51 protein-coding genes (2 of these 51 running past the window's edge) are annotated in these 57,671 nt (G+C 57.4%); 18 read left to right on the top strand and 33 right to left on the bottom strand.

The window, feature by feature from the left end:
• Nucleotides 1–289 carry the 3' portion of a ferredoxin FdxA gene (gene fdxA, locus K0F75_RS07755; RefSeq protein WP_219061264.1) on the top strand. It extends 35 nt beyond the left edge of the window, so 289 of the gene's 324 nt are visible here — the last part of the coding sequence; its start codon lies beyond the left edge, outside the window; its stop codon occupies nucleotides 287–289.
• A 597-nt stretch (nucleotides 290–886) separates the two neighbouring features.
• Here fdxA and rpoS read toward each other — a convergent pair.
• The 8 genes from rpoS to K0F75_RS07715 form a co-directional block, all read right to left on the bottom strand.
• On the bottom strand, nucleotides 887–1,891 hold the full coding sequence (gene rpoS / locus K0F75_RS07750) for an RNA polymerase sigma factor RpoS (RefSeq protein WP_219061263.1): 1,005 nt from the start codon (nucleotides 1,889–1,891) through the stop codon (nucleotides 887–889).
• A 106-nt stretch (nucleotides 1,892–1,997) separates the two neighbouring features.
• Nucleotides 1,998–2,843, bottom strand: a complete 846-nt coding sequence (locus K0F75_RS07745) for a peptidoglycan DD-metalloendopeptidase family protein (RefSeq protein WP_219061262.1) — start codon at nucleotides 2,841–2,843, stop codon at nucleotides 1,998–2,000.
• A 186-nt stretch (nucleotides 2,844–3,029) separates the two neighbouring features.
• On the bottom strand, nucleotides 3,030–3,665 hold the full coding sequence (locus tag K0F75_RS07740; protein WP_219061326.1) for a protein-L-isoaspartate(D-aspartate) O-methyltransferase: 636 nt from the start codon (nucleotides 3,663–3,665) through the stop codon (nucleotides 3,030–3,032).
• 41 nt (nucleotides 3,666–3,706) lie between these two features.
• A complete protein-coding gene (gene surE / locus K0F75_RS07735; RefSeq protein WP_219061261.1) occupies nucleotides 3,707–4,456 on the bottom strand; it encodes a 5'/3'-nucleotidase SurE in 750 nt (249 codons plus the stop codon).
• Nucleotides 4,444–5,502 carry a tRNA pseudouridine(13) synthase TruD gene (gene truD, locus K0F75_RS07730; RefSeq protein WP_219061260.1) on the bottom strand — a complete coding sequence of 353 codons (1,059 nt, stop codon included), beginning with the start codon at nucleotides 5,500–5,502 and terminating at the stop codon, nucleotides 4,444–4,446. Before truD ends, surE begins: the two co-directional genes overlap by 13 nt.
• Nucleotides 5,499–5,972, bottom strand: a complete 474-nt coding sequence (ispF, locus tag K0F75_RS07725; RefSeq protein ID WP_219061259.1) for a 2-C-methyl-D-erythritol 2,4-cyclodiphosphate synthase — start codon at nucleotides 5,970–5,972, stop codon at nucleotides 5,499–5,501. The genes truD and ispF overlap by 4 nt, the downstream gene beginning before the upstream one ends.
• A gap of 52 nt (nucleotides 5,973–6,024) precedes the next feature.
• Nucleotides 6,025–6,870, bottom strand: coding sequence for an S-formylglutathione hydrolase (gene fghA, locus K0F75_RS07720; protein ID WP_219061258.1), 846 nt, complete (start codon nucleotides 6,868–6,870; stop codon nucleotides 6,025–6,027).
• A gap of 8 nt (nucleotides 6,871–6,878) precedes the next feature.
• Nucleotides 6,879–7,991 carry an S-(hydroxymethyl)glutathione dehydrogenase/class III alcohol dehydrogenase gene (locus tag K0F75_RS07715; RefSeq protein ID WP_219061257.1) on the bottom strand — a complete coding sequence of 371 codons (1,113 nt, stop codon included), beginning with the start codon at nucleotides 7,989–7,991 and terminating at the stop codon, nucleotides 6,879–6,881.
• A 105-nt stretch (nucleotides 7,992–8,096) separates the two neighbouring features.
• Between K0F75_RS07715 and K0F75_RS07710 the strand changes: the two genes are divergently transcribed.
• Nucleotides 8,097–8,993, top strand: a complete 897-nt coding sequence (locus tag K0F75_RS07710) for a LysR substrate-binding domain-containing protein (protein ID WP_219061256.1) — start codon at nucleotides 8,097–8,099, stop codon at nucleotides 8,991–8,993.
• A gap of 16 nt (nucleotides 8,994–9,009) precedes the next feature.
• Here K0F75_RS07710 and ispD read toward each other — a convergent pair whose 3' ends face one another.
• The 23 genes from ispD to rpsB form a co-directional block, all read right to left on the bottom strand.
• A complete protein-coding gene (gene ispD, locus K0F75_RS07705; protein ID WP_219061255.1) occupies nucleotides 9,010–9,717 on the bottom strand; it encodes a 2-C-methyl-D-erythritol 4-phosphate cytidylyltransferase in 708 nt (235 codons plus the stop codon).
• Nucleotides 9,714–9,992, bottom strand: a complete 279-nt coding sequence (gene ftsB / locus K0F75_RS07700; RefSeq protein ID WP_219061254.1) for a cell division protein FtsB — start codon at nucleotides 9,990–9,992, stop codon at nucleotides 9,714–9,716. Before ftsB ends, ispD begins: the two co-directional genes overlap by 4 nt.
• 165 nt (nucleotides 9,993–10,157) lie before the next feature.
• A complete protein-coding gene (gene eno / locus K0F75_RS07695; protein WP_219061253.1) occupies nucleotides 10,158–11,447 on the bottom strand; it encodes a phosphopyruvate hydratase in 1,290 nt (429 codons plus the stop codon).
• Between the two features lie 153 nt (nucleotides 11,448–11,600).
• Nucleotides 11,601–12,446, bottom strand: a complete 846-nt coding sequence (kdsA, locus tag K0F75_RS07690; protein WP_219061252.1) for a 3-deoxy-8-phosphooctulonate synthase — start codon at nucleotides 12,444–12,446, stop codon at nucleotides 11,601–11,603.
• A gap of 5 nt (nucleotides 12,447–12,451) precedes the next feature.
• Nucleotides 12,452–14,083, bottom strand: a complete 1,632-nt coding sequence (locus K0F75_RS07685) for a CTP synthase (protein WP_219061251.1) — start codon at nucleotides 14,081–14,083, stop codon at nucleotides 12,452–12,454.
• Between the two features lie 268 nt (nucleotides 14,084–14,351).
• Complete coding sequence (gene tilS / locus K0F75_RS07680; protein WP_219061250.1) at nucleotides 14,352–15,689, bottom strand: tRNA lysidine(34) synthetase TilS; 1,338 nt, start codon at nucleotides 15,687–15,689, stop codon at nucleotides 14,352–14,354.
• An 81-nt stretch (nucleotides 15,690–15,770) separates the two neighbouring features.
• On the bottom strand, nucleotides 15,771–16,718 hold the full coding sequence (locus K0F75_RS07675) for an acetyl-CoA carboxylase carboxyltransferase subunit alpha (RefSeq protein ID WP_219061249.1): 948 nt from the start codon (nucleotides 16,716–16,718) through the stop codon (nucleotides 15,771–15,773).
• Nucleotides 16,719–16,854: 136 nt separating this feature from the next.
• A complete protein-coding gene (dnaE, locus tag K0F75_RS07670; protein ID WP_219061248.1) occupies nucleotides 16,855–20,376 on the bottom strand; it encodes a DNA polymerase III subunit alpha in 3,522 nt (1,173 codons plus the stop codon).
• Between the two features lie 99 nt (nucleotides 20,377–20,475).
• Nucleotides 20,476–21,084: a ribonuclease HII gene (gene rnhB, locus K0F75_RS07665; RefSeq protein ID WP_219061247.1), complete on the bottom strand. Its 609-nt coding sequence runs from the start codon at nucleotides 21,082–21,084 to the stop codon at nucleotides 20,476–20,478.
• Between the two features lie 11 nt (nucleotides 21,085–21,095).
• Complete coding sequence (gene lpxB / locus K0F75_RS07660) at nucleotides 21,096–22,235, bottom strand: lipid-A-disaccharide synthase (RefSeq protein WP_219061246.1); 1,140 nt, start codon at nucleotides 22,233–22,235, stop codon at nucleotides 21,096–21,098.
• Complete coding sequence (gene lpxA / locus K0F75_RS07655; protein ID WP_219061245.1) at nucleotides 22,235–23,011, bottom strand: acyl-ACP--UDP-N-acetylglucosamine O-acyltransferase; 777 nt, start codon at nucleotides 23,009–23,011, stop codon at nucleotides 22,235–22,237. Before lpxA ends, lpxB begins: the two co-directional genes overlap by 1 nt.
• Nucleotides 23,008–23,448: a 3-hydroxyacyl-ACP dehydratase FabZ gene (gene fabZ / locus K0F75_RS07650; RefSeq protein ID WP_219061244.1), complete on the bottom strand. Its 441-nt coding sequence runs from the start codon at nucleotides 23,446–23,448 to the stop codon at nucleotides 23,008–23,010. The genes lpxA and fabZ overlap by 4 nt, the downstream gene beginning before the upstream one ends.
• A 113-nt stretch (nucleotides 23,449–23,561) precedes the next feature.
• Nucleotides 23,562–24,617 carry a UDP-3-O-(3-hydroxymyristoyl)glucosamine N-acyltransferase gene (gene lpxD / locus K0F75_RS07645; RefSeq protein WP_219061243.1) on the bottom strand — a complete coding sequence of 352 codons (1,056 nt, stop codon included), beginning with the start codon at nucleotides 24,615–24,617 and terminating at the stop codon, nucleotides 23,562–23,564.
• 2 nt (nucleotides 24,618–24,619) lie between these two features.
• Nucleotides 24,620–25,123, bottom strand: a complete 504-nt coding sequence (locus tag K0F75_RS07640; RefSeq protein ID WP_219061242.1) for an OmpH family outer membrane protein — start codon at nucleotides 25,121–25,123, stop codon at nucleotides 24,620–24,622.
• Between the two features lie 45 nt (nucleotides 25,124–25,168).
• Entirely contained in the window at nucleotides 25,169–27,541 is a 2,373-nt protein-coding gene (gene bamA, locus K0F75_RS07635) for an outer membrane protein assembly factor BamA (RefSeq protein WP_219061241.1), read from the bottom strand.
• 74 nt (nucleotides 27,542–27,615) lie between these two features.
• Entirely contained in the window at nucleotides 27,616–28,968 is a 1,353-nt protein-coding gene (gene rseP, locus K0F75_RS07630; protein ID WP_219061240.1) for a sigma E protease regulator RseP, read from the bottom strand.
• Between the two features lie 92 nt (nucleotides 28,969–29,060).
• Nucleotides 29,061–30,251, bottom strand: a complete 1,191-nt coding sequence (ispC, locus tag K0F75_RS07625) for a 1-deoxy-D-xylulose-5-phosphate reductoisomerase (protein WP_219061239.1) — start codon at nucleotides 30,249–30,251, stop codon at nucleotides 29,061–29,063.
• Nucleotides 30,248–31,063, bottom strand: coding sequence for a phosphatidate cytidylyltransferase (locus K0F75_RS07620; RefSeq protein WP_219061238.1), 816 nt, complete (start codon nucleotides 31,061–31,063; stop codon nucleotides 30,248–30,250). Before K0F75_RS07620 ends, ispC begins: the two co-directional genes overlap by 4 nt.
• The gene (gene uppS, locus K0F75_RS07615; protein ID WP_219061237.1) at nucleotides 31,063–31,818 is read right to left on the bottom strand and encodes a polyprenyl diphosphate synthase; all 756 of its coding nucleotides are present in this window, start codon (nucleotides 31,816–31,818) and stop codon (nucleotides 31,063–31,065) included. The genes K0F75_RS07620 and uppS overlap by 1 nt, the downstream gene beginning before the upstream one ends.
• 15 nt (nucleotides 31,819–31,833) lie before the next feature.
• Entirely contained in the window at nucleotides 31,834–32,391 is a 558-nt protein-coding gene (frr, locus tag K0F75_RS07610) for a ribosome recycling factor (RefSeq protein ID WP_219061236.1), read from the bottom strand.
• Nucleotides 32,388–33,131, bottom strand: coding sequence for a UMP kinase (gene pyrH, locus K0F75_RS07605; RefSeq protein ID WP_219061235.1), 744 nt, complete (start codon nucleotides 33,129–33,131; stop codon nucleotides 32,388–32,390). Before pyrH ends, frr begins: the two co-directional genes overlap by 4 nt.
• Before the next feature lie 203 nt (nucleotides 33,132–33,334).
• Nucleotides 33,335–34,204, bottom strand: coding sequence for a translation elongation factor Ts (tsf, locus tag K0F75_RS07600; RefSeq protein ID WP_219061234.1), 870 nt, complete (start codon nucleotides 34,202–34,204; stop codon nucleotides 33,335–33,337).
• 185 nt (nucleotides 34,205–34,389) lie between these two features.
• Nucleotides 34,390–35,133 carry a 30S ribosomal protein S2 gene (rpsB, locus tag K0F75_RS07595; protein ID WP_219061233.1) on the bottom strand — a complete coding sequence of 248 codons (744 nt, stop codon included), beginning with the start codon at nucleotides 35,131–35,133 and terminating at the stop codon, nucleotides 34,390–34,392.
• 320 nt (nucleotides 35,134–35,453) lie between these two features.
• Here rpsB and map point away from each other — a divergent pair, with 320 nt between their 5' ends.
• The 4 genes from map to K0F75_RS07575 all read left to right on the top strand — a co-directional run bounded on the left by map (nucleotide 35,454) and on the right by K0F75_RS07575 (nucleotide 41,163).
• A complete protein-coding gene (map, locus tag K0F75_RS07590; RefSeq protein WP_219061232.1) occupies nucleotides 35,454–36,251 on the top strand; it encodes a type I methionyl aminopeptidase in 798 nt (265 codons plus the stop codon).
• Between the two features lie 47 nt (nucleotides 36,252–36,298).
• Nucleotides 36,299–38,998: a [protein-PII] uridylyltransferase gene (locus tag K0F75_RS07585; RefSeq protein ID WP_219061231.1), complete on the top strand. Its 2,700-nt coding sequence runs from the start codon at nucleotides 36,299–36,301 to the stop codon at nucleotides 38,996–38,998.
• Between the two features lie 87 nt (nucleotides 38,999–39,085).
• The gene (gene dapC / locus K0F75_RS07580; protein WP_219061230.1) at nucleotides 39,086–40,279 is read left to right on the top strand and encodes a succinyldiaminopimelate transaminase; all 1,194 of its coding nucleotides are present in this window, start codon (nucleotides 39,086–39,088) and stop codon (nucleotides 40,277–40,279) included.
• Between the two features lie 137 nt (nucleotides 40,280–40,416).
• A complete protein-coding gene (locus tag K0F75_RS07575; protein WP_219061229.1) occupies nucleotides 40,417–41,163 on the top strand; it encodes a M12 family metallopeptidase in 747 nt (248 codons plus the stop codon).
• An 8-nt stretch (nucleotides 41,164–41,171) separates the two neighbouring features.
• Here the strand turns inward: K0F75_RS07575 and K0F75_RS07570 are convergent, their stop codons facing one another.
• Nucleotides 41,172–42,818 carry a Na+/H+ antiporter gene (locus K0F75_RS07570; protein ID WP_219061228.1) on the bottom strand — a complete coding sequence of 549 codons (1,647 nt, stop codon included), beginning with the start codon at nucleotides 42,816–42,818 and terminating at the stop codon, nucleotides 41,172–41,174.
• A gap of 736 nt (nucleotides 42,819–43,554) precedes the next feature.
• Between K0F75_RS07570 and arnB the strand changes: the two genes are divergently transcribed.
• From arnB to K0F75_RS07525, 9 genes are all read left to right on the top strand, one after another.
• Nucleotides 43,555–44,703 (top strand): UDP-4-amino-4-deoxy-L-arabinose aminotransferase, encoded by a 1,149-nt coding sequence (gene arnB, locus K0F75_RS07565; protein WP_219061227.1) that lies wholly within the window; start codon nucleotides 43,555–43,557, stop codon nucleotides 44,701–44,703.
• On the top strand, nucleotides 44,700–45,716 hold the full coding sequence (arnC, locus tag K0F75_RS07560) for an undecaprenyl-phosphate 4-deoxy-4-formamido-L-arabinose transferase (RefSeq protein WP_219061226.1): 1,017 nt from the start codon (nucleotides 44,700–44,702) through the stop codon (nucleotides 45,714–45,716). The genes arnB and arnC overlap by 4 nt, the downstream gene beginning before the upstream one ends.
• Nucleotides 45,713–47,704, top strand: a complete 1,992-nt coding sequence (gene arnA / locus K0F75_RS07555) for a bifunctional UDP-4-amino-4-deoxy-L-arabinose formyltransferase/UDP-glucuronic acid oxidase ArnA (protein WP_219061225.1) — start codon at nucleotides 45,713–45,715, stop codon at nucleotides 47,702–47,704. Before arnC ends, arnA begins: the two co-directional genes overlap by 4 nt.
• Entirely contained in the window at nucleotides 47,704–48,588 is an 885-nt protein-coding gene (gene arnD, locus K0F75_RS07550) for a 4-deoxy-4-formamido-L-arabinose-phosphoundecaprenol deformylase (protein ID WP_219061224.1), read from the top strand. Before arnA ends, arnD begins: the two co-directional genes overlap by 1 nt.
• Nucleotides 48,585–50,231 carry a lipid IV(A) 4-amino-4-deoxy-L-arabinosyltransferase gene (arnT, locus tag K0F75_RS07545; RefSeq protein ID WP_219061223.1) on the top strand — a complete coding sequence of 549 codons (1,647 nt, stop codon included), beginning with the start codon at nucleotides 48,585–48,587 and terminating at the stop codon, nucleotides 50,229–50,231. The genes arnD and arnT overlap by 4 nt, the downstream gene beginning before the upstream one ends.
• Complete coding sequence (gene arnE / locus K0F75_RS07540) at nucleotides 50,228–50,572, top strand: 4-amino-4-deoxy-L-arabinose-phosphoundecaprenol flippase subunit ArnE (protein WP_219061222.1); 345 nt, start codon at nucleotides 50,228–50,230, stop codon at nucleotides 50,570–50,572. The genes arnT and arnE overlap by 4 nt, the downstream gene beginning before the upstream one ends.
• A complete protein-coding gene (arnF, locus tag K0F75_RS07535) occupies nucleotides 50,569–50,982 on the top strand; it encodes a 4-amino-4-deoxy-L-arabinose-phosphoundecaprenol flippase subunit ArnF (RefSeq protein ID WP_219061221.1) in 414 nt (137 codons plus the stop codon). The genes arnE and arnF overlap by 4 nt, the downstream gene beginning before the upstream one ends.
• Entirely contained in the window at nucleotides 50,979–52,352 is a 1,374-nt protein-coding gene (locus K0F75_RS07530) for a UDP-glucose/GDP-mannose dehydrogenase family protein (RefSeq protein WP_219061220.1), read from the top strand. The genes arnF and K0F75_RS07530 overlap by 4 nt, the downstream gene beginning before the upstream one ends.
• A gap of 110 nt (nucleotides 52,353–52,462) precedes the next feature.
• The gene (locus tag K0F75_RS07525; protein WP_257604276.1) at nucleotides 52,463–54,103 is read left to right on the top strand and encodes a glycosyltransferase family 39 protein; all 1,641 of its coding nucleotides are present in this window, start codon (nucleotides 52,463–52,465) and stop codon (nucleotides 54,101–54,103) included.
• 18 nt (nucleotides 54,104–54,121) lie between these two features.
• Here K0F75_RS07525 and K0F75_RS07520 read toward each other — a convergent pair whose 3' ends face one another.
• Complete coding sequence (locus tag K0F75_RS07520; RefSeq protein WP_219061324.1) at nucleotides 54,122–55,579, bottom strand: glycosyltransferase family 39 protein; 1,458 nt, start codon at nucleotides 55,577–55,579, stop codon at nucleotides 54,122–54,124.
• A 197-nt stretch (nucleotides 55,580–55,776) separates the two neighbouring features.
• On the opposite strand from K0F75_RS07520, the gene K0F75_RS07515 reads away from it, so the two are divergent.
• From K0F75_RS07515 to dapD, 3 genes are all read left to right on the top strand, one after another.
• A complete protein-coding gene (locus tag K0F75_RS07515) occupies nucleotides 55,777–56,814 on the top strand; it encodes a metallophosphoesterase (protein WP_219061219.1) in 1,038 nt (345 codons plus the stop codon).
• 144 nt (nucleotides 56,815–56,958) lie between these two features.
• Nucleotides 56,959–57,330, top strand: a complete 372-nt coding sequence (locus K0F75_RS07510) for an ArsC family reductase (RefSeq protein ID WP_219061218.1) — start codon at nucleotides 56,959–56,961, stop codon at nucleotides 57,328–57,330.
• 60 nt (nucleotides 57,331–57,390) lie between these two features.
• A protein-coding gene (dapD, locus tag K0F75_RS07505) for a 2,3,4,5-tetrahydropyridine-2,6-dicarboxylate N-succinyltransferase (RefSeq protein WP_219061217.1) crosses the window boundary here: on the top strand, nucleotides 57,391–57,671 show its 5' end (the start). 754 nt of this gene lie beyond the right edge of the window; only the first 281 of its 1,035 coding nucleotides appear in the window; it begins with the start codon at nucleotides 57,391–57,393; its stop codon lies off the right edge, out of view.

Genomic DNA, 57,671 nt, shown 5'->3' with positions numbered 1-57,671 from the left:
CAAGTACACCGACTGCGTAGAAGTGTGTCCGGTGGACTGCTTCTACGAAGGCCCGAATTTCCTGGTGATTCACCCGGATGAGTGCATCGACTGTGCACTCTGCGAGCCTGAGTGCCCGGCACAGGCGATCTTCTCGGAAGATGAAGTGCCTGAGGATATGCAGGCATTTATCCAGCTGAACGTAGAGTTAGCGGAAATCTGGCCAAATATCACCGAGAAGAAAGAAGGCCTGCCCGATGCTGAAGAGTGGGATGGCGTCAAAGGCAAGCTCAAAGATCTAGAGCGCTAAGTCGTATTGCTCTTACAAAAGGCCCCTCTGGGGCCTTTTGTATTTTGAGTCTTTAAACAGGGTCCGCCCAAACGGGCCCTGCTGCACCGGCAGTTTTCTGCAGGCAAAAAAAAGGGCGGTATGACCCGCCCATATTGTCCTTAGTCCCTGTAATCCCTTTCATCATCCTGATGAATCGCATCCTGCGATGTCCTTGACTGTCATCCTTGACGGCCTGTGTCTATCCCTGGACACAGTTCTTATCTTAGTGATTTAACCGCCAAGAGCAACCGCTCAAAGTTTTCAAAAAGAGTCCTGACGGCTCAATCAGTAAAATTAAATATCCTTTAAAATCAATGAAATATACAAATAACAATGGGGAAAAAGACAGTATTCCCCCCTCAAAACTTACGATGACTTACACCACGCGTAAGCAAAGGCTTACATAGAAAACGCCTTATTGCTCGTCGCGCTTAACGTATTAAAGGCATCATCTAAAAAAGCATGAAAAACACACTGCCACTTATCCATATCGCGAATATAAAAACACCCCGACCCAGTCGAGGTGTTTTTATAAGTCGGTCGCACTACATCGCACACACTTGAGTCTGTGCACAGCTATTGAAACAGAGACTCACTCGACAGACCGTTCTTTTCAAGAATCTCACGCAAGCGCTTGAGGCCCTCGACCTGGATCTGCCTGACCCTTTCACGGGTCAAACCAATTTCCAGGCCTACGTCTTCCAAGGTACTGCTTTCATGTCCTCGCAAGCCGAAACGCCTTATTACCACCTCACGCTGCTTATCAGTGAGCTCGGAAAGCCACTGATCGATACTCTGGGAAAGATCATCGTCCTGCAGCAGCTCACACGGGTCCGTAGGGCGATCATCGGTCAACGTATCGAGCAATGTCTTGTCCGAGTCCGGACCAAGGGAAACGTCAACGGAGGACACCCGCTCATTGAGCCCAAGCATGCGTTTGACCTCGCCGACCGGCTTCTCGAGCAGGTTGGCGATTTCTTCCGGAGAGGGTTCGTGATCAAGTTTCTGGGTCAGTTCACGAGCGGCACGCAAGTACACGTTAAGCTCTTTGACCACATGAATTGGCAACCTGATCGTGCGGGTCTGATTCATGATGGCACGCTCGATGGTCTGGCGAATCCACCATGTCGCGTAGGTTGAGAAGCGGAAACCGCGTTCAGGATCGAATTTTTCGACCGCCCGGATCAGGCCCAGGTTGCCTTCTTCGATCAGGTCAAGCAATGAGAGTCCACGATTGACGTAGCGTCGGGCGATTTTTACCACCAGCCGCAGATTGCTTTCAATCATGCGTTTGCGCCCTGCCGGATCACCGCTCTGCGACAAACGCGCAAAGTGGACTTCTTCTTCCGGCGAAAGCAGAGGAGAGAAACCAATTTCATTCAGATACAGTTGGGTGGCGTCGAGCGCCCGGGTGTAGTCGATGTACTTGTGTTGCTTGAGCGTTGTGGAGTGTTTGGCTTTGGCGCGGGCAGGAGTTACAGCAGTTTCCTTGCTCGAAACCTTGTCCAGAACGATGCCGGGTTCCATAAGGAGCACCTCATCGTCGATGTCAAACTCCGGCGCTTCTTTACTGAGAGCCATTGTTATAGTCCTTTGGTGAGTTCGACCTCAAGCCCTAGCGGCGCCTAATTTCCATGGCAACGCTTGAGCCTGTCCCCTCTACGCCAGGAAACAGGCTGGTAACCGATCAACGACGTGGCAGGAATTCCAGCGGATCTACAGGTTTACCTTGACGGCGAATCTCAAAATGCAGTTTCACCCGGTCAGTCCCCGTTGACCCCATTTCAGCAATTGTCTGTCCGACCTTGACCTGCTGCCCCTCCCGAACCAACAGCCTACGGTTATGTCCGTAAGCACTGACGTAGGTGTCGCTGTGTTTGATGATTACCAACTCGCCGTAGCCCCGCAAGCCACTCCCGGCGTACACCACCGAACCATCAGACGCAGCCAAAACAGGCTGTCCCAAATCCCCTGCGATATCAATTCCTTTATTCAAACTACCGTTTGAAGAAAATTTACCTATCAAAATGCCATTAGATGGCCACGCCCACCCTGTGGGTGAACGTCCTACAGCCTGTATCGGCGTTGTCGCGGGAGTCCCGGAAGGAGCAGGAATAATCACCGGCACAACCCCGATAGGGCGAGAGATCACGGTGGTTTTGATCGAACCGGAAGGGGCTACATCGGATGTGGAAGCGACTGACGTCGGCGCGGAACTTGACCGGCCATCAAAGCGAATCGTCTGACCTGGGTGGATGGTATAGGGCGCAGGAATCTGATTGCGTTCGGCCAGCGCTTTCCAGTCCCAGCCGTAACGAAATGCAATGGAGAAAAGGGTGTCGCTACGCCGCACCACGTACTGTCCGGTTGTAACTGCCTGCCGTTGGGGCGCCGCCTTGTTACGATCGACAACCCTCACCCCGCCAGAAGGCGTGCTGGAGCAGCCGGCTAGAAATATACCGAAGGCAATGCCAATCACCAGGCGCTGAAAGCTTGTTATAGACATACGCTGTCGAATGACTGTGAGACTCACCCGCCACTCCCTTTACTGGTGACTGAATTTAAGTTGCCTATTGTGCCGTAATAACGGCTGGCAGCTAATACTTAACTGGTTACAAAACCGTGCGTTACAGCACTCATTCAAGATACTGCGTTAACCTGCACGTAGGCTATAGGACCTTGATGACCGGGTAGAATTCATTACGGGCCGTAACGAGCCTCACGCCAGGGGTCCATTGAGTAAGGGCACGAATCGCACCGCACCCAGCACATGACGGGAAAAACCATTCTCCTCGCGGATGATCAGCATCAATTGCTGGACCTCACCTGAGCCGACCGGAATGACCAGACGTCCGCCCGGTGCCAATTGATCAAGCAAGGCCTGCGGAACATCGGTCGCCACTGCCGTCACGATGATGCCGTTGTAAGGCGCCAGAGCAGGCCAGCCTTCCCAGCCATCGCCCCAGCGAAAGACCACATTGCGCAGATTCAGCTCGACCAGTCGCTCTTTGGCGCGGTCCTGCAAGACCTTGATGCGCTCCACCGAGAAAACCCGCTCGACCAGTTGTGCCAGGACCGCTGTCTGATAACCCGAGCCGGTGCCTATCTCCAGGACCTTGTCCAGTGGACCGGCCTCCAGTAGCAGCTCGCTCATGCGCGCAACCATGTACGGCTGGGAAATGGTCTGGTTATGGCCAATCGGTAAGGCGGTGTCTTCGTAGGCCCGGTGTGCCAGCGCCTCATCCACGAACAAATGCCGTGGCGTTCGCCGGATCACTTCCAGCACCTGAGCGTTGGTCAGGCCTTCTTCGTACAAACGTTGAATCAAACGCTCGCGGGTGCGTTGAGAGGTCATCCCGATCCCGCGTCGTAACAGATCATCTTGCTCGCGCGACATCAACCGAGCCCCTCTAGCCAGCCGTTGAGGCTGCTGAAACCATCCTGGTAGGTTCGGTCCAGTTGCAGCGGGGTGATCGACACGTATCCTTGCATTACTGCGTGAAAGTCGGTCCCTGGTCCGCCGTCTTCAACGTCGCCTGCCGCTGCAATCCAATAACCGACCTTGCCACGCGGATCGACAACCTTGACCGGAGCAGCCGCGCGGGCACGATGCCCCAGGCGGGTCAGTTGAATACCGCGGATGTGCTCAAGCGGAAGGTTCGGAATGTTGACGTTAAGCACCGTGCGCGGCGGCAGGTCGAGCTGCTCATGGGCTTCGACCAGCAGGCGAGCAAAGTGCGCGGCCGTCGGCAGGTTGTCTGTCAGGCGCGATAACAATGAGAACGCAAACGACGGACGCTCGAGAAATCGCCCCTCCAGCGCTGCGGCCACCGTGCCGGAATACAGCACATCATCGCCGAGGTTGGCGCCCAGATTGATGCCCGAGACAACCATGTCCGGCTGCAGATCAAGAAGCCCGTTGAGCCCAAGATGCACGCAATCGGTCGGCGTACCATTAAGGCTGATGAAGCCGTTGGCCAACGTGTGGGCATGAAGCGGGCGATCAAGCGTCAGCGAGCTGCTTGCACCGCTTTTGTCTTGATCAGGGGCAATGACCACGCACTCGCTATAGCCCACCAACGCCGCATGAAGCGCGGCCAGACCCGGTGTCGTTACCCCATCATCGTTAGAAATCAGAATGCGCATGAGCTGTCCGTCTGCCCCACCGCCACCAGATCGACGAGCTCACGCACCAATACGGTGGCGAAGCATCCGGCCGGAAGGACGAATTCCAATTGCAGAATGTCAGGCTCGGGATAATGCCACGTCAACCCACCAATGGGCAGCCGCAGGATTCGACGTTCGTGTTCCATGCCGGCTTTGATCAGCCAATCGCGCAACGCGGGTTCGCGATCAGCGACGGCTTGTTCAAGCTCGCCAGTGATGCCGGTCGCAGGCGAATCACCTTCGCCCCACTGCGGTCCGGTCGGGTGCAGGTCAAGAATAGCCAGACGCGGGTCACTGCACTCAGCCTCGCCAGCAGGGAAAAAGCTGCGGCTGTCAGTGAACGCCAGCAGATCACCCACCTGCGCCCGCTGCCAACTGCCATCCGCCACCCGCGCCGCCAGCACCTGATTGAACAGATAGCTGCGAGCCGTCGACAACAATCGCGAACGCACATTGCGTTGTTCCGGCAATGCCTGACGCGAGGCGTACTCACGGGCTTCGCCCAGGTTACCGCCCTGCCAGCCAAAACGCTGGGCGCCAAAATAATTGGGGATGCCGTGGCTGGCGATCAATTCGAGGCGCGCCTGCAAGGCCGCGTGATCCGCCTGCAACTGGGTCAGGCGCAAGGTAAAGCCATTGGCCGCGTGAGCGCCGCGGTTCAGTTTGCGTTTATGACGGCCGATTTTCAGGATTTTCAGGGTGTCGTCCTGAGCCGCTGACAGATCAGGGTCGGCCTTGCCCGGCAGGTGCAAGCTGAACCACTGACGCGTCAACGCCTGACGATCCTTCAAGCCCGCATAACTGACGGTTCGCAACGGCACACCGGCAGCACGTGCCAGGCGGCGGGCCGCTTCTTCGGTGTTCAGGCCTCGCTTCTCGACCCACAACCACAGATGCTCTCCGTCGCCGGACAACGGAATATCCAGGACTTCATCAACCTGGAAATCTTCGGCCGTGGCTTTGAGCACCGCAGTACCCAAGGCGTCACCATAGGCGCGCGGGCCCAACAATTCGAGTTCCGTCATGCCGAGAGCAACAAGGCGACAGCATGAACCGCGATGCCCTCTTCACGGCCAACAAAGCCGAGTTTTTCGGTGGTGGTAGCTTTTACGTTCACTTGATCCAACTCGACGTGAAGATCCGCGGCAATCAGCGCGCGCATCGATTCGATATGCGGGGCCATTTTCGGTGCCTGGGCAACAATGGTGGCGTCGATGTTGCCGACTTTCCAGCCTTTGTTATTGACCAATGTGACCACGTGACGCAACAAAGCGCGACTGTCTGCGCCCTTGAATTGCGGGTCCGTGTCTGGAAAGTGCCTGCCAATATCCCCCAGCGCTGCCGCGCCGAGCAAGGCATCGCTGAGTGCGTGCAGCAGCACGTCGCCATCGGAATGGGCGAGCAGCCCGAAGCCGTGCGCGATCCGCACGCCACCCAAGGTGATGAAATCGCCTTCAGCGAAACGGTGCACATCGTAGCCGTGGCCAATACGCATAAAAAAACGCCCCGAAAAAGTCAGGGCGTGATTCTACCTACTTTGTCCAACATTAACCGCTTAGAGCGAACCCATGATGACGTAAGTGATCTTCGATAAAGCTCGCGATGAAGAAATAGCTGTGGTCATAACCGGGCTGCATACGCAAGGTGAGCGGATGTTTAGCAGATTTTGCCGCCTGCACCAGCACCTCGGGCTTGAGCTGATTGGCGAGGAAATCATCACGATCACCCTGATCGACGAGGATCGGCAGTTTTTCCGAAGCCTCGGCGATCAACACACTCGCATCCCATTCGCGCCAGCGCGAACGCTCATCCCCAAGGTAACGGGAGAAAGCCTTCTGACCCCATGGGCAGTCCATCGGATTGCTGATCGGCGAAAAAGCTGACACGGACTGATAGCGCCCCGGATTACGCAAAGCGCACACCAACGCCCCGTGTCCGCCCATGGAGTGACCGCTGATCCCGCGCCGGTCCGAAGCCGGAAAATGCGCCTCGACCAGTGTCGGCAGCTCGTTCACCACATAGTCATGCATGCGATAGTTCTTCGCCCAGGGTTGCTGGGTGGCGTTCAGATAAAAGCCGGCACCCAGACCAAAATCCCATGCGCCATCCGGATCACCCGGCACATCCGGCCCGCGCGGACTGGTGTCGGGGGCGACGATGATCAACCCCAGCTCGGCCGCGATCCGTTGCGCCCCTGCCTTGTGCATGAAGTTTTCATCGGTACAGGTCAATCCGGACAGCCAATACACCACCGGCAATTTACCGCCCTGCTCCGCTTGCGGTGGCAGGTAAACGGCAAACACCATGTCGCAGCCGAGCACATCGGAATGATGCTTGTAGCGCTTGTGCCAGCCACCGAAGCTTTTCTGGCAGGACAGGTTTTCCAGGCTCATGACAGACCTCAGAAATGGATGACGGTGCGGATGCTCTTGCCTTCATGCATCAGCTCGAAAGCCTTATTGATGTCTTCCAGGCCCATGGTGTGGGTGATGAAGGTGTCCAACGGGATTTCGCCCTTCTGTGCCATGTCGACATAGCTCGGCAATTCAGTGCGACCCCGTACACCGCCAAACGCCGAACCGCGCCAGACGCGCCCGGTGACCAACTGGAAAGGTCGGGTTGAAATTTCCTGACCGGCACCAGCCACGCCAATGATCACCGACTCGCCCCAACCTTTATGGCAGCACTCAAGCGCCGCACGCATGAGTTGCACGTTGCCGATGCACTCGAAGGAGAAGTCCACACCGCCGTCGGTGAGATCAACGATCACGTCCTGAATCGGGCGATCGTAATCCTTGGGGTTGATGCAGTCGGTAGCGCCCAGCTGTTTGGCGATTTCAAACTTTGAGGGGTTGATGTCGATGGCGATGATGCGCCCGGCCTTGGCTTTGACCGCGCCAATCACCGCTGACAAGCCGATCCCACCCAGACCAAAGATCGCGACAGTGTCGCCCGGTTTGACTTTGGCCGTGTTCAGTACCGCACCAATCCCGGTAGTGACGCCGCAACCGAGCAGGCAGACTTTTTCCAGCGGCGCATCTTTAGAGATTTTCGCGACCGATATTTCCGGCAACACGGTGTACTCGGAGAAGGTCGAGGTGCCCATGTAATGGAAAATCGTCTGGCCTTTATAAGAGAAGCGCGACGTGCCATCCGGCATCAAACCTTTGCCCTGGGTGGCGCGAATGGCTTGGCACAGGTTGGTCTTGCCCGACAGGCAGAATTTGCATTTACGGCATTCCGGGGTGTACAGCGGGATCACATGATCACCGACTGCAACTGAGGTCACACCTTCGCCGATTGCCTCGACGATTGCGCCACCTTCATGGCCGAGGATCGACGGGAAGATGCCTTCCGGGTCGGCGCCCGACAAGGTATAGGCATCGGTGTGGCAAACACCGGAAGCGACGACCCGCAACAGCACTTCGCCAGCCTTGGGCATCGCGACATCGACTTCAACGATTTCGAGCGGTTTCTTGGCTTCAAAGGCAACAGCGGCGCGTGACTTGATCATCAATCTTCTCCAGCGAAGTAAAAACAAGCCTGAGAGTGTAAAGCAGTGCTGATTGAGGAATAATCAGGTCAAAAGCAAAACATTATTGCTGTACAGGGATAATCGATGTACGCCAATCGCTGGGAAGGGCTCGATGAGTTTGTAGCGGTAGCTGAATGCGGGCAGTTCACCGCTGCGGCAGAGCGTTTGGGCGTTTCGTCGTCACACATCAGCCGACAGATCGCCAGGCTCGAAGAACGCCTGCAAACCCGGCTGCTGTATCGCAGCACCCGGCGCGTAGCCTTGACCGAAGCCGGGCAGACATTTCTTCAGCACTGTCAGCGCCTGCAGGATGGTCGCGAAGAAGCACTGCGCGCGATAGGCGACCTCACCAGCGAACCTAAAGGCCTGCTGCGCATGACTTGCGCCGTGGCGTATGGAGAGCGCTTTATTGCACCGCTGGTGACCGGTTTCATGATGTTGTATCCACAATTGCGTGTGGATATCGAGCTGAGCAACCGCACGCTGGATCTGGTGCACGAAGGCCTCGATCTGGCGATTCGCCTGGGTCGCCTGCAAGACTCAAGGCTGATTGCCACCCGCCTGGCGCCTCGGCGCATGTACCTGTGCGCATCGCCCTCTTACCTTGAGCACTATGGCCGACCGCACAGCCTGTCGGAACTGAACCGCCACAACTGCTTGATCGGCAGCAGCGACACCTGGCAACTGCAACAGAATGGTCGGGAGTTCTCGCAACGCGTTCAAGGCAACTGGCGCTGCAACAGCGGACAGGCCGTGCTCGACGCGGCGCTGCAGGGTATTGGATTGTGTCAGCTGCCGGACTACTACGTGCTTGAACACCTGAACAGTGGCGCGTTGATTTCGTTGCTGGACGCTCATCAACCCCCCAACACGGCGGTCTGGGCGCTTTATCCACAGCAACGGCATCTGTCGCCCAAGGTGCGCAAGTTGGTCGAACATCTGAAGGCCGGGTTGGCGCTGTGTAAGGAGTATCGCGATTAAAGCGACTTCGCCGGGCTCAATCCTTGAAGTCTCGACGCTGACGCAGCCATTCGAGGTCTTCGGGGCGGGTCACCTTGATGTTGTCTGAACGACCCTCGATCAGCCGGGGAGACTGACCTGCCCATTCGATGGCGGAGGCTTCATCGGTGATACTGATATCCGATACCAGGCTGTCAGCCAAGGCCCGGTGCAGCGCGCCGAGGCGGAACATCTGCGGCGTGTAGGCCTGCCAGATCAAGCTGCGATCAACGGTTTCAGTGACGCGCCCATTACTGTCCGCACGCTTGAGTGTGTCGCGAGCCGGAACGGCCAACAGACCACCGACAGGATCGTCAGCCAATTCGTACAGCAGCGTGTCCAGGTCCACGCGCGACAGATTCGGACGAGCCGCATCGTGAACCAGCACCCAGTCATCGTCATGAGCGCCTTGCGCGTGGAGGTGCAACAACGCATTGAGCACTGAGTCTGCCCGCTCCCGCCCGCCCGCCACGCGCTGGATCCGCGAGTCTGTAGAGCATGCCAGGGTCGGCCAATAGGGATCATCCACAGCCAGACTGATCACCAGTCCCTTGAGTTGGGGGTGATCGAGAAAACAATTAAGGCTGTGTTCAAGAATAGTGAGCCTGCCCAGTTGCAGGTACTGCTTGGGCCGGTCAGCCGCCATGCGAGCGCCAACGCCCGCGGCAGGAATCACTGCCCAGAAGGCAGGTAGAGCAGATGTCATTGGGCCAACTGATAAAGGGTTTCGCCATCCTTGACCATGCCCAATTCGTGACGCGCCCGTTCTTCAACGGTTTCCAGGCCTTTTTTCAGCTCGAGCACTTCCGCATCGAGAACCCGGTTGCGTTCCAGTAGCGTATCGTTTTCAGCATGCTGATCAGCGATTTGCTGGGTCAGACTGGCCACTTGCGCCAGGCTTCCGTTGCCCACCCAAAGGCGATACTGCAGGCCGGCCAGCAGCAGAAGCAAGATGAGGAACAACCAGTTAGGACTGCGCATTGAATATTCAGGTACTCAGTGGAAAAGACAGCGATGCCGACACGTTGAAAATCGAGCGAGGGCATTGAGCCTGGCAAAACCAGGCTCAATCACTCATGCGCTGGCAGAATCGTCAGCTATGCCGACTTTTCTTACAGCGCCCGTTGTCTTTTTACCATCTCCAGCTCAGCCGCGAAACTCACCACGACCGTTGTATACAGCCTTGGCGCCCAATTGCTCTTCGATACGCAGCAGTTGGTTGTACTTGGCGATGCGATCGGAACGGCTCAGAGAACCGGTTTTGATCTGACCTGCGGCCGTACCAACAGCCAGATCGGCAATGGTCGAGTCCTCGGTTTCGCCGGAGCGGTGCGAGATGACAGCCGTGTAACCCGCTGCCTTGGCCATCTGAATGGCTTCCAACGTTTCGGTCAGGGTGCCGATCTGGTTGAACTTGATCAAGATCGAGTTGCCGATCTTTTTATCGATGCCTTCCTTGAGGATCTTGGTGTTGGTCACAAACAGGTCGTCGCCGACCAATTGCACTTTCTCACCCAGCTTGTCAGTCAGCACTTTCCAGCCAGCCCAATCGGACTCGTCCATGCCATCTTCGATGGAAATGATCGGATAACGGCTGACAAGACCGGCCAGGTAATCAGCGAAACCCGCCGAGTCGAACTTCTGACCTTCGCCAGCCAGATCGTATTTGCCGTCTTCGTAGAATTCGCTGGCCGCGCAGTCCAGTGCCAGGGTCACGTCGGTGCCCAGCGTGTAACCGGCGTTGGCCACCGCTTCAGCGATAGCGCCCAAGGCATCTTCGTTCGACGCCAGGTTCGGTGCGAAACCACCTTCATCGCCAACAGCAGTATTCAAGCCACGGGCTTTGAGCACAGCTTTCAGATGATGGAAAATTTCGGTACCCATGCGCAGCGCTTCGGAAAAGGTCTTGGCGCCAACCGGCTGCACCATGAATTCCTGGATATCGATGTTGTTATCCGCATGCTCGCCACCGTTGATGATGTTCATCATCGGCACCGGCATCGAGTACACACCCGGCGTGCCGTTGAGGTTGGCGATGTGCGCGTACAGCGGCAGATCCTGATCCTGAGCGGCAGCTTTGGCTGCGGCCAGCGACACAGCAAGGATCGCGTTGGCGCCCAGGCTGGCTTTGTTTTCGGTCCCGTCCAGAGCAATCATGGCACGGTCCAGCGCTTGCTGGTCTACCGGGTCCTTGCCCAGCAGCAGGTCGCGAATCGGGCCATTGATGTTAGCTATGGCCTTGAGAACACCTTTGCCAAGGTAACGGCTCTTGTCGCCATCACGCAGCTCGAGCGCTTCACGCGAGCCAGTGGAAGCACCGGACGGCGCGCAGGCACTGCCGATGATACCGTTATCGAGGAGCACATCTGCTTCCACGGTGGGATTGCCACGGGAGTCGAGAACTTCACGACCTTTGATGTCGACGATTTTTGCCATTGTTGTAAACACTCCAAGATTGACGAAAGCGACACAGCTGAGGGAATCAATTATCGCCGTCAGGCGTTGTACAGCGGGCAGGTCTGACGAGGATAAGCCTCTGGCCCGAGGGCCAGAGAAATACCGAGCGGCACTTTACCGGAGAAACCGGTTTTACGCGGTCTCTACCGTCGGAAAACTTTTCACAAGTTCATCCAGTGCCTTGAGCTGAGCCAGGAATGGCTCGAGCTTGTCCAGACGCAAGGCGCAAGGACCATCGCATTTTGCGTTATCCGGATCCGGATGCGCTTCGAGGAACAACCCGGCCAGACTCTGGCTGAGGCCCGCCTTGGCCAGATCGAGGACCTGAGCCCGACGACCACCCGCAGAATCGGAGCGCCCGCCTGGCATTTGCAAGGCATGAGTCACGTCGAAGAATACCGGATACTCGAACTGCTTCATGATGCCGAAGCCAAGCATGTCCACCACCAGGTTGTTGTAACCGAAGCTGGAACCACGCTCGCACAGAATCAATTGATCATTCCCTGCTTCTACGCACTTGGCCAGGATATGTTTCATTTCCTGAGGGGCGAGAAACTGGGCTTTCTTGATGTTGATCACCGCACCGGTCTTGGCCATTGCCACGACCAGATCGGTCTGCCGCGACAAGAACGCCGGCAACTGGATGATGTCGCAGACCTCAGCCACTACCGCAGCTTGCTCAGGTTCGTGCACATCGGTGATCAGCGGTACACCAAAGGTCTTTTTGATCTCTTCGAAAATCCGCATGCCCTCTTCCAGGCCTGGGCCACGGTAAGAGGTCACGGACGAACGATTGGCTTTGTCGAAACTGGCCTTGAACACATAAGGGATGCCGAGCTTTTCGGTGACCCTTACGTACTCTTCGCAGACCTGCATGGCCATGTCCCGCGATTCCAGCACGTTCATGCCACCAAACAAGACAAATGGCTTGTCGTTGGCAATCTCGATCGCGCCTACACGGATGATCTTTTGCGCCATAAAAGTCAGGCCTTCTTCTGATGTTGCGTCAAAGCCGCCTTGACGAAACCACTGAACAACGGGTGACCGTCGCGCGGTGTCGAGGTGAACTCAGGGTGGAACTGACAGGCGACGAACCAAGGATGATCCGGCGCTTCGATCACTTCAACCAAAGCACCATCACCGGAACGACCGGTCACTTTCAGGCCCGCTTCGACCAGGCTTGGCAGCAGCTTGTTGTTCACTTCATAACGATGGCGATGACGCTCGACGATGACGTCTTTGGCATAGCAATCGTGCACCAGCGAACCAGGCTCCAACTGGCAATCCTGCGCGCCAAGACGCATGGTGCCGCCCAGGTCGGATGTTTCAGTGCGGGTTTCAACGGCACCGGTGGCATCTTCCCACTCGGTGATCAGGCCCACGACCGGATGGCCACTGGCACGATCGAACTCGGTGGAGTTGGCGTCTTTCCAGCCCAACACGTTGCGCGCGAACTCGATGACCGCTACTTGCATGCCCAGACAGATACCCAGATAAGGAATCTTGTTCTCGCGAGCGAATTTTACCGCCGTGATCTTGCCTTCAACGCCACGCAAGCCAAAGCCGCCCGGAACCAGAATCGCGTCGACGCCTTCGAGCAAGGCAGTGCCCTGGTTCTCGATGTCTTCGGAATCGATGTAGCGCAGGTTGACCTTGGTGCGATTGGAAATGCCCGCGTGGCTCATCGCTTCGATCAACGACTTGTAGGCGTCGAGCAGCTCCATGTACTTACCGACCATGGCGATGGTGACTTCATGCTCAGGGTTGAGCTTGGCGTCGACCACGTGTTCCCACTCGGACAAATCAGCACTGCCACATTGCAGGCCGAAACGCTCAACGACGAAATCATCAAGCCCTTGAGCGTGGAGCATGCCCGGAATCTTGTAGATGGTGTCGGCGTCTTCCAGCGAGATAACTGCGCGCTCTTCAACGTTGGTGAACAACGCAATCTTGCGCCGCGAAGCAATATCCACGTGATGATCCGAGCGACAGATCAATACGTCTGGCTGCAAACCGATGGAGCGCAGCTCTTTGACCGAATGCTGAGTCGGCTTGGTCTTGGTTTCGCCAGCAGTGGCGATATAAGGCACCAGCGTGAGGTGCATCAACATCGCGCGCTTGGCGCCGACCTCGATGCGTAACTGGCGGATAGCCTCAAGGAACGGTTGCGATTCGATGTCACCGACGGTGCCACCGATCTCGACCATGGCGACGTCAGCATCGCCAGCGCCCTTGATGATCCGGCGTTTGATTTCGTCGGTGATGTGCGGAATCACCTGGATGGTCGCGCCCAGATAATCACCACGGCGCTCTTTGCGCAGGACGTGTTCGTACACACGCCCCGTGGTGAAGTTGTTGTTCTGGGTCATGGTGGTGCGGATGAACCGCTCGTAATGGCCCAGGTCCAGGTCGGTTTCGGCGCCGTCATGAGTGACGAACACTTCACCGTGCTGGAATGGGCTCATGGTGCCCGGGTCCACGTTTATATAGGGGTCAAGCTTGAGCATGGTGACCTTAAGTCCCCGCGCCTCCAGGATGGCCGCCAATGAAGCCGAGGCAATGCCTTTCCCCAATGAAGAAACAACACCGCCCGTGACGAAGATGTAGCGCGTCATGAAAAACCCTAGAAGTCTGCGTTAAAGCGGTCAGAGCCGCCGGGGAGAGCGAAGGAAGGCCGAAGCCCCCAATTACCAATAAATTTCACAGTGCACTCCTGAAAATTGCTGCGTTGGGACCGGCAGACTGAAAAATCCTGCCTGTTGCTCGCTACATTTTTGAGAATCGCCCAGCAAAAACTGCCTGGTAATCGGCAACTTCCGTCAATTCAGAAGAATCCACAGAAGCTGTATCAAGAAGGGAGCGTAGTCTACCGGAAATGGCCTTTCAGCTCAAACTTTGGTCGTTCGTCGGCGCATGCCAGCGCAATCGCCAGTCGCCATGGGCTGTTCCGTCCAATTCGGGCAGGTTGGCAACCGCCAATAACTGGTCACCGCGGTACACCAGCGGCAATCGGCCACGGGCAAACACCGGCAAACTACTCTCGTTGAGCAAGCGCTTGAGGTCTCGATGCCCTCGCCCCGGCAGATGCATGAGCTCACCGCCTTGGCGATAACGCACCTGCAACTCACCGACCGGGGCATCATTGGCAAACTCAAGCCAGCCATTGCCCGGCAAACTCAATGTCTGCCGAGGATCTGCCCAGGCTATCGAGGCGACTGGCTGCTGCAACCAGGCACCCGCCAGCCACCAGATACGCCCCTCGGCGCGATGCAGTTCACCGTCGGCAAGACGCCAGATCGGTCGAGCCTCGCGGCCGGCGTCACGCAAACTGTCCCAACCGACCCAATGTTCGCTGTCCGGCAGGCGCGTCAAAGACCCGAGCCAATGGCGCAACGCATTGCGTTGGCGTGCCGGAGAAAGGGCTTTTAGAGGGTCGAGCGCCAACGATGGCAAACCCAGCCAGGCGAAGGGTGCGTCGGTACCGGTCTGCGCCAGGTCCTGCTCGGCCAACTCGTCGAGCAGCCCTTGCGCCTCAGACAGATGCGCAGCGGTTCGTGCCATGTTCGCGGCAGCTTGAGGCCAGCGCTCGGTCAAAGAGGGCAGAATGAGCTGACGCAGGTAATTTCGGGAAAACCGGCTGTCTTTATTGCTGGGGTCTTCGACCCAGCTCAATCCCTGTTCGCGGGCATACATCTCCAGCGTTGCGCGCGAGACGTCGAGCAAAGGCCGCAACAACTGCCCTCTTCCTAGCGCGCGCTGTTCAGGCATCGCCGCAAGACCACGCACACCCGCCCCGCGCAACAGACGAAACAGCAGGGTTTCGGCCTGATCATCGCGATGCTGGGCGGTCAACAGCACCTCGCCTGGCGCCAGCACCTGACTGAACGCCGTATAACGCGCCTCACGAGCCGCGCGCTCGAGACTGGCGCCAGGCTCAACCTGCACCGCCATCACCTGCAGCGGCACGCCCAAGGCCCGACACACCTGAGCACAATGCTCGGGCCACGCGTCTGCCGCAGCCTGGAGGCCGTGATGGATATAAATCGCAGATAAGGGCGGCAATGCTTCGCGGGTAGCGAGATCAGCCAGAAGGTGCAGCAGAACGGAGGAGTCCAGACCGCCGGAAAACGCAATGCGCCAGGCCGGAGCATTGCGCCAGGGCTCGAGGGTGCGAAGCAACCTGGAGCGCAGATCGTTATTGCAGTGCTTGAACGTAGTCATGGACGACAGCCGCTGTGCGTCTGATTGAGGATAAGCCGGCTCCTGCAAAGGAGCGGGCTTATCCGCAAATGCAATCTTGACTCAGAGACCGTAGCTCATCAGGCGCTCATAACGACGCGCCAGCAACGCGTCGGTATCGAACTTCTTGAGCATCGCCAATTGGCTGCTTAATTCCTGACGGATCGAAGCAGCAGCCATCGCCGGGTCGCGATGGGCGCCGCCCAACGGTTCACCGATGACTTTATCAACGATACCCAAACCTTTGAGACGGTCAGCGGTAATGCCCATTGCGTCAGCGGCATCGGGAGCTTTTTCGGCAGTTTTCCACAGAATCGACGCGCAACCTTCCGGCGAAATAACCGCGTAGGTCGAATACTGGAGCATGTTCAATTGATCGCAAACGCCGATGGCCAACGCACCGCCAGAACCACCCTCGCCGATAACTGTGGCAATGATCGGGGTTTTCAAGCGGGACATGACACGCAGGTTCCAGGCAATCGCTTCGCTCTGGTTACGCTCTTCGGCGTCGATACCCGGGTAGGCGCCCGGCGTGTCGATGAAGGTCAGAATCGGCATTTTGAAGCGCTCGGCCATTTCCATCAGGCGGCAGGCTTTACGATAGCCTTCAGGACGTGGCATGCCGAAGTTGCGGCGAACTTTCTCGCGTACTTCACGGCCTTTCTGGTGACCGATCACCATCACTGGCTGGTCTTCCAGACGCGCAATACCGCCGACGATGGCAGCATCATCCGAGAAGTGCCGATCACCGTGCAGTTCGTCGAACTCGGTGAAAATGTGCGAGATGTAGTCCAGGGTATAAGGACGACGCGGATGACGTGCCATCCGCGCAATCTGCCAGCTGGTCAGATTGCCAAAAATGTTTTCGGTGAGCGTGTTGCTCTTTTCTTGCAGACGAGAGATTTCGTCGCCGATATTCAGCGAGTTGTCATTACCGACCAAGCGCAGCTCTTCGATCTTGGCTTGCAGGTCAGCGATCGGCTGTTCGAAATCAAGAAAATTCGGGTTCATAGGCATCCGTCTTGGGTCGACGGCCAAGAGGCCGGCCGGTTGATCCGTTAACGCCGTACCTTACGGGAACAGGCGTATTCAGGTCGAGATTAAAAATTATGGTTGAACGCAGGCTGGATTAACAGGCCCCGTGCTATCAACGGTATTGCAGGAAGACGTTCTCACGCCCGAACTGGTCACGCAGTGCTTGAATCAAGCTGTCCGCCGGATCGATTCGCCACCCCTCGCCAAACTGCAGCAACGCCTTGGCATCCGCCCCGGTGTAGTCCACGGTAATCGGACAGGCGCCACGATGGCGCTTGCACAAATCGCCCAACCAACGCAGCCGATCGCCCTTGAGCGCATCGGCATGCACCTTCAAACGCAGGCTTTCGGCGAGATTGGTTCGCGCATCTTCCAGGCTCATCACCCGTTTGGCACGCAACCGCAGGCCGCCGGAGAAGTCATCATTGCTGACCTCACCTTCGACCACCACCATCGCATCGGTCTGCAACAGCGACTGTGCCGAATGGAACGCTTCGGCAAACAGTGAGGCCTCGATTCGTCCAGAGCGGTCATCGAGGGTGATAAAACCCATCTTGTCGCCCTTTTTGTTCTTCATGACGCGCAACGCAATGATCATACCGGCTACCGTCTGCGTGTCTCGCGCCGGCTTCAGATCAATGATGCGTTGGCGAGCGAAACGGCGAATTTCGCCTTCATATTCGTCGATAGGATGCCCGGTGAGGTACAAGCCCAGGGTTTCTTTCTCACCACGCAACCGCTCTTTAAGGCTCAGCTCTTTGGCCTTGCGATGGTTGGCGTAGACGTCGGCGTCCTCTTCGACGAACAAGCCGCCAAAAAGGTCGGAGTGACCGCTGTCATGACTGCGAGCAGTCTGCTCTGCGGCCTGAATCGCTTCTTCCAGCGCAGCAAGCAGTACCGAGCGATTGCGGTCGATGTTGGCTTGATAGGCTTTCGGCTCGATTTCAAAATAGGGGCCCAGGCGATCCAGCGCACCGCTGCGGATCAAGCCATCGAGGGTGCGTTTGTTGATGCGTTTGAGGTCAACACGCGCGCAAAAGTCGAACAAATCTTTGAACGGCCCGGCCAGACGCGACTCGGTAATGGCTTCTACCGGTCCTTCGCCGACCCCCTTGATGGCGCCGAGGCCATAAAGAATCCGCCCGTCTTCACTCACGGTGAACTTGTATTCGGAGGTGTTCACGTCCGGCGCATCAAGGCGCAACTTCATGTTGCGCACTTCTTCGATCAAGGTCACGACCTTGTCGGTGTTGTGCATGTCCGCCGACAGTACCGCAGCCATGAAAGGCGCCGGGTAGTGGGTCTTCAGCCAGGCGGTCTGGTACGACACCAGGCCATAGGCAGCCGAGTGGGATTTGTTGAAACCATAACCGGCGAATTTTTCCACCAGGTCGAAGATGTTACCGGACAGGTCCGGGTCAATATTGTTGTTGGTACAGCCTTCGATGAAACCGCCACGCTGCTTGGCCATTTCTTCGGGTTTTTTCTTACCCATGGCCCGACGCAGCATGTCCGCGCCACCCAGGGTGTAACCGGCCATGACCTGAGCAATCTGCATCACCTGCTCTTGATACAGGATGATGCCGTAGGTCGGTGCCAATACAGGCTTGAGGCCTTCGTACTGGTAATCGACGTGCGGATAGGACAGCTCGGCGCGACCGTGCTTACGGTTGATAAAGTCGTCAACCATGCCCGATTGCAGCGGGCCCGGACGGAACAACGCCACCAACGCGATCAAATCCTCCAGGCAGTCGGGCTTGAGCTTTTTGATCAGCTCTTTCATGCCGCGCGACTCGAGCTGGAACACGGCGGTGGTTTCGGCTTTTTGCAGCAGGCTGTAGGTCGCCTTGTCGTCCAGCGGGATAAAGGCGATATCCAGTGGCGCTTCGTCAACCTTGGCGCGCTCACGGTTGATGGTCTTGAGCGCCCAATCAATGATGGTCAGGGTCCGCAGACCGAGGAAGTCGAACTTCACCAGCCCCGCCGCCTCGACGTCATCTTTATCGAACTGGGTCACCAGGCCATCGCCCGCTTCATCGCAATAGATCGGCGAGAAGTCGGTCAGTTTGGTCGGCGCGATCACTACGCCGCCGGCGTGTTTGCCGACGTTACGCACGATACCCTCGAGCTTGCGGGCCATCTCCCAGATTTCCGCCGCCTCTTCGTCGACCTTGAGGAAGTCGCGCAGAATTTCTTCCTGCTCGTAGGCTTTCTCCAGCGTCATGCCGACTTCGAACGGAATCATCTTCGACAGTCGATCAGCCAGGCCGTAGGACTTGCCTTGAACCCGGGCAACGTCCCGCACCACGGCCTTGGCTGCCATCGAACCGAAAGTAATGATCTGGCTGACCGCGTTACGGCCATATTTCTCGGCCACGTACTCGATGACGCGGTCGCGGCCGTCCATGCAGAAGTCAACGTCGAAGTCGGGCATGGAGACCCGTTCCGGATTGAGGAATCGTTCGAACAGCAGGTCGTATTCCAGCGGGTCGAGATCGGTGATTTTCTGTACGTAAGCCACCAGCGAGCCAGCACCCGACCCACGGCCAGGACCCACCGGCACACCATTGGCTTTGGCCCACTGGATAAAGTCCATCACGATCAGGAAGTAACCGGGGAAGCCCATCTGGATGATGATATCCAGCTCGAAATTCAGCCGATCGACATAGACCTGACGCTTGGCCTCGTAATCCTCGGTTGTGTCCTTGGGCATCAGGACCGAAAGGCGGTCCTCCAGACCATCGAAAGATACTTTGCGAAAGTATTCATCCATGGTCATGCCGTCGGGGATCGGAAAGTTGGGCAAGAAGTGAGTGCCCAGCTTCACATCAATGTTGCAGCGCTTGGCAATTTCGACTGTATTTTCCAGCGCCTCGGGCAGGTCGCTGAACAGCTCGGCCATTTGCGCCGCGCTTTTCAGGTACTGCTGATCGCTGTAGCTATGCGAGCGACGCGGGTCATCCAGCGCCCGGCCTTCACCGATGCAAACCCGCGTTTCGTGGGCCTCGAAATCTTCCTGTTTGATAAACCGGACATCGTTGGTCGCCACCAGCGGTGCACCCAGACGATCGGCCAGAGCAACGGCAGCGTGCAGGTGCTCTTCGTCATTCGGGCGGTTGGTGCGCTGCACTTCCAGATAGAAACGGTCAGGAAAAACCGCCATCCATTCACGCAGCAACTGATCTGCCTCGCCCGGATTACCGCCGAGCAGGGCCATGCCGATTTCGCCCTCTTTGGCCGCCGACAGCGCGATCAAGCCTTCGCTGGCCTCAGCAACCCATTCCCGCTCGACAATCACCTGGCCATTGCGCTGGCCTTCGATGAAGCCACGAGAAATCAGCTCGGTCAGATTGCGGTAGCCCTTGGCATTCATCACCAACAGACTGATCCGGCTCAACGCAGCATCTTCGTCCTTGTTCGACAGCCACAGGTCGGCACCACAAATAGGCTTGATACCCCCGCCCATGGCGGCCTTGTAGAACTTGACCAGCGAACACATGTTGTTCTGATCGGTCACGGCCACAGCCGGCATACCCATGCTGGCCAAGGTCTTGACCAACGGTTTGACCCGGACCAGACCATCGACCAGAGAATATTCAGTGTGCAGGCGTAGATGAACGAAAGAAGCCGGCATGTTGATCCTATAGCGCGAAATACAAAAAAACCGAGGCCCGGAGTGTACCGGGCCTTGGTCAAAACATCAGCCCAGTGAGGCTGTCGTGAGCGGAATTTGCTACAGCAGCTCGCGGGCTTCGTACGCGGCCCGCACCGGGGCAAACGAACGCCGATGAATAGGCGTCGGCCCGAGACGCGCCAGTGCTTCCAGATGAACGGGGGTTGGATAACCCTTGTGGCCGCCGATGCCATAGCCAGGATAAATCAGCTCGAACGCCGCCATTTCTCGGTCACGACTGACTTTCGCCAGAATCGAGGCTGCGGCGATTGCCGGAACTTTGGCATCACCTTGAATCACCGGAGCGCTGGGCACGGACAATTGCGGGCAGCGATTACCATCGATCAGGGCCAGTTTTGGGGTAATGGTCAACCCCTCGACCGCGCGCTTCATGGCCAGCATGGTTGCGTGAAGAATATTCAGCTCGTCGATTTCTTCCACTTCAGCCCTGGCGATGTACCAGCACAGGGCCTTTTCGCAGATCTCGTCGTAGAGTTTCTCGCGGCGAGCCGGGGTGAGTTTTTTTGAATCGTTGAGGCCGAGGATCGGGCGGCGTGGATCGAGGATGACGGCAGCCGTCACCACAGCGCCACAAAGAGGGCCGCGACCGACTTCGTCGACGCCGGCAACCAGGTCTTCCACCAGATTGAAGTCCAAACCCATTTGCATTTATTGCGAACTCACTGTGAAGGCGACAGCCCCAGCAGGCCAAGCACCGCATCGGCGGCCTGATTGGAGGCGTCGCGGCGCAAGATCCGGTGAATGGCATCGAAGCCTGCAGTCTGCACTTCGCCGCCATCGAGCAGCGGCAACAGCGTTTGCGCGAGGGTCTCGGCGGTTGCTGCGTCCTGCAACAATTCCGGAACCAGCAAACGCTGGGCAAGCAGATTAGGCAAGGAAACGTAAGGGCTTTTCACCAGACGCTTGAGTATCCAGAAGGTAATCGGTGCCAAGCGATAGGCAACGACCATGGGACGTTTGTACAGCAGCGCTTCAAGTGTCGCCGTGCCGGATGCGATCAACACCGCGTCGCAGGCCGCCAACGCAAGGTGCGAGCCGCCGTCGAGCAGCAGCACCGGCACGTCGCGCCCTTGCAACAGTTGCTCGATCTGCACGCGCCGCTCGGGGCTGGCACATGGCAGCACGAAGCGAATGCCCGGACGCAAGGCCATCAGACGTTCCGCTGCGTCGAAGAACAGACCACCGAGGCGCCCTACTTCACCCCCTCGACTCCCGGGCATTAGCGCAACCAGCGGCCCGCCAGCCAAACCCAGTTCTGCTCGCGCCGCAGCGCGATCAGACTCCAGAGGGATGGTATCAGCCAAGGGATGACCGACAAACCGCACGGGTACGCCTTTCTCTTCGTAGAAGCGAGCTTCGAAGGGCAGCAGCGTCAGCATCAGGTCGCAGCCTTCGCGAATCTTTAGCACGCGCTTTTGCCGCCAGGCCCAGACCGACGGACTGACGTAATGCACCGTCTTGATTCCAGCGCGCCGTAGCTTGAGTTCGATATTGAGGGTGAAGTCCGGGGCATCGATACCGATGAAGACGTCAGGCTTTTCGCCGATAAGCGTTTGAACAAGCTGCTTGCGCTTGGCCAACAGCTCTTTGAGTCGACCCAGCACCTCGACCAGCCCCATGACCGCCAGGCGTTCCATCGGGAAGTAGGAAACCATGCCTTCGGCCTGCATCAGCGGACCGCCGACACCGATAAACTCGACAGAGGGATGACGAACTTTGAGCGCGCGCATTAAACCCGCACCCAGGATATCGCCTGACGCTTCGCCTGCTACCAGCGCGATTCGCAGTGGCCTGCTCATTAACGCGTGATGCCCCGGGTCGAAGCCTGAATCGACTCAAGGAACACAGCGACTTCAGGGAACAACGCAGCAGGTTCGGCGAGCTCGGCAATGGCTTGATCAACGGTCAGTCCCTGGCGATAGACCACCTTGTACGCGCGCCGTAGCGCGTGAATGGTCTCTTCGCTGAACCCACGACGGCGCATGCCTTCGAAGTTCATGCTGCGAGCTTCAGCCGGGTTACCAAAAACGGTGACGAACGCCGGCACATCCTTGCCAATTGCGGTGCCCATGCCTGAAAAGCTGTGGGCGCCGATATGGCAGAACTGATGCACCAGGGTGAAACCGGAAAGGATTGCCCAATCATTGACATGCACATGCCCGGCCAACGCGGTGTTGTTGACCAGAATGCAATGATTGCCGATGACGCTGTCGTGACCAATGTGGGCGTAGGCCATGATCAGGTTGTGGTCACCCAGGGTCGTTTCCGCACGATCCTGAATCGTCCCGCGATGGATAGTCACACCTTCGCGGATAACGTTGTGATCACCGATCACCAGGCGCGTCTCTTCGCCTTTGTACTTGAGATCGGGCGTGTCCTCGCCTACCGATGAAAACTGGTAAATGCGGTTGTGCTTACCGATCTTCGTTGGGCCCCTGAGAATCACATGCGGCCCAACGACTGTACCCTCGCCGATTTCCACACCAGGTCCGACGATCGACCAAGGGCCGACCTCTACATTGTCGGCCAGGATGGCCGTCGGATCGATGATTGCGCGAGGGTCAATCAAACTCATAGTTTACGTTCCGCGCAGATAATTTCTGCGGAACACACAGGCTTGCCGTCGACCGAAGCCTGACATTCGAATTTCCAGATCTGACGCTTGCAGCTGATGAATTTAGCTTCAAGGATCAACTGGTCGCCCGGCAGCACCGGCTGACGAAAGCGCAGTTTGTCTGAACCTACAAAGTAGTAAAGCGTGCCTTCGGATGGCTTCACGTCCAGCATTTTAAAACCGAGGATACCTGCGGCCTGGGCCATCGCTTCAATGATCAGAACGCCCGGCATGATTGGATGCTGAGGAAAGTGACCGTTGAAAAAAGGCTCATTGATGCTGACATTCTTGTACGCACGAATGCTTTTGCTCTCGACATTCAGATCCACCACACGATCCACCAACAAGAATGGGTAGCGGTGAGGCAGGTATTCGCGAATCTCGTTGATGTCCATCATTTCGGGGGGGAAGCCTGTAGTAAAGAGTGGGAGTACGCGACTGAGGCGCAGCACTCCTGTTGCAAATCAAGGAGGCAGTCTATCGGCTGTGCACGCTTGATATCAAAAGAGTATCAGCCATCAGATGACTCATTACCGCCTGAGGTCACGGCTTCAACGACCTTTTCCAACTGTTGCAGGCGCCGCGCCATGTCATCCAACTGACGAATACGCGCCGCACTTTTGCGCCATTCCGCAGCGGGCTGCATCGCAGTCCCCGAAGAGTAGGCACCGCGCTCGGTAATCGAGCGGGTCACCATGGTCATACCTGTGACGAAAACGCCATCACACACTTCTATATGGCCCACCATGCCGACACCGCCGGCAATAGTGCAATGCTTACCAATTTTGGTACTGCCCGAGATACCGACACACGCCGCCATGGCGGTGTGATCGCCGACCTGCACGTTGTGCGCGATCTGAATCTGGTTATCCAGTTTGACGCCGTTGCCGATCAATGTGTCGGCTAATGCGCCGCGGTCGATGGCAGTATTGACGCCGATTTCCACGTCGTCACCGACCAGAACACCACCGATTTGCGCAATTTTCTGCCAAACGCCTTTTTCATTGGCGAAACCGAAACCTTCACCGCCGAGCACGGCTCCCGACTGAATCACAACGCGCTTACCAATGCGTACATCGTGATAAAGCGTGACCCGCGGGGCCAACCAGCCACCTTCGCCAATTTCACAACGAGCGCCGATAAAACAATGGGCTCCCACTGTTACCCCGGCTCCGATGCAGGCACCGCCTTCGATAACGGCAAAAGCGCCCACGCTGGCGGTGGCATCAACCTGAGCGTCCGCCGCAATCACTGCAGACGGATGCACCCCAGGCAGGGCCTTGGGCTTGGGGTCGAAAAAATGGGAAATTTTTGCGTACGCCAGATAAGGATCAGCCACTAATAGCGCATCACCGGCAAAGCTCTCAGCATCCGCTGGCTTCAGCAGCACGGCAGCAGCATGACTGTCGGCGAGGAACTTGCGGTACTGCGGATTGGCCAGAAAACTCAACTGACCAGGGCCAGCCTCTTGCAAAGTGGCCAGCCCGGTAATCTCTTTATCCGCGGCGCCACGTAACGTGGCGCCGAGGAACTCAGCCAATTGGCCAAGTTTGATGGTCGCAGTCATGATTACTTCAGCTGATTCATGCGCTCAATCACTTGGCGAGTGACGTCGTACTGAGGTTTGACATCAATGACAGCGCCACGCTCGAATACCAGGTCATACGCGCCTTTTTTGATCACTTCTTCTACAGCCTGATCAAGTTTTGGCTTCAACTGCTTGAGCATTTCACGGTCGGCAACCGCTTTGGCTTCATTCAGCTCCTTGGACTGGAACTGGAAGTCACGAGCCTTTTGCTTGAATTCAAGCTCAAGACGCTCACGTTCTGGTTGCGCCATCTTGTCGCCACCGCTGACCAGACGATCCTGAATACCCTTGGCACTGCTTTCAAGGCTTTTCAGCTTGGTCAATTGTGGGCCGAATTTCTTCTCGGCATCCACGGCATATTTCTTGGCAGCGTCTGATTCGAGCAGTGCCATTTGATAGTTCAGCACTGCAATTTTCATTTCAGCAAATGCTGGGGTCGCTATCAGGGCCGTGGCCAAGATAACCAGCTGAGTCAACTTACGCACGATGCACTCCTACAAAATCCGTTGTCGTTATCGGTGATCAGACGATTAGAAGGTCTGACCGAGAGAGAATTGGAATATTTGGGTTTCCGCATTGTCCGGTTTTTTGACCGGCATAGCCACGGCAAAACTCAACGGACCCAGTGCCGTAACCCACGTCACGCCGACACCCACAGAGCTTGCCAGTCCAGAAAGGTCGATATTGTTGCACGTAACTTTTTCGCCATTTGCTGTGACTTTGTTCGAATCACAATTGCTGTCGAATACGTTACCGACGTCCCAGAACACAGAGGTCCGCAGTGAGCGTTGATCTTTGATGAATGGCAGCGGGAACATCAGTTCGACACCACCCTGAAGCAGTACGTTACCACCGAACGGCAACGGGTTCTGATCCGGGTCTAACGACGTGCCTGGGTTAGTACCTTTACTCGGGGTACTGCGCGGACCCAGGGTGCTGTCCTTGAAGCCACGAACCGAGTTGAAACCGCCGGCGTAGTAGTTCTCGTAGAACGGCAGGCCAGAAGTTGACCCATAACCATCGCCATAACCCAACTCAGTGTGCAGACGCAGGGTGTAATTATCGGTCACCGGGTGGAAATACTGACCGCGGTAATCAAGCTTGAAGAACGACAGGTCGCTGCCCGGCGTAGTGGTTTCCAATACCAAGCTCTGGGAATGCCCACGCGTGGCCAGCACACCTTTGTTCAACGTCGACTCGGACCAGCCCGCCGAAGCCTTGAAGTTGAGGTATTTATCGCCCTGTGCATTAACGAAGTCAAAAATCTCGTCGACCGTGTAAACGCCAGTCTTGATCTGGTCCTGCTGAACGGTAAGGCCGAAGGTCAAACGTGAGGTTTCATTGATCGGGTAACCGACGCTCACACCTGCACCCAAGCTGTCTACGGCATAGCTGGCCACATCAACGTTAAGGTTTTTGTAGTCAGTGGTGCGGTAGAACGCGTTGTAACCCAGGCTCACACCATCAGCAGTCCAGTAGGGGTCGACAAAGCCAAAGTTGTATCGGCTCTGGTATTGGCTGCGAGTCAGGCCAATGCTGACCTTGTTACCGGTACCGAGGAAGTTGTTCTGGCTGATCGAGCCACCGAGGATCAGGCCCGCACTCTGGGCGAAACCGACGCTGGCGGTGATCGAACCGGACGCTTGTTCTTCAACGGCGTAATTGACGTCAACCTGATCGTCGGTGCCCGGTACCGCAGGCGTTTCGACGTTCACTTCTTTAAAGAAGCCGAGACGCTCAAGACGGGTTTTCGATTGGTCGATCAGATAGGTCGAAGCCCATCCGCCTTCCATCTGACGCATTTCACGACGCAGCACTTCATCGGCAGACTTGGTGTTGCCGCGGAAGTTGATGCGGTTGACGTAAGCACGCTTGCCCGGATCGACCACAAAAGTAATGTCGACCGTGTGATCTTCATTATTCGGGGTCGGAACGCCGTTGACGTTGGCGAAGGTATAGCCTTCGTTACCCAGGCGACGAGTGATCAGCTCAGACGTAGTGGTCATGACTTTGCGCGAGAACACTTGACCGGGCTTGACCAGCAACAGGGCCTTGACCTGATCTTCGGGTACTTTCAAATCGCCGCTCAGCTTGACCGACTTGACGCTGTACTTCTCGCCTTCATTCACGTTGACCGTGATGTAAACGTTTTTCTTGTCAGGCGTGATCGATACCTGGGTCGAGGCGATATCCATGTTGATATAGCCGCGATCGAGGTAGTAAGAACGCAGACGTTCCAGGTCGCCGGAGAGTTTTTCCCGTGCGTACTTGTCGTCGTTCTTGAAGAATGACAGCCAGTTGGTGGTCTTGAGTTCGAACAGACCGATCAGGTCTTCATCAGGGAAGACGCTGTTACCCACCACGTTGATGTGCTGGATAGCGGCAACCGTGCCTTCATTGATGTTGATCTTCAGACCGACGCGGTTCCGCGGCTGCGGCACAACCTCGGTGGCGACGTCAGCCGAATAACGACCTTGCGCAACGTATTGACGTTGCAGCTCGTTACGCACGCCTTCAAGGGTCGCACGCTGAAAGATCTCACCTTCAGACAGACCTGACTGCTTGAGCCCCTTCATCAGGTCTTCGGTGCTGATCGCCTTGTTGCCTTCAATGTCGATGCTCGCGACAGAGGGCCGCTCGACTACAGTAATGACCAGGACATTGCCATCGCGGCCTAGCTGGATATCTTGAAAGAACCCGGTTTTGAACAACGCACGAGTGGCATCCACCAGGCGACGATCATCCGCAGACTCGCCGACATTCAACGGCAAGGCACCAAAGACGCTGCCCGCGGATACCCGCTGGAGGCCATTGACACGGATATCGGAGATAGTGAAGGACTCAGCGTGAACTTCGGCGATCATCAGTACGGCGAGAACCGCAGTTAGCAGCAGACGTTTCATGAAGTCCTTTCTTATTCCAACTGGCAATAAACAAATTGCCGCAAAATGCGGCAAATTCGCAATTCAGCGAAGCTTTACAGTCGACCCAGATCGTTGATCAAGGCAAGCAACATCACCCCGACCACTAAGCTAATACCGATCTGAATCCCCCAACCTTGCACCCGATCCGAGAGCGGACGACCCCGCGCCCACTCAATCAGGTAGAACAACAGATGTCCCCCATCCAATACTGGAATGGGCAACAAATTGAGAACACCCAGGCTAATACTCAGATAAGCGAGGAAATTCAGGAAGTCACCTACCCCTGACTGGGCCGAAGCGCCCGCCACTTTAGCAATGGTTATCGGTCCGCTCAAGTTTTTTACAGAGAGCTCGCCGAACAACATTTTCTTGAGTGAATCAAAGGTCAGCACACTCATGGTCCAAGTGCGCCTGGCGCCCTCCCCCACGGCGGCTATAGGCCCGAAGCTAACCTCTCGTAACATCTCAGGTGGCCAATCGATACCTTTGACCCCTGCGCCCAGATAACCGGTCGCAGTTTTTCCCTCACCTCGTACCGCCAGCGTCAACGGCACATCAAGCTGAGCGCCCTCACGCTCGATACGCAAAGAAATTTTTGCATCGGGTCGCAGACGGACAGCATCGACAACCTGCTGCCAATCGCTCAATGCCTGACCGTCGAGCGCCACAAGCCGATCACCCGTCTTCAGGCCTGCAGCTTGCGCCGGGCCTTTCGGATCGAGCTCGGCCAGCACCGGCGGCAAAGCCGGACGCCATGGGCGAATACCCAGCGAACGTATCGGATCGGGCTCATCAGCACCCTTGAGCCACTTATCCAGCGCCAACTCACGAGGGGAATCGACCGTCGAACCCTGATCACGCACGCTGAGAGCAACGGTACCGCTCTCGCCCAGACGCCGTACCAGCTGCAAGTTCACTGCTGCCCAGCCCGATGTCGGCTCACCGTCAACGGAGACAATCTCTTGCCCTGCGCTCAAGCCACCTTTGTCGGCGATGCTGCCTGACTCAACCGCGCCAATCACAGGACGCACCTGCTGACTGCCGAGCATTGCCAGGAACCAGAAAAAGACGATAGCCAGCAAGAAATTGGCGACCGGACCGGCAATCACGATTGCAATACGTTGATACACAGTCTTACGGTTGAAGGTCTGATCCAGCTGATCGGCCGGTACCTCGCCTTCCCGCTCGTCGAGCATCTTCACGTAACCACCCAATGGAATGGCTGCGATCACGTATTCAGTGCCTTTGCGATCATGCCAGCGAAGCAGCGGCATGCCGAAACCCACCGAGAAACGCAAAACCTTGACGCCACAACGCCGAGCCACCCAAAAGTGGCCAAATTCGTGAAAGGTCACCAGCACACCCAATGCCACCAAGGTGCCGACAATCATATAGAGCGCGCTCATCAACTTTCTCCGGGTACCTGCCTTGTACAGTGTGAAAGCCTTGTATGGGTTTCACACCACCACAATCGCCTGCGCCGTCTGATCTACCGCTATTACCGCCCGTTGCGACCGAGCCATTGCTCAGCCAAACCGCGCGCTTTTGAATCTATCTCGAATACAGCGTCGAGCTCCTGCACTGCAACGACGGGCTCAAGGTTCAAAACCTCATCAATGATACTCGCGATCTCCGGATAGCGGATGCGCCGTTCAAGAAACGCTGCAACGGCCACCTCATTGGCGGCGTTGAGCATCGCTGGCGCGCTGTTACCCGCCTCTGCTGCCTGCCGTGCCAGACGCAGGCATGGAAACCGCTGCTCATCCGGGGCCTGGAAATCCAGGCGCGCAATACTGAACAGGTCCAGCGGCGCGACACCCGAGTCAATCCGATCTGGCCAGGCCAGAGCATGAGCAATCGGCGTACGCATATCCGGATTACCCAGTTGAGCCAACACCGAACCATCCACATAATCGACCATGGAATGGATCACGCTCTGCGGATGAATAACCACTTCAACCTGATCGGGACGCGCATCGAACAGCCAGCAGGCTTCGATCAATTCGAGCCCTTTATTCATCATGCTGGCGGAGTCTACAGAAATCTTGCGCCCCATCGACCAATTAGGATGAGCGCACGCCTGTTCTGGAGAGACATACATCAATTCGGACAAGGGTGTTTCACGAAACGGACCGCCCGAAGCAGTCAACAGAATGCGGCGCACGCCGACCGAGCCCAAGCCACCGGCATAGCCACTGGGCAAGCACTGGAAGATCGCGTTGTGCTCGCTGTCGATCGGCAGCAGCACGGCACCGCTACGCTGCACAGCCTGCATAAACAACGCACCGGACATCACCAGCGCTTCTTTATTGGCCAGCAGTACCTTCTTGCCCGCCTCGACAGCCGCCAGGGTAGGACGAAGCCCTGCCCCGCCAACGATCGCCGCCAATACGGTATCGACCTGAGGATGAGCCGAGACTTCACACAAGCCGCGCTCACCTACCAGCACCCGCGTATCAAGGCCGGCAGCCGCCAGATCATCTTGCAGACCGCGGGCGACATCAATGTCAGGCACCACGGCAAACCGGGGGGAGTGACGCACACACAGCGCCAGCAACTCTTTCAAGCGACTGAATCCGGTGAGCGCAAAAACCTGATACCGCTCAGGGTGGCGAGCGATGACGTCAAGCGTACTCAGTCCAACGGAGCCAGTAGCGCCCAGGACCGTTATTTGTTGAGGCTTACTCACAGCGTTCCCCAACTGGCAGCCCAGAGCAGTACTGCAAAGACAGGGATGGCAGCAGTCAAGCTGTCTATACGGTCCAGCACACCACCATGGCCCGGCAGTAGATTACTGCTGTCCTTGATGCCGGCCTGACGCTTGAACATGCTCTCAGTCAAATCACCGACGACCGAGATCAACACCACGATTGCGGCGCCCAGCAAACCCATGAGGAGTTGCGAGCCCGACCAGCCGCGAACCATCCCGACAATGGCGGTGATCAGCAGGCTGGCGATCAAACCACCGAACACGCCTTCCCAGCTTTTGCCCGGACTGACCTTGGGCGCAAGCTTGCGCTTGCCAAAAGCCTTCCCGGAGAAATAAGCGCCGATATCGGCACCCCAAACCAACACCATGACTGCAAGGATCAACCCATTGCCCAGAGGCCATTGCTTGATCAGAACCAATCCCTGCCACGCGGGCAACAGAACCAACAGACCGATCACCAGCTTACAGGCAGTTCCAGACCAGTGAGCACTGGTATCCGGGTAGGTTAGCACCAGGAAAGTTGCCGCCAGCCACCACAGCGCCGCAGCACCTAAAACCCAGGGTGCCAGAGCTGGCAGCAGGTGCATCAGCAGCAGCAAGACAGCGACCAGCGCAGCATAGGCAACCCGTACAGGCTGGGCAGTAAAACCCGCCAGACGCGCCCACTCCCAGGCACCCAAAGTCACCACTACGCCAATAAACAAGGCAAAACTTGCACCTTCGAGCAGAAAAAAACCGCATAAGGCGATCGGCAGCATGATCAGTGCGGTGATGATTCGTTGTTTCAGCATTAAGCCCGGGCTCCAGCTTCTACCTGTTCGCTCGTTTTACCGAAGCGACGTTGGCGGGAAGCGAAATCTGCCAGCGCAGTGCGCATGGCATCGTGTTTGAAGTCCGGCCAGAAAAGGTCGGAAAAGTACAATTCGGCGTAGGCAAGCTGCCAAAGCAGGAAGTTACTGACGCGATGCTCGCCGCCAGTGCGAATGCACAAGTCCGGCAATGGCAGATCACCGGTTGCCAGGCATGTCTGCAACAGCTCAGGAGTGATTTCCTCCGGACGCAGACGCCCGGCCTGAACCTCGCGAGCCAGATGCTGGGCAGCCTGGGCGATATCCCATTGCCCACCGTAGTTGGCGGCGATCTGCAGCACGAATCGACCAGGGCCGGCCGTCCGCTCTTCAGCTTCACGCATGGCAGCCTGCAGCTCAGGATGAAACCGTGAACGGTCACCAATGATCCGCAAGCTGATCGCGTTATCGTTCAGACGCCGGGTCTCACGGCGCAGAGCCGTGAAAAACAACTCCATCAAGGCGCCGACTTCCTCAGCCGGGCGCTGCCAGTTTTCACTGGAAAAAGCGAACAGGGTCAATACCTCGACCTTCGCTTCAGCGCACACCTCAATGACCGCACGAACAGCATCCACGCCTGCTTTATGCCCGGCGACACCGGGCAAAAGACGCTTTTTCGCCCAGCGGTTATTACCATCCATGATGATTGCGACATGGCGCGGTACCGATGACAGTGCCGCCTGCTTGGTCTTGTCCATAAACGCCCTGGCCCTTTATACAGCCATCAGATCCGCTTCTTTTTGCTTCACTGCCGTTTCGATATCCGCCACGAACTTATCCGTCAGCTTCTGAATATCATCGGCAGCGCGACGCTCTTCGTCTTCGCTGATTTCTTTCTCTTTGATCAGATCCTTAAACTGGCTCAACGCATCGCGACGGATGTTACGAACAGCCACACGAGCATCTTCCGCAGCATCACGAGCTTGTTTGGTGAAGCCCTTACGGGTCTCTTCAGTCAAAGCAGGCATCGAGATAAGCAGCAGCTCGCCCAGGTTCGTCGGGTTGAAGCCCAGACCGGAGCTCTGAATAGCCTTGTCGACGGCCCCAAGCATATTGCGCTCGAACGCCACGACCTGCAGGGTGCGCGAGTCCTTGACGGTCACGTTCGCAACCTGATTCAAAGGGGTGTCGGAGCCGTAATAAGGCACCATCACACCACCCAGAATGCTCGGATGGGCCTGACCCGTACGAATTCGGCTGAATGCGTGGGCCAGGGATTCCAGAGTTTTCTGCATACGCGTTTGAGCGTCTTTCTTGATTTCGTTGATCATTGTTCGCCTTCCTCGATCAGGGTTCCTTCAGCGCCGCCATGTACGATATTCAGCAAGGCGCCGGGCTTGTTCATATTAAAGACGCGCAGCGGCATTTTATGATCGCGGCACAGACAGATAGCGGTCAGGTCCATCACGCCCAGCTTGCGATCCAGGACTTCATCGTACGTCAGATGATCGAACTTCTCGGCATGCGGGTCTTTGAATGGGTCTGCGGTGTACACACCATCGACCTTGGTCGCTTTAAGCACTACGTCGGCATCGATTTCGATCCCTCGCAGGCACGCGGCCGAATCGGTGGTGAAGAACGGGTTGCCAGTGCCAGCAGCGAAAATCACTACATCCTTGGCGTTAAGATGACGCATGGCTTTGCGACGATCGTAATGATCGGTCACGCCCACCATGGAAATGGCCGACATCACGATAGCCGGAATGTTAGCCCGTTCCAGCGCATCACGCATGGCCAGAGCGTTCATCACAGTGGCCAGCATGCCCATATGATCGCCTGTCACCCGATCCATACCGGCAGCACTCAAGGCCGCCCCACGGAACAGATTGCCACCACCAATAACCAGCCCGACCTGAACCCCGATACCGACCAACTGGCCGACTTCAAGGGCCATGCGGTCCAGGACTTTCGGGTCAATGCCGAACTCTTCGGAGCCCATCAGGGCCTCGCCGCTAAGCTTGAGTAGAATGCGTTTATAGCGAGCCTGATAACCACTGCCCTGCTGAGCCATTGCGAATCTCTCCTGCGGCGTTTAAAAAAATTCTGTGCGAGCTGTTTTCAGCCTGCGACTACTCTAGCTGACGGTACGACACCGTCGGAGGATGCAGCCTTGTAAGCCACTTCCCCAAGGAAAACAAATTCCTTTTACCTATTTGACGAAGAGGCCGCTCGCGTGAGCGGGCAGCCTCTTCGGGGCGACAGTGTAAAACCGTCTTATTGCTTGCTTGCAGCCACTTGTGCGGCAACTTCTTCAGCGAAGTTGTCAACTGGCTTCTCGATGCCTTCGCCTACCTGGAAGCGAGTGAAGGAAACGATTTCAGCGCCGGCTTTCTTGGCCAGTTCACCGACCTTGATTTCCGGGTTCTTGACGAACGCTTGCTCGACCAGGCTTGCTTCAGCCAGGAACTTCTGAATGCGACCGGCAACCATTTTTTCAACGATTTCGGCTGGCTTGCCCTTGATCTTGTCTTCGTTGAGGCTTACGAACACGGCTTTTTCGCGTTCTACGGCTTCTGCGGAAACTTCCGAAGGCAGCAGGAATTCAGGGTTGCTGGCAGCAACGTGCATGGCGATGTCTTTGGCCAGGTCAGCGTCACCGCCTTTCAGGACAACAACAACACCGATCTTGTTACCGTGCAGGTAAGCATTGACCACGTCACCTTCAACGCGAGCCAGGCGACGGATGTTGACGTTTTCGCCAACTTTCGCGATCAACGCTTCACGTGCCAATTCCTGAGCGGCGATCAGCGGAGCTGCGTCGGTCAGTTTTTCAGCAAACGCTTTTTCAAGGCTGCCGTTCACGAATTCTTTGAAGTCGTCCTGCAGAGCCAGGAAGTCGGTCTGCGAGTTGACTTCGAGGATCACTGCACTTTTGCCATCTTCGGCAACCTTGACAGCAATGGCGCCTTCAGCAGCAACGTTGCCTGCTTTCTTGGCGGCTTTGATGGCACCGGAGGCACGCATATCGTCGATTGCTTTTTCGATGTCGCCGTCAGCCTTGGTCAAGGCCTTTTTGCAATCCATCATGCCTTCGCCAGTGCGCTCACGCAGTTCTTTGACCAACGCTGCAGTAATTTCTGCCATTTCAAATTCCTCTTGGATAGGTCTTAAAACCATTCCACCCGACCGAACGGGCGTTCAAATTCTTGAAAACCGCTGCTGGCTGCGGCACATGACTGCAAGGCTGCGCCAACATGTGGTTTCCGAGGGGGCAAAAAGGGGGCCAGGCCCCCTTTTTGCGTACTGAGTAAACGCTAGGCGTTTGCTACTCAGCCTTCAACGACTGCAGCGGCTGGAGCTTCTTCGACGAACACGTCAGTGCCGCCGTTAGCGTTGTTGCGGCCACGGATAACAGCGTCTGCCATCGAACCCATGTACAACTGGATGGCGCGAATGGCGTCATCGTTGCCTGGGATGATGTAGTCAACGCCTTCCGGGCTGCTGTTGGTATCGACTACGCCGATAACCGGGATACCCAGCTTGTTAGCTTCGGTGATCGCGATGCGCTCGTGATCAACGTCGATAACGAACAGTGCGTCAGGAAGACCGCCCATGTCCTTGATACCACCCAGGCTACGATCCAGCTTTTCCAGATCGCGAGTACGCATCAGCGCCTCTTTCTTGGTCAGCTTGGTGAACGTGCCGTCTTCTGCCTGAATTTCAAGCTCGCGCAGACGCTTGATGGAGGCACGGATGGTTTTGAAGTTGGTCAGCATGCCGCCCAACCAGCGGTGATCGACGTAAGGCGAGCCGCAACGTGCAGCTTCTTCAGCGACGATTTTGCCAGCGGAACGCTTGGTGCCAACAAACAGAATCTTGTTTTTGCCCGAAGCCAGTTTCTCAACGAAAGCCAGAGCTTCGTTGAACATAGGCAAGGTTTTTTCAAGGTTGATGATGTGGATCTTGTTACGTGCGCCGAAAATGTATTTACCCATTTTCGGGTTCCAGTAACGGGTTTGGTGACCGAAGTGGACACCGGCTTTCAGCATATCGCGCATGTTGACTTGGGACATGATAGTTCCTTGATAAGTCGGGTTAGGCCTCCACGTATCCCAATGACCAACCAACAGCTTCAAGCTGAGGGCACCCAGGTCATCGTGTCGACACGTGTGTGGGTTTAAGCTTCTGGGGCATACCCCGGAAAGCGGCGCATTTTATACCATAAAAGGCCGGATAACGGAACACGAAATAAGCACCGCCGTAAACGTCCTTTTGCGCCGCACGCGCAGGGCCACGTCGCGCATCTATAAAGCGATGATCACCCACGGCCTGACGGTCTGTTAGAATCGCGTTTTAAGTGTTTAGCCGCGCCACACCGCGCCGAGAGAATTTTATGACTGTCACCATCAAAACCCCCGAGGACATCGAGAAAATGCGCATCGCCGGCCGCCTGGCTGCCGACGTGCTGGAAATGATCGGCGCTTACGTCAAGCCTGGCGTGACCACGGACGAGCTGGACCGTATATGCCATGACTTCATCGTCAATGAGCAGAAAGCGATTCCGGCCCCGCTGAACTACAAGGGCTTCCCCAAGTCGATCTGCACCTCGATCAACCACGTGGTGTGCCACGGCATTCCAAACGAGAAGCCGCTTAAGGATGGCGATGTCCTGAACATCGACGTCACGGTGATCAAGGACGGCTACCACGGCGACACCAGCAAGATGTTCCATGTTGGCAAAGTGCCAGAGTGGGCTGAGCGTCTGTCGAAGATCACCCAAGAGTGCATGTACAAAGGCATAGAGCTGGTTCGCCCGGGCGCTCGCCTTGGCGATATCGGCGAAGTGATCCAGAAACACGCCGAAAAGAATGGTTTTTCCGTGGTGCGCGAATACTGCGGTCACGGCATTGGCAAGGTCTTCCACGAAGAACCGCAAGTGCTGCACTATGGCCGTGCGGGCACAGGCATGGAGCTCAAGGAAGGCATGACCTTCACCATTGAGCCCATGATCAACCAGGGCCGTGCCGAAACCCGTTTGCTGGGCGATGGCTGGACCGCGATCACCAAGGATCGCAAGTTGTCCGCCCAGTGGGAACATACGATTCTGGTCACGGCAGACGGGTATGAAATCTTTACCCTGCGCAGCGACGACACCATTGCCCGCACATCAGCAGTAAGCGCGTCGGTATAAACCACGTCGCTCAAGTCAGGCCTGATAGATAGAAGGAAAGCCGTTCAATGCCGCAGGTGGATCCAGAATTATTCGACCGCGGCCAGTTCCAGGCCGAACTGGCCTTGAAAGCGAGCCCCATTGCCGCTTTCAAGAAAGCCATTCGTCAGGCCCGCGAAGTGCTCGACGAACGCTTCCGCTCGGGTCGCGACATCCGGCGCCTGATTGAAGATCGCGCCTGGTTTGTCGATCACATCCTGCAACAGGCATGGGAACAGTTCGACTGGAGCGACGACGCGGATATCGCCCTATTGGCGGTTGGCGGCTATGGTCGGGGCGAGCTGCATCCTTATTCGGACATTGACCTGCTGATCCTCCTGGACAGCGCCGACCACGAAGTCTTTCGCGAGCCCATCGAGCGCTTTTTGACGCTGCTGTGGGATATCGGCCTGGAAGTCGGCCAGAGTGTGCGCTCGGTCGATGAATGCGCACAGGAAGCCGTCGCCGACCTGACAATCATCACCAACCTGATGGAAAGTCGCACCATTGCCGGCCCCGAACGTCTGCGCCAGCGCATGCTCGATGTCACCAGCCCCGCCAGGATGTGGCCGAGTAAAGAGTTTTTCCTGGCCAAGCGTGCTGAACAGAAAGCCCGCCATCACAAGTACAACGACACCGAATACAACCTGGAACCCAACGTCAAAGGCTCCCCCGGCGGCTTGCGCGATATCCAGACCATTCTCTGGGTCGCCCGTCGCCAGTACGGCACCTTGAATCTGCACGCGTTGGCGGGCGAAGGTTTTCTGCTGGAAAGCGAAAACGCTCTGCTCGCCTCGTCCCAAGAGTTCTTGTGGAAGGTGCGTTACGCCTTGCACATGCTTGCCGGCCGATCGGAAGACCGCCTGCTGTTCGACCATCAAAGCAGCATCGCCCGCCTGCTCGGCTACGAAGACGGCGATGCGAAGCTGGCCATCGAACGCTTCATGCAAAAGTATTACCGCGTGGTCATGAGCATCGCCGAGCTCAGCGACCTGATCATGCAGCACTTTGAAGAAGTGATTCTTTCAGAGGAAGGGAGCGGCACGACTCAGCCGATCAATTCACGCTTCCAGCTGCATGATGGCTATATCGAAGCCAGCCACCCCAACGTTTTCAAGCGCACACCCTTCGCGATACTGGAAGTGTTCGTGTTGATGGCTCAGCACCCGGAAATCAAGGGCGTTCGCGCCGACACCATTCGCTTGCTGCGCGAACATCGGCACCTGATCAACGACGAGTTCCGTAACGACATTCGCAACACCAGCCTGTTTATCGAGCTGTTCAAGTGCGAATTCGGCATCCATCGCAACCTGCGCCGAATGAACCGTTACGGAATTCTGGGCCTGTACCTGCCGGAATTCGGCCATATCATCGGCCAGATGCAGCACGACCTGTTCCATATCTATACCGTCGATGCGCACACTCTGAACCTGATCAAGCACCTGCGTAAGCTGCAATACACTCAAACCACAGACAAGTTTCCGCTGGCCAGCAAGATTATGATCAAGCTGCCCAAGCCCGAACTGATCTACCTGGCAGGCCTGTATCACGATATCGGCAAAGGCCGCGGAGGCGACCACTCGGAACTGGGCGCTATCGACGCCGAAGTTTTTTGCCAACGCCATCAACTGCCAGTGTGGGATACCCGACTGATCGTGTGGCTGGTGCAGAACCACTTGGTGATGTCGACCACCGCCCAGCGCAAGGACTTGTCCGACCCTCAGGTCATCCATGATTTCGCCCAGTTCGTTGGCGATGAAACCCATCTGGATTACCTCTACGTCCTGACTGTGGCCGATATCAACGCAACCAATCCAACGCTATGGAACTCGTGGCGCGCCAGCCTGTTGCGCCAGCTGTACACCGAGACCAAACGCGCCCTGCGCCGCGGCCTGGAGAACCCGGTCGACCGTGAAGAGCAGATTCGACGTACGCAAAGTGCTGCGCTGGACATTCTCGTTCGCAGCGGTACCGACCCGGATGACGTCGAGCAGCTCTGGGCTCAGCTTGGGGATGATTATTTCCTGCGTCACACCGCTGGCGATGTGGCCTGGCACAGCGATGCGATCCTGCAGCAGCCTGCCGATGGCGGCCCGTTGGTGCTGATCAAGGAAACCACCCAGCGCGAGTTCGAGGGCGGCACTCAGATCTTCATCTACGCTCCCGACCAGCATGACTTCTTTGCCGTGACCGTGGCCGCCATGGATCAGCTCAACCTGAACATTCATGACGCCCGCGTCATCACCTCCAGCAGCCAGTTCACCCTCGACACCTACATCGTGCTCGACAACGATGGCGGCTCAATTGGCGACAACCCTGTGCGGATCAAGCAAATCCGTGAAGGGCTGACCGAGGCCCTGCGCAACCCGGATGACTACCCGACCATCATCCAGCGCCGGGTGCCCCGCCAGCTCAAGCATTTTGCCTTCGCGCCACAGGTCACTATCCACACCGACGCACAACGCCCGGTCACGATCCTGGAGCTGAGCGCACCCGATCGCCCTGGCCTGCTGGCGCGGGTCGGCAAGATCTTCCTGGAGTTCGATCTGTCATTGCAAAACGCGAAAATCGCCACGCTCGGCGAGCGGGTGGAAGACGTTTTTTTCATCACTGACGCGAACAATCAGCCGCTGTCCGATCCGCAGCTGTGCAGCCGACTTCAGGACGCCATCGTCGAGCAATTGAGCGTCAATCATGAGCCCCACGCAGAGATGCGCCTCAGTATCTGAATGACGCCACTGCATGCCCACCTTTACGTTTCGACTCAACGGCGCCCGGCCACTCCCGGGCGCCACGTTCACTGAGACCCACACCCCATGAACAATGCCTTGCAGCAGCTCCAGCCCTACCCTTTCGAAAAGCTCCGCGCCTTACTTGGCAGCGTGACGCCCAATGCCGACAAACGCCCTGTCGCGCTGTCCATCGGCGAGCCGAAACACCGCTCGCCAGCGTTCGTCGCTGAAACGTTGGCCGCCAATCTCGATCAAATGGCGGTCTATCCGACCACCCTCGGCATCCCGGCGCTGCGCGAAGCCATCACCGCCTGGTGTGAACGCCGTTTTGACGTGCCAACCGGCTGGCTCGACCCGGCGCGTCATGTGTTACCGGTCAACGGGACTCGCGAAGCTTTGTTCGCCTTCACCCAGACCGTGGTCAACCGCAGCGACGACGCACTGGTGGTCAGCCCCAACCCGTTCTATCAAATCTATGAAGGCGCAGCCTTGCTGGCCGGCGCACAGCCGCATTACCTGCCCTGCCTGGCGGAAAATGGTTTTAACCCGGATTTCGATGCGGTGTCCGCAGACGTCTGGAAGCGCTGCCAGATCCTGTTCCTGTGTTCGCCCGGCAACCCGACTGGCGCGCTGGTACCGCTGGAAACCTTGAAAAAGCTGATCGCCCTGGCTGACGAATATGATTTTGTGATCGCCGCCGACGAGTGCTACAGCGAGTTGTACTTCGACGAACAGACTCCGCCGCCAGGTCTGCTGAGCGCATGTGTGGCCTTGGGCCGCAAAGACTTCAAACGCTGCGTGGTATTTCACAGCCTGTCCAAGCGCTCGAACCTGCCTGGTTTGCGCTCAGGTTTCGTGGCCGGCGATGCCGACATCCTTAAAGCTTTTTTGCTCTATCGCACCTATCACGGTTGCGCCATGCCGGTTCAAACCCAACTGGCGAGTATTGCCGCGTGGAATGACGAAGAGCACGTACGCGCCAATCGTACGCTGTATCGGGAGAAGTTCGACGCTGTGCTGGAGATCCTCGCCCCGGTGCTCGACGTACAGCGCCCCGACGGTGGTTTTTATCTGTGGCCGAATGTCGGGACCGATGACACTGAATTCTGCCGCGACCTGTATGTCGCCGAGCATGTCACCGTGGTGCCGGGCTCCTACCTGTCCCGCGAAGTCGACGGCTTCAACCCCGGCGCCGGACGTGTACGCATGGCGCTGGTTGCACCTCTGGCCGAATGTGTCGAAGCGGCCACGCGTATTCGGGATTTCATCAAGCGTTGATGAATTCGCGTCACAGCCAATCGCTGTGGCGCACCGTACGCTACCGGACGCCGAAAGCACCTTTGCAGTAGACATGTATAGACACTGCGGTTTTTTTTTGGAAAACAATGAAACCTCATCAACAAGGAGGTTTCATTATGAACGACATACTGTGCGCCATGAGGCACTTGAAGGATCAGCAGGCCTCATACGAGGCTGCCATCGAAGAGAATCCTGACAATGCCGAGGTATCCGTTCCAGGCAGTCGCCGCAAGCGCGCCGCCGGGCATTTCTCCAGGTTCTGGGCCAATGGCCGCACCTTGAAAATCGGCTTTACCGATAACGACCTGTCCGAACCCCACAAACAAGCCATTATTGCCGCTATCAACCAGTGGCAACCCTTTGTAAACCTGATGTTCGAGTTTATCGATGGCCGGGAAGGCACACCGGGCTACGGTAAAGGTGACATCCGAATCACGACTGACTCAAGCGCGAACTACACCCTGATCGGGACCGATGCCAAAGCCAACGACACGTGGACTCCAACGATGGTGCTGGGTGTCAAACCATCAGACCCGAAGTTCCAATACACCGCCATGCACGAGTTTGGCCATGCACTGGGGGCCGAGCATGAACATCAGCACCCGGAAGCCGATATTCCCTGGGACGTGCCAAAGGTGTACGACCACTACGCGAAGGCCGGTCATTCCGTCGAAGACGTCGATGAATCGGTGCTCCACACATTCGAATCGAACAAAACGACCTACACCGCTTACGACAAGCAGTCGATCATGCATTATCCGGTGCCCAACACCATTACGATCGGCGATTGGGAAGTGGGCCTCAATACGATGATCAGCGATAAAGACAAAGCCTTCATGCGCAAGGCTTATCCAAAAGGATAAGTTGATGGCTATTTAACCGGCCCCAGATTCGCCTCACTCAGGTCCAACTCACCCAATATCTGACGCAGCGCGTCGTCGCCGATCCGGTGATGACGGCGCAGGCTATAGAGCTCCAGGCGCTGCGCGCGCAACGCGTGCAGGCGCAGGCGTCGCTCCAGCTGATCCATTTGCCAGGCCAGCGCCTGCGCTTCGGAGGTGTCGTTGAACACCTCGAGGTGATGGCGATATTCGGACATGATCCGCGCTTTGACTTCCATCGCCAAGGCGGCTTGCGCAGCGTCGGGGGTGACGCTCGTGTCGGCCAGCTCTTCAGCTTCCAGTGCGTGAATCGCCGCTTCAGCGGTACGCTTCCAGGCGTCTCTAACTTCGCGCTTCATCGCGTGGTCCGGGCTTTTAGCCACGCCGCGCAGCAACAATGGCAAGGCGATGCAGGCCGCAATCAATGACAGCAGAATGACGCCAGCGGCGATAAAAATCAGCAGGTCACGCTCAGGAAAGTCTACCCCTGCGCCGATCAACAGCGGCACGGACATCACACCCGCCAACGTCACGGCCCCTCGCACCCCACCCACGGTCAGCAGCCAGGCAGAGCGTGCCGTCAGCTCAAGCGATGACTCGCCACGATCCCCCCAGCGCCGCAAGCCGACCATCAGCCTCCAGATGCTCTGCACCCACACATAACGTAACGCCAACAACACCATAAAAATCGCCAGTACATCCAGGCAACGCCACAACAGGGTTGGCCAGAGCGACACTTCATGGCTGGCGACGGCCTTAATGATGTCCGGAAACTGCAGGCCCAGCAGCAGGAAGATCAAGCCATTGAAGGCAAATTCCAACAGCGCCCAGACGCTACGATTGAGCAGGCGCGTACTGGTCTGACGCGGCAACAGATCGAGCCAGCTCTGCATCATCCCGGCGGCCACGGCCGAGAGGATCCCCGAAGCGCCCAAGCGTTCAGCCAGTACATAGGCCGCGAAGGGCAGGAGCAACATGAACACGACATGGGTCGCAGGGTCATCCCAGCCACGGGCAATCATCCAGCCACGCAAACGCCCCACCAGCCAGCTCAGCGCCACACCGATGGCCAAGCCGCCGCAGGCGACCAGGACAAATGTCAGGCTGGCATTGGCCAGTGAGAACACCCCCGTCACCGCCGCCGCCAACGCAAATTTGAAAGTCACCAGGCCGGAGGCATCGTTCATCAAGGCCTCGCCCTGAAGCATATGCATAATCGGCGCGGGCAGCCGATCCTGGGCAATCGCCGACACCGCCACGGCATCGGTCGGCGACAGCACGGCCGCCAGGGCGAAGGCCACCGGCAAAGGGATGGTCGGTATCAGCCAATGGATAAAGAAACCGGCGCCCACCACCGTGAACAACACCAGCCCCACCGCCAAGGTAAGAATCGGCCCACGAAAACGCCATAACTCACGCTTGGGCATGCGCCAACCATCCGAGAACAGCAGCGGCGGCAGAAACAAGAACAAAAACAGCTCAGGGTCGAGCGCAACATGCAAACCCAGCGTCGGCCAAGCCAGCAACGCCCCGGCAGCGATCTGTAACAGCGGCAACGGCAACGGAATCAACCGGGCCACTAACCGCGACACACCGACCAGCATCAGCAAAATGAGGACGGTATAGGCTGTTTGCATAAAACGGTCTTCCTCGTCGTCCACTAACAGTCAAATGCATGCACCCAGACAATCGCATACCTTCAAACTGACATATTAACGCTATACCCTTGCACGCCGCGGCACTTCAAGCGCGGCCAACTCAATGCGCTTGAGTGCAAGAGCAGGGTAATAACTCTACTTCGCATTTGCCGACCCTGGCGACGTAACGAGAACGATTATTCGTTCACCTTCTACAGAGCAGGCCTATTAACTGATTTGCACAGGATCGTAAACAAGTAACGCCAGAAAAGCTTTTTTGCCCGCGCAATGAACGACCTCAGGCACACCGGCTGTATTCAACACATCACAGGGCACGATGCAAAAATATTTGCCATCGGATGGACAGTATTTGTTCAGGTTCGGTCCGCTATTGTGGGCAAGGTCTGACAGTACACTCTGCACGCGGACTCGATATTCTACTGAACTAGCTTAACGCGCGTGCTGCTGTTGCACCTTTTCCCATTAAAGCGTCTCGTGCGGATCGCCCTGCGCTCGCAGCCCCGCAAAACGCTCATGTAAAAGAGTTCGCGCCATCACGCTGAAGATAAACGTAATTTTCACTATTCCTGAACTATGCTTTACGCGAACATTGTGTCGCGGCGCCGTTACCGACCCTGTCAGCGCGGCCCCCGTATTTTCAAAGTAAACAGTATCTGTGGATATTGCAGACGGCCCGTGTCTCAAGCCGCAATGCTTTCCTGCGCTAGAGGATCCTATGAATCAAAGTTTCCTGCCCTTTTCCCGCCCAAGTATCGGTGACGAGGAAATTGCCGCCGTCGAGCAGGTCTTACGCTCCGGCTGGATTACCACCGGCCCGAAAAACCAGGAGCTCGAGCAAAAGTTTGCCGAGCACGTGGGCGCTCGTCACGCTGTTGCGCTGTCTTCCGCCACGGGCGCCATGCACGTGACGCTACTTGCGCTGGGCATTGGTCCGGGCGACGAAGTCATTACGCCGTCGCAGACTTGGGTGTCCACCGCCAACATGATCTGTTTGCTCGGCGCGACCCCGGTATTCGTGGACGTGGACCGCGACACCCTGATGAGCGACCTTGCCGCCATTGAAGCCGCGATCACCCCACGAACCAAAGCGATCATCCCGGTGCATTACGCCGGGGCCGCCTTTGATCTGGACCCCCTCTACGCGCTGGCTGAGCGTCACGGCATCCCGGTAATCGAAGATGCTGCTCACGCGGCTGGCACGCTTTACCGTGGCCGCCAGGTCGGCGCGCAAGGCACCGCGATTTTTTCGTTCCACGCGATCAAAAACATGACCTGCGCAGAAGGGGCAATGTTCGTCAGTGATGACGAGAACCTCGCCAACCGGGTACGCATGCTCAAGTTCCACGGACTTGGCGTGGATGCCTACGACCGTATGACCCATGGCCGCAAACCGCAGGCGATGGTTATCGAGCCAGGCTTCAAGTACAACCTGGCCGACATGAACGCAGCCATCGCGCTGGTTCAGCTCAAGCGTCTCGACGAGATCAATGCCAAGCGCGAGGTCCTGGCGCAGGCCTACCTCAAGCGTCTGGAAGGGTTGCCCGTCCAGCCGCTACACCAACCAGATTATCCCCAGCAGCATGCCTGGCACTTGTTCATCCTGCGCATCGACGCCGAGCGCTGTGGCGTGGACCGAGAAGCATTCATGAAGGGCTTGCAGGAGCAGAACATCGGCACCGGCATTCACTTTATCGCTACTCACCTGCACACCTATTACCGCAAGCGCTTTCCGTCGATCCATTTGCCCAACACCGAATGGAACTCGGCGCGCCTGTGCTCGATCCCGCTGTTTCCCGACATGACCCTCGACGACGTCGAGCGCGTCGCTTGCGCTATTGAAACCACTCTGGAACGAAGCCTGTGAAACCTTATCCGATTCAGTGCGTTTCGATCGTCATCCCGGTCTATAACGAAGAGCAGAGCCTGCCGGAGCTACTGCGCCGGACCGAAGCTGCCTGCGCACAGTTGCACCATGAATTTGAAATCGTTTTAGTCGACGACGGCAGCCGCGACAACTCTGCGCAAATCCTCCAAGACGCCTCAGAGCGTGAAGGCAGCTCCATCGTCGCGGTGATCCTCAATCGCAACTATGGCCAGCACGCTGCAATCATGGCGGGCTTCGAGCAATGCAAAGGCGATGTGATCATCACGCTGGACGCCGACCTGCAAAACCCGCCGGAAGAAATTCCGCGCCTGGTTGCCCAGGCCGAGCTCGGCTATGACGTGGTGGGCACCGTGCGCAGCAACCGTCAGGATTCAGCCTGGCGCCGTTGGCCGTCGCGCTTGATCAACCTTGCCGTACAGCGCTCCACCGGCGTGGCCATGAGCGACTATGGCTGCATGCTAAGGGCTTACCGACGGACCATCGTCGACGCCATGCTGGCCTGCCGCGAACGCAGTACGTTCATTCCGATTTTGGCCAACAGCTTCGCGCGCCACACCACTGAAGTGCTGGTTCAGCACGCCGAGCGCGAGCATGGCGAATCCAAATATAGCCCGATGCGCCTGATAAACCTGATGTTCGATTTGATCACGTGCATGACCACAACCCCCTTGCGCTTGCTGAGCATCATCGGTTTCAGCATGGCGTTTCTGGGCGTGTTGTTCGCCGTTTTGCTGATCGGCCTGCGCCTGATATTCGGCGCACCCTGGGCCGGTCACGGCACCTTCGTTTTGTTTGCTGTGCTGTTCGTGTTCACCGGCGGACAGTTCATAGGGATGGGTCTATTGGGCGAATACCTGGGTCGGATGTACAGCGATGTCAGAGCCCGCCCACGCTTTTTCATCGAAAAAGTGCTGCGCAGCCCACCCGCTTCGGCCCCTGTAAACGTTAACGACTCAAACATGTCTTCATCTTCCAATCAGGTCACGTTATGAATCCTAAAGCTGTTGTCTTTGCCTACCACGATATTGGCTGTGCTGGCATCGAAGCCCTTCTGAACGCTGGTTATGAAATCGCCGCCGTGTTTACCCATGCCGACGACCCGAAGGAAAACACCTTCTACGGTTCGGTCGCGCAATTGTGTGCACGCAAAGGTATTCCAGTGCACGCGCCGGAAGACGCCAACCACCCTCTGTGGATTGAACGGATCAGCAAGCTCAACGTTGACTACCTGTTCTCGTTCTACTACCGCCATCTGCTGGGTGAGCAACTGTTGGCCTGCGCAAGCAAAGGCGCTTTCAACCTGCACGGCTCCCTGCTCCCGCATTATCGCGGCCGCGCCCCAGCCAACTGGGTGCTGGTGAACGGCGAAACTGAAACCGGCGTGACCCTGCACCGCATGGTCAAGCGCGCTGATGCTGGCGCTATCCTGGCTCAACAGCGTGTCGCCATCGAACGTTCCGACACCGCGCTGACCCTGCACGGCAAGTTGCGTGAGTCGGCTGCCAACCTGTTGCGCGAAGCGCTGCCGTTGCTTGCCCAGGGCAAGTTGACCGAAACCCCTCAAGACGACACGCAGGCTTCTTACTTCGGACGCCGCACCCCGGCCGACGGCCTGCTGGACTGGAAGCGCCCTGCCGAACAGTTGTTCAACCTGGTTCGCGCCGTGACTCAACCCTACCCTGGCGCGTTCTGCCCGGTTGGCGAGCACAAGCTTATCGTCTGGAGCGCCGACGTCGTTGCCGGTAATGAAGGGATAGCCCCGGGCCGGGTGATCAGCTCCGACCCTCTGCGCATCTCCTGTGGCGAAGACTCCCTGGTGATCACCGCAGGTCAGCGTGGCGATGCCGGGCTCTACCTCAGCGGCCCGCAACTGGCCCGCGAACTGGGTCTGGTCGAAGGCTCGCGCATGGTCGGCAGCGAGTCGTCACGTGCCGTGCGTCGCACCCGCGTTCTGATTCTTGGCGTCAACGGCTTTATCGGTAACCACCTTTCCGAGCGCCTGCTGCAAGACGATCGCTACGAAATCTATGGCATGGACATTGGTTCCGACGCCATCGACCGACTGCGCAGCCACCCGAACTTCCACTTCGTCGAAGGCGACATCAGCATTCACTCCGAGTGGATCGAATATCACATCAAAAAATGTGATGTCGTGCTGCCGCTGGTGGCCATCGCCACGCCGATCGAATACACCCGCAACCCACTGCGCGTCTTCGAACTCGACTTCGAAGAAAACCTGAAGACCGTTCGCTACTGCGTGAAATACGACAAGCGCGTGATCTTCCCGTCGACCTCCGAAGTGTACGGGATGTGTACCGACCCGAATTTCGACGAAGACACGTCTAACCTCATCGTGGGTCCGATCAACAAACAACGCTGGATTTACTCGGTTTCCAAGCAATTGCTCGACCGGGTGATCTGGGCTTATGGCCAGAAAGGCCTGCGCTTCACCCTGTTCCGTCCATTCAACTGGATGGGCCCACGCCTGGACCGTCTGGACTCGGCGCGGATCGGCAGCTCGCGTGCAATCACTCAACTGATCCTGCACCTGGTGGAAGGCACCCCGATTCGTCTGGTCGATGGCGGCGCTCAAAAACGCTGCTTCACCGACGTGGCTGATGGCATCGAAGCCCTGGCACGCATCATCGAAAACCGTGATGACAAGTGCAACGGCCAGATCATCAACATCGGCAACCCGGACAACGAAGCGAGCATCCGTCAGTTGGGCGAAGAACTGCTGCGTCAGTTCGAAGCTCACCCACTGCGTTCGAACTTCCCTCCTTTCGCCGGTTTCCGTGACGTCGAGAGCCAGTCGTTCTATGGCACTGGCTACCAGGACGTGACCCACCGCAAGCCAAGCATCGACAACGCTCGCCGCTTGATCGACTGGGCCCCGACCATCGAACTGAGCGAAACCATTGGCAAAACCCTGGACTTCTTCCTGCGTGAAGCAATGCTCGAAATCGCGGACAAACGCTGATGCAGGCAGGACTCCGCATCGATGTGGACACCTATCGAGGCACCCGTGAGGGGGTGCCCCGGTTGCTGGAAATGCTCGACGAGGCACAGGTAAAAGCGACCTTTTTTTTCAGTGTCGGTCCGGACAACATGGGGCGCCATTTATGGCGTCTCTTCCGCCCTCAGTTTCTCTGGAAAATGCTGCGTTCACGGGCAGCCAGTCTGTATGGCTGGGACATTCTCGTGGCCGGCACCGCATGGCCGGGCAAACCCATCGGGCGTGACCTTGGCCACTTGATGCGTCAAACCCTGGAGGCCGGTCATGAAGTCGGCCTCCACGCCTGGGATCACCATGGCTGGCAAGCCAATGCCGGGCGCTGGAGCGACGCTGAGTTGATCGAGCAGATTCGTCGGGGAGTGGACTGCCTCAGCGACATCACCGGGCACGCCGTCGACTGCTCTGCAGCCGCCGGCTGGCGCGCTGATGAGCGCATAGTCCAGGCCAAGGAATCATTCGGCTTTCGCTACAACAGTGATTGTCGCGGGCACAGTCTGTTCAGGCCGAGGTTGGCCGACGGCAGTCTGGGCACGCCGCAAATCCCTGTGGATTTACCCACGTTTGACGAGGTCGTTGGCCCTGATCTGAGTGCCCGCGATTTCAACGCATTCATTCTCGACCGCTTCAGCCCGACCGGACTGAATGTCTATACCGTTCATGCAGAGGTAGAAGGGATTCTGATGGCTAACGACTTCCGTCAATTGCTGGCTCAGGCCAGCTTGCGAAACATTGTCTTCCAGCCTCTTGGTAACTTGCTGCCAGCCCAGGCCAGTAGCCTGCCTGCAGGGCAATTGGTACGTGGCGTACTGAGTGGCCGCGAGGGCTGGCTGGGAGTACAACAGGCATGACCCGTCGTTGGGCGATCCCCCTCCTGCTGGTTGCCTTTTGCCTGGCGTTTCTGCTGCCGCTGGGTTCTCACGGCCTGTGGATTCCAGACGAAACCCGTTACGCGCAAATCAGTCAGGAGATGCTTCTCAGCGGCAATTGGGCCTCTCCGCACTTCATGGGTTTGCGCTACTTTGAAAAGCCCGCCGCCGGTTACTGGTTGATTGCAATCGGCCAGGCCGTGTTCGGTGAAAACCTGTTCGGCGTACGGATTGCCTCGGTACTGAGCACTGGGCTCAGCGTTGTGCTGACGTACCTGATTGCACGCCGGTTGTGGAATGATCCGCGCAAAAGCTTTGCCTGCGCCCTGTTCTACATGAGCTTCGGTTTGGTCGCCGGGCAAGCTGGCTACGCCAACCTCGATCCGCAATTCACCTTATGGGTCAACCTGAGCCTAGTGTCGCTGTGGTTCGCCATTCACAGTACGGGCCGGGAGCGATTGCTCAGCTGGATCTTGCTGGGTTTCGCCTGCGGCATGGGTTTCATGACCAAAGGCTTTCTGGCCTGGCTGCTGCCCGCCCTGATCGCCCTGCCTTATATGGTCTGGCAAAAACGCCTGCGTGAGCTGCTGAAATACGGGCCACTGGCCGTCGTGGTAGCGATTGCAGTGTGTCTGCCTTGGGTCGCCGCCGTGCACGCCCGAGAGCCTGACTTCTGGAGCTTTTTCTTCTGGCACGAGCACATTCAGCGCTTTGCTGGAGAGGATGCACAGCACGACCGGCCGTGGTGGTTCTACCTGCCGATGCTGGTCGTTTCCAGCCTGCCGTGGGCACTGCTTCTGCCGACGACCTTCAAGCAGGCGTGGCTGAGCAAAGGTCAGGCGACAACCGGGTTTTTACTGCTCTGGTTGATACTGCCGCTGGCCTTTTTAAGCATCAGCAAAGGCAAACTCCCTACCTATATCATGCCGTGTCTATTGCCTCTGGCCCTGCTCATGGGGCACGCGCTGATGGACTGCCTGGAAAACGCCAAAGGCCGGTTGATCCGGAGCAACGGACTGCTCAATATGGCACTCGGGGTAATTGTCCTGCTGGCCTTGGTGTACGTGCAGCTCAAACAACCCGTGTATGAAAACGAACCGCTGCACCTGCTGCTGGCAATCATCGTGCTAATGGGCTGGATCATCACCAACGCCTTACAAGCGCTCAAGCCGCTGGTGTGGTGGGCCATGCCTGCGCTCGGGCTTTGGTTGTTAGTGGCTCTACTGCCGGCAGCGCTGCCCAACAGCATGGTGTTCAACAAAACGCCCGATACGTTCATTGCCCGTCATACGCAGGAGTTGGCCCAGACTCGCCATCTGCTCAGCAACGACCTGGGCGCGGCCTCTGCCTTGGCGTGGCGTGTGCAGCGACCTGAAGTGGCGCTGTACAACACGATCGGCGAGCTTAAATACGGCCTGTCATACCCCGAAGCTGCGGCCCGCGAAGTCGGCCTTGAAGATATCCAGCAATGGATGACTCAGGCTCGACGCGAAGGCTCGGTAGGGGTCGTGATGCGGGTGAAAAGCGAAGACGAATTACACGAGATCGCGCTGCTGCCTCAGGATGGCAAGCGTTATGAAGAAGGGAATCTCGTGATTCTTATCTTTGCGCAGGCTCAGCCATGACCCTGTTCCTCTTGCTCGCCGCCTGCGTATTGAGCTGCCTGGGTCAGATTGCCCAGAAGTTTGCCGTGGAAGGTTGGCGAGGGCGAAACCCCAGTATTGCTCTCGCCCTGCGCTCTGCGTGGTTATGGCTCGCGCTGATCAGTCTCGGCCTGGGCTTGCTGCTGTGGTTACTGGTGCTGCAACGGCTGGAAGTGGGTATCGCCTACCCGATGCTGAGCTTGAACTTCGTGCTGATCACACTGGTCGCGCACTACCTGTTCCACGAGTCGATTGATAAACGCCATTGGCTGGGCGTCGCACTGATCATCACCGGGGTGGTTCTTCTGGGGCGCCAGGCATGAGCCGACGTCGAGGTCTCGCGCTGGCCGTCGGCAGTGTGCTGTTGGTCAGCAGTGCTCAACTGGGCATGCGCTGGAGCATGACGCGCCTGCCATCCCCTGCTCAGTGGATCGATGCAGTGAGCGACGGCACCCTTGCGCCAGCTGCAGTAGCCGTTGTGGCGGCCTCCATACTTGCCTATGCCCTTTCCATGCTGTGCTGGCTGGGCGCCTTGCGCGATTTGCCATTGAGCCGTGCCTATTCATTGCTCAGCATCAGCTACGCACTGGTCTATGTGTTGGCCGCCAGCCTGCCGTTCTTCAACGAGCATTTCAGTGCCCTCAAAACTCTCGGTGTAGCCCTGATCATCCTGGGCGTCATCACGATCAACTCTCAACGCAATTCGGTAGCATCGCCTAGGAATTCCGCATGAAAATCAGCGTATTTGGTAGTGGTTATGTTGGCCTGGTACAAGCAACGGTTCTGGCTGAAGTGGGCCACGATGTCATTTGCATGGACATTGATGAAGACAAGGTAAAGCTCCTTCAGCAGGGTCATGTCAGCATCTTCGAGCCGGGCCTCGCCGCCCTTGTGCGGGAAAACCTGGAAAGCAAACGGCTGCACTTTACCAGCGATGAGAAGCTGGCCGTCGAACACGGCGAGGTGTTGTTCATCGCGGTCGGCACACCCTCCAGCGATGACGGCTCGGCCGATCTCGCCGCCGTTTTCGCGGTCGGTGAAGCCGTCGCGCGCCATCGGGTGCAACCGCTGATCCTCGTCGAGAAATCCACTGTACCCGTGGGCACCGGCGATGCCCTGCGCCTGCATACCGAAAAAGCGCTGGCAGGCCGCCCCCTGCAGTTCGATATCGTCTCCAATCCCGAGTTTCTCAAAGAGGGTTCGGCCGTTACCGACTGCCGCCGCCCGGATCGCATTGTGGTCGGTTGCGAGCGAGAAGAAGTGCGTGAGGTGATGCGTGATCTCTATGCGCCGTTCAACCGCAATCACGACCGCATTATTTTCATGGACCTGCGCAGCGCCGAGCTGACCAAGTACGCCGCCAACTGCATGCTGGCAACCAAGATCAGCTTCATCAACCAGATCGCCGAACTGGCCGAGCACCTGGGGGCCGACATTGAATCCGTGCGCCTGGGGATCGGTGCAGATTCACGCATTGGCTATCACTTTATCTACCCGGGCGCGGGTTATGGCGGCTCGTGTTTCCCCAAAGATATGCGTGCATTGATCCACAGCGCCCAGCAGGCACACTGCTCCAGCGATCTGCTGGAGGCCGTGGAAGCCATCAACCAACGGCAGAAGCACAAGCTGTTCGAACGCGTGAATGCCTTCTACAAAGGCGATCTGCGCGGCAAGACCTTCGCCCTGTGGGGCCTGGCGTTCAAACCCAATACCGATGACATGCGCGATGCCCCGAGCCGGGTATTGATGGAAGCGCTGTGGGCTGCTGGCGCCGAGGTTCGCGCCTTTGACCCCGAAGCCATGCAGGAAACCCAGCGGATTTACGGTAATCAACCGAACCTGAGCCTGATGGGCACACCCGAGTCTGTGCTGGGGGGTGCCGATGCCTTGATCATCTGTACCGAATGGCAGCAGTTCAAGGCACCCGACTTTGACCTGATCCAGCAACGCCTGAAAGCGCCGGTCATCTTCGACGGACGTAACCTCTACGACATAGAGCGAATGGCCCGCATGGGTTTCAGTTACTTCCCTATGGGGCGCGGCGACTCGATCCAACTGCCGGTCCCCGGTGAGCGCGTGGGCGAAACCCAAACCGCACGGTGACCCTGCGATCAGCGCCTGACGTTACCCGGCGCAGATCAATCCCCGCCCGACACTGTGAGCCCGCGTTTGCGGGCTCACAGTGTCGGGCTATTTTTTCTTGGAGAAACACGTTGGCATCCACTCCCTTAGCCCGAACCTCGGTGGCGCCCCTGACCAGCGTGCGCCAGCAATCCCTTGTGCTGGGAGCCTTGGCACTGCTGCTGTTCATCGCCGGTAACTACCAACAGGCGGCGATCGGCTTCGATTCGCGGTTCGTGGTGTTTGCCCAGGAAATGTTGCGCAATGGCCCTGGTTTTTTCCCTACGACCTATGGCGAGCCGTACGCAGACTATTCTGCAACTTCAACGTTTTTCATCTACCTGCTTTCGTTACCTTTTGGCCGAGTGATCAGCCTGACGGCCTGGTTGCCTACCGCCATCGCTTCGGCGGTGATGGTCTCGCTGGTCTACCGCCTGGTCGCGCCGTACTCGCGCCTCTGGGCGTTGATCAGCATTGCTCTGCTTACCCTGAGCATGACGTTCATCACTGAAACACGGGCCATATCCCTGGATCAGATGCTCGCGACCGTGGCCTTCAGCATTTTCTACCTGGGTTACGCCGCAGACCATTTCGAGGCGCCGCGGCGCATGGGCTGGATCCTCGCGTTACTGGTGCTGGGGTTCGCCATTCGCGGACCGATAGGCCTGGTGGTGCCAACGGGCATGCTCTGCAGCTATTACGTGCTGAATGGCCAGTGGCGTCGAATGTTCATTTTTGGACTGCAAGCATTGGCGTTATTGGCGATCTGTATCGGGGTGTTGTTGCTGCTCGCCAATCTCAGCGGTGGCCCGACGTTCATGCACGAAGTCGTGCGCATGCAGTTCACCTCACGCATGGACGGCAGTGAAGGATCGAGCAGTGTGCTGTACTACTTCACCAGCTCGACAGGCAACTATGCGCTGGCTTACCCGCTGGCCATTCTGGCGCTGGCAACAGCGCTGCTGACACGCAAGGAACACCAGGGTCCAGCGCTACGACTGGTGCAGTTCTGCGCAGCCGCCGGGCTGATCGTGATGATCGGACTGTCGATACCGCAGGCTAAAAAAGCACGCTACATGCTGCCCATGTTGCCCATGGCAGCGATCATCGCGGCCTACCCGTTCCAGGTCCTCGAGGGGCGTTTGTTCGCGTGGTTACGCGGCCTGACGCAGGGGATCTGGCTGTTACTGCCGGGGCTGTTGATCGCGGGTTTACTCGTAGCGCGCCACCGTTTCCCCGAGCAGTTGATCTCCATCGGGGCAGTGCTGAGCATACTGGTGATATTGCAGGTCGCTGCACTCGCCCTGCTGTTCAAACCGCAATGGCGAACGGGCGGCCTGGCGGCCTGCGCAGTACTGGCCGTGTGGTCGAGTTACATACTGGTCGTTGAGCCAGTGGAACGCACCCTGTATGACACCCGCAACTTTACTCAGGCCGCGTATGAACTGATCAAGCGTGATCCGGCGCCCGTGGTGCTGCACAACATGGGCAAAGACGCGAAGGCGATCAAGTTCATGGTCAACGTCCAGGAAGACCTTCGACCGGTGTTCACCGAGTTGCCAGCGGGCCTGGATGCTCTACAGGGACCCGCCTGGCTGGTGATGGACAAGACCGATTACCAGGCGCTGCAAGGCACCCGGTTTGCGACACTGCCCATACTGCTGAGTGACCGTTTCGACAAGAATGACTACGTACTGCTGCGCCTGCCACCGGCGCCCATCAAGGCGCCATGACTCTTTAGATCAAACAGACTATTGCCCGACGAAATAATAGACGCGCTCGCCGACCACCATTTTCTCCAGCACCTTCAACGGTGCTGCGGGCTCACTCTGGCGTTCCATGATCGCAATATTGTCGGGCGACTGACTCAGAAACAGAGTCAGCTGTGCCTCGGACTGTATGGCCTCCAGCCGGCTCTGGCTGTAGAACACGCTGGCACCCGCCAGCCGTTCGTTGGGTTGGAACAAGACAACCTGCCGGCCATTGGCTTGCAGGGCCTGAACGCGTGCAGTCAGTGGCAGGAATGAAAGCTTGAGGTCCGCTCGGGGCACCAGCCATAACGCAGCGGCCAGATAGCCACAAATCACCACGCCCAACACCCCGAACACCAGCACGCGTCTGGCGTTGAACAGCTTGCTCGCGAAGGTCGAGGAGTCGGCGCGCTCGCGTATTTTCTCAAGCAGCACAGCGCCATATTCGGCGGCGATCACCGCCGCGGCAGGCGTCAGCGACATCAGGTAAACCATGCGCTTGCTGGACGCGATGGTCAGCAACGTGAACTGCGCCAGGAACCACAGGCTGAAGAACAGTAAGTGCCGATTGCTCAACAGGGTTTTGCGAAAGTGCCAAAGACCGAAATAGACCAGCAAGTTCCAGGGCAGAAACGCCTGCGGCAGTTTGACCAGATAGTAATAAAACGGCTCGAAGTGACCGGCGTCTTCAAACGAGCCACTGAAACGGCCGACGCTATTAGCCCAAAGCACATCACCCAGCATCTGCAGGCCGCCGCGCTGATACAGCAGACCCAGCCATATCAGCAGCGGTATCAGACCGACCAGGGTAAACAGAGCGGGCCGTAGCCAGTCCGAAAGAGCGAAGCGCTTTTCGAGGATGCTCTCGCCGACCAGATAAGCAAAGATCACCACACCCGGCAACGCCAGTCCCAACACGCCCTTACTCAGCGTAGCGATCATGATCCCCGATGCGAACAGCAACCAGCTGCCGAGGGCTAAATGCCTTTGCTCTGCCTGTTGGCGACTGGCATGAAAAAACGCCAGCAGCGCCAACGTGACACCGAGGCTAAGCAGCGCATCCTCACCCACCTGCCGGGCATTACTCCAATAGCTGGCCGTGGTGGCCATCAAAATGGCGGCGGCCCAGGCGATGAGCACGGGGCGCCCCAACTTGCGCAGCAGGGTGTATAGCAACATAAGACTGAACAAACCGGCGAAGGCAGACGCCAGTCGCACGGCCAGAGGCGTCGCGCCAAACAGCTGAATGGCGCCAGCATCGAGCCACAGGCTCAGTGGCGGTTTTTCCAGAAACGGCTGCCCGTTGAGCTTGGGCACCACCCAGTCATTATCGAGGTGCATTTCCATCGCAATCCCGGCAACGCGGGGTTCAGTAGAGCCTTGCAACTGGTGATTACCCAGGGCAAAGAAAAACAACAGACAACCCAGCACAAACAACGTGAAGGCTGGTCGGGAAATACGCATCAAATCACCCAGTGGAAGAAAGGGAAGGTGCAGAAAAAAGTCAGGCTTTAAGCGCCAACACGGCGCGAGCTTTAACGAAATTTCAATATACGGTCGAGTAATCTTCACACACCGTTAATGAACACCGTGTTAACTCACAAGCATATTTCATATGCCGTGTGCTCCGCAGGTCCCCTGAGAATAAAAACACCATGTCCGTACTGCACTCAACATCGGCCACCCATACAGTTAAACCCAGACGTCGAGCACGAACCTGGTTGGCGGCATGTGCTGTCATTGGATTATCCATTGGCCTGGCGGGAGCAGGGTTCGCGCTGATTCCACCCGCGCCCTATTCTCCCCTGGCGGGTCTGGACTCGTCCCGCGTTTCACTGATCGCCCTGGGCGATCAAGGGAGTGGCACTTTACAGCAGTGGACTGTCGCGCGTGCAATGGAGCGTGTGGCCGATAAAGACGGGCGCCTGGACATGGTCACGCTGTTGGGCGATAACTTCTATGGCAAGTCTCTGACGGGCACCCGTGACATTAGCTGGCAGATGAAATTCGAACGCGTTTACAGCGGGGACTGGTTAAGCCACGTACCGTTCTATGCAGTACTTGGCAATCACGACTATCCCACCTCGCAACAAGTAGAACTCGACTACAGCCAGCAAAAAAAAGGATCCGGCCGCTGGCAGATGCCTGATCGCCAGTACACCAAAGACTTTGGAACTGTCGAGGGTCGTCCGCTGGTACGAATGGTCTTTCTTAATACCTCGGCGCCTGCCGCAGAGCTGCACCAACAGATTGCCTTCCTTGAGCAGGCATTTGAACAACCGGGCCCGGCACCCATCTGGCGCATCGTGGCCGCCCACCATCCCGTCCGCAACTCAGGCAAGCACGAAGAAGAGTCGAACATGATGACCGATCTGCTGCCCGCGTTACAGCGCGCCAAGGTCGACGTTTATCTGGCCGGGCACGACCATAATCAGCAGTTAATGCTTGATCCTGGCGAGCCCGCTTGGGTGATCTCCGGCGGTGGCGGTCAGAAACTCTACCCCGTGGACGAAGGGCAGCCGGACACCGTATTTGCTGCCTCGCGGGCGGGCTTCGCCAAACTCGACTTCAGTGGTGACCAGCTAAAACTCGCCTACTACGATGAGCAGGGCGGTGCAGCCACCCACTTCACATGGGCGCGCGGATGCCCCTGGATGGCCAAAGGCTGCCTGATCGCGGACAACCGTCAATAGACCCATGCCTTCGCCGTTCGGACACGCGTTCGCAAATCCCGCTGCCGCTGTGGCTTATCCCTACAGAGACAGCCGAGGCGCCAAATGGATTGACGTGGCATAATCATCGGCTAATTTTTTGGCACCGCGTGGGGAGTTTCGGGGATGGAAAATTCCTCCAGTGAAAACAAGGGCTTACGCCTTTTCGGGATCAAGGCCTGCGACACCATGAAAAAAGCTCGCACCTGGCTCGATGAAAAAAACCTGAGCTACGACTTTCATGATTACAAAGCAGTAGGTATCGACCGTGAGCACCTGACTCAGTGGTGCGACGAACATGGTTGGCAGGTCGTTTTAAACCGGGCAGGGACTACCTTTCGCAAACTCGACGACGGACAAAAAGCCGATCTCGATCAAGCCAAGGCAATAGAACTGATGCTTGTGCAACCTTCGATGATCAAGCGTCCAGTGCTTGATCTCGGTGACAGAACCCTGATTGGCTTCAAGCCCGATCTGTATGCGGCGGCCTTCAAGTAAGCCAGAGCGCTACTGAAGCCCCCTTTTAATCAGTTAGAGAATTCAGTAAGAGGTATTTGCATGTCCACTACCCTGTTCAGCCTGGCGTTTGGTATCGGCACTCAGAACCGTCAAGGCGCGTGGCTGGAAGTCTTCTACGCACAGCCGTTGATCAACCCGTCGGCAGAAATCATCGCAGCCATCGCACCCTTACTGGGTTACACCGGCGGTAATCAGGCCATCGCGTTCAATACCGACCAGGCCTCAAAGCTGGCTGAAGCGCTGAAGTCCGTCGATGCTGGCCAAGCCGCCTTGCTGACCCGTCTGGCCGAAAGCCACAAGCCGCTGGTCGCAACCTTGCT

Source organism: Pseudomonas sp. UMAB-08 (assembly GCF_900095225.1).
Lineage (GTDB): Bacteria > Pseudomonadota > Gammaproteobacteria > Pseudomonadales > Pseudomonadaceae > Aquipseudomonas.
The sequence above is the reverse complement of the archived record's forward strand: the minus strand, read 5'-3'. Positions and strand labels throughout refer to the sequence as shown.

Coding starts and splice junctions, on each gene's coding strand:
- arnT (WP_219061223.1), top strand. CDS start 48,585: ATGACCCGTCGTTGGGCGATCCCCCTCCTGCTGGTTGCCTTTTGCCTG.
- rpsB (WP_219061233.1), bottom strand. CDS start 35,133: ATGTCCCAAGTCAACATGCGCGATATGCTGAAAGCCGGTGTCCACTTC.
- truD (WP_219061260.1), bottom strand. CDS start 5,502: ATGACGGAACTCGAATTGTTGGGCCCGCGCGCCTATGGTGACGCCTTG.
- uppS (WP_219061237.1), bottom strand. CDS start 31,818: ATGGACAAGACCAAGCAGGCGGCACTGTCATCGGTACCGCGCCATGTC.
- pyrH (WP_219061235.1), bottom strand. CDS start 33,131: ATGGCTCAGCAGGGCAGTGGTTATCAGGCTCGCTATAAACGCATTCTA.
- kdsA (WP_219061252.1), bottom strand. CDS start 12,446: ATGGCGCAAAAGATCATCCGTGTAGGCGCGATCGAGATTGCCAACGAC.
- rnhB (WP_219061247.1), bottom strand. CDS start 21,084: ATGCAAATGGGTTTGGACTTCAATCTGGTGGAAGACCTGGTTGCCGGC.
- K0F75_RS07715 (WP_219061257.1), bottom strand. CDS start 7,991: ATGATCAAGTCACGCGCCGCTGTTGCCTTTGAAGCCAAGAAACCGCTC.
- lpxD (WP_219061243.1), bottom strand. CDS start 24,617: ATGACTGCGACCATCAAACTTGGCCAATTGGCTGAGTTCCTCGGCGCC.
- K0F75_RS07510 (WP_219061218.1), top strand. CDS start 56,959: ATGGAAAATTCCTCCAGTGAAAACAAGGGCTTACGCCTTTTCGGGATC.
- K0F75_RS07685 (WP_219061251.1), bottom strand. CDS start 14,083: ATGACGCGCTACATCTTCGTCACGGGCGGTGTTGTTTCTTCATTGGGG.
- surE (WP_219061261.1), bottom strand. CDS start 4,456: ATGCGCATTCTGATTTCTAACGATGATGGGGTAACGACACCGGGTCTG.
- K0F75_RS07575 (WP_219061229.1), top strand. CDS start 40,417: ATGAACGACATACTGTGCGCCATGAGGCACTTGAAGGATCAGCAGGCC.
- K0F75_RS07570 (WP_219061228.1), bottom strand. CDS start 42,818: ATGCAAACAGCCTATACCGTCCTCATTTTGCTGATGCTGGTCGGTGTG.
- K0F75_RS07515 (WP_219061219.1), top strand. CDS start 55,777: ATGTCCGTACTGCACTCAACATCGGCCACCCATACAGTTAAACCCAGA.
- eno (WP_219061253.1), bottom strand. CDS start 11,447: ATGGCAAAAATCGTCGACATCAAAGGTCGTGAAGTTCTCGACTCCCGT.
- fghA (WP_219061258.1), bottom strand. CDS start 6,870: ATGAGCCTGGAAAACCTGTCCTGCCAGAAAAGCTTCGGTGGCTGGCAC.
- K0F75_RS07740 (WP_219061326.1), bottom strand. CDS start 3,665: ATGACCTCTCAACGCACCCGCGAGCGTTTGATTCAACGTTTGTACGAA.
- arnF (WP_219061221.1), top strand. CDS start 50,569: ATGAGCCGACGTCGAGGTCTCGCGCTGGCCGTCGGCAGTGTGCTGTTG.
- arnE (WP_219061222.1), top strand. CDS start 50,228: ATGACCCTGTTCCTCTTGCTCGCCGCCTGCGTATTGAGCTGCCTGGGT.
- rseP (WP_219061240.1), bottom strand. CDS start 28,968: ATGAGCGCGCTCTATATGATTGTCGGCACCTTGGTGGCATTGGGTGTG.
- tilS (WP_219061250.1), bottom strand. CDS start 15,689: ATGACTACGTTCAAGCACTGCAATAACGATCTGCGCTCCAGGTTGCTT.
- frr (WP_219061236.1), bottom strand. CDS start 32,391: ATGATCAACGAAATCAAGAAAGACGCTCAAACGCGTATGCAGAAAACT.
- bamA (WP_219061241.1), bottom strand. CDS start 27,541: ATGAAACGTCTGCTGCTAACTGCGGTTCTCGCCGTACTGATGATCGCC.
- K0F75_RS07675 (WP_219061249.1), bottom strand. CDS start 16,718: ATGAACCCGAATTTTCTTGATTTCGAACAGCCGATCGCTGACCTGCAA.
- rpoS (WP_219061263.1), bottom strand. CDS start 1,891: ATGGCTCTCAGTAAAGAAGCGCCGGAGTTTGACATCGACGATGAGGTG.
- arnD (WP_219061224.1), top strand. CDS start 47,704: ATGCAGGCAGGACTCCGCATCGATGTGGACACCTATCGAGGCACCCGT.
- K0F75_RS07530 (WP_219061220.1), top strand. CDS start 50,979: ATGAAAATCAGCGTATTTGGTAGTGGTTATGTTGGCCTGGTACAAGCA.
- dnaE (WP_219061248.1), bottom strand. CDS start 20,376: ATGCCGGCTTCTTTCGTTCATCTACGCCTGCACACTGAATATTCTCTG.
- map (WP_219061232.1), top strand. CDS start 35,454: ATGACTGTCACCATCAAAACCCCCGAGGACATCGAGAAAATGCGCATC.
- tsf (WP_219061234.1), bottom strand. CDS start 34,204: ATGGCAGAAATTACTGCAGCGTTGGTCAAAGAACTGCGTGAGCGCACT.
- ispD (WP_219061255.1), bottom strand. CDS start 9,717: ATGACATCTGCTCTACCTGCCTTCTGGGCAGTGATTCCTGCCGCGGGC.
- ispF (WP_219061259.1), bottom strand. CDS start 5,972: ATGCGTATTGGCCACGGCTACGATGTGCACCGTTTCGCTGAAGGCGAT.
- dapC (WP_219061230.1), top strand. CDS start 39,086: ATGAACAATGCCTTGCAGCAGCTCCAGCCCTACCCTTTCGAAAAGCTC.
- ftsB (WP_219061254.1), bottom strand. CDS start 9,992: ATGCGCAGTCCTAACTGGTTGTTCCTCATCTTGCTTCTGCTGCTGGCC.
- K0F75_RS07620 (WP_219061238.1), bottom strand. CDS start 31,063: ATGCTGAAACAACGAATCATCACCGCACTGATCATGCTGCCGATCGCC.
- arnB (WP_219061227.1), top strand. CDS start 43,555: ATGAATCAAAGTTTCCTGCCCTTTTCCCGCCCAAGTATCGGTGACGAG.
- lpxA (WP_219061245.1), bottom strand. CDS start 23,011: ATGAGTTTGATTGACCCTCGCGCAATCATCGATCCGACGGCCATCCTG.
- K0F75_RS07710 (WP_219061256.1), top strand. CDS start 8,097: ATGTACGCCAATCGCTGGGAAGGGCTCGATGAGTTTGTAGCGGTAGCT.
- fabZ (WP_219061244.1), bottom strand. CDS start 23,448: ATGATGGACATCAACGAGATTCGCGAATACCTGCCTCACCGCTACCCA.
- K0F75_RS07585 (WP_219061231.1), top strand. CDS start 36,299: ATGCCGCAGGTGGATCCAGAATTATTCGACCGCGGCCAGTTCCAGGCC.
- arnA (WP_219061225.1), top strand. CDS start 45,713: ATGAATCCTAAAGCTGTTGTCTTTGCCTACCACGATATTGGCTGTGCT.
- lpxB (WP_219061246.1), bottom strand. CDS start 22,235: ATGAGCAGGCCACTGCGAATCGCGCTGGTAGCAGGCGAAGCGTCAGGC.